Genomic DNA, 56641 nt, shown 5'->3' on the forward strand with positions numbered 1-56641 from the left:
TTGTAGCCTTTTTGCTGTAGCGTATTGAATGTGGTTTCAGAAAAACCATTCGGTTCAAAACGCACTTCGTCTGGTAGCCATTGATGATGGAAACGTGGTGCATTTACCGCCTGCTGCATTCCCATCCCAAATTCAGTAACGTTTAGAATAGTTTGCATGACAGAGGTAATGATCGTAGAGCCTCCCGGCGAACCAAGCACCATATAAAGTTGCCCTTCTTTCTCTACAATTGTTGGTGTCATAGAGCTTAGCATTCGCTTTTCGGGCGCTATTGAATTGGCTTCGGCTCCTACCAGCCCAAACATATTGGGCACTCCCGGTTTAGCACTAAAGTCGTCCATTTCATTGTTCAGGAAGAAGCCCAGTTCTTCTATGTAGAGCTTTGAACCATAAGCACCATTTAAAGTAGTAGTCACTGAAACCGCATTTCCTTCAGCATCAACGATAGAGTAGTGGGTGGTTTCGAGACTTTCGGCAACCGGGATGTTTCCATGGCCAATGGATGAAGAAGGAGTAGCTTTTTGAAAGCTGAAATTATTCATACGCTCCTGGAGGTAATCTTCACTCAGCAGTATTTCCGAAGGAATATCAACGAAATCGGGATCACCAAGATAAAAACCACGATCGGCATAGGCTCTTCTTTCTGCCTCTGTGATCACCTGTATGGCCTCTAACGAGTTATGGCCGTACTCGTGAAGAGGGTAAGGGCGAATCATCTTCATAATTTGTCCCATCACAATGCCGCCACTTGATGGAGGAGACATTGAAATCACCCTAAGATCATCATAGGTGAAAGTTACGGGATCCCGCCATTTCACCTGGTAGGCAGCAAGATCATCCATGTTGATAATTCCGCCTTTTTCCTGAAGAAACTGTACCAGTTCTTGTGCAGTTTCTCCCGAATAAAATTCTTCCCTGCCTTTTGTAACAAGTCTTTGAAGGGTTGTAGCCAGCGCAGGATTTTTCAGGGTGTCTCCTGCTTCATAAACTTGGGCAAAGAGCACGTTCTCATGATTGGCTTTAATGATAGAATTCCGGTAGTGTGCCAGGGCAGCAGCCTGTTTGGCAGTTACCACAAAACCCTGCTGAGCCAGTGCAATTACCGGGGCCAGGATCTTTTCTACAGGCATGCTACCAAATTTTTCATGTACGGCAAAAATTCCGGCTACGGTTCCGGGGACTCCAACGGCCAGTCCGCCAAAACGGCTTTTTTGAGTATCCACATTACCAAGACTGTCCAGATACATATTGCGGTCTGCACCCAAGGGTGCTTTTTCCCGGAAATCGAGCGCACCGGTTTTGCCATTTTTGAGCCTGTACACCATAAAGCCACCCCCGCCCAAATTCCCGGCGTATGGATAAACCACTGCCAAAGCCATTTCTGTAGCTACCATAGCATCAAAGGCATTACCGCCCTGCTTTATAATTTCCATGCCTATTTCTGAAGCTTCTTTACGAGCCGAGACCACCATTGCGTGTTCTGCTGTTAACCCGCGTTCTGCCGGAGTCGAAAAGTCTTGAGGTTCTTTCGGAATTTTGCAGGACTGCTGAAGTATAATCAGTAGGAAAAAGACGAAGTATTTCTTCATGTATTGAGATTTTTCATGACCAGTAGGCTAAACTAAGGCAAAATAATAAATAGCTAAATAAAAACAGTTCAAAACCCTGCCTGAAGTATTCTCCTCATTCTCTGTTCTTTTGCGGTAAATAAGCTAGAGAGAGAAAAGAAACACCGGAAAAAGCGGAATTTCCCTTTGAAAATTAGAAATAAGCTGCTTAATTTGCACTTCCAATTCGGGATGTGGCGCAGTCCGGTAGCGTATACGTCTGGGGGGCGTAGGGTCGCAGGTTCAAATCCTGTCATCCCGACGAACCGTTTTTAAACGGGTATAAAAACACTGTTAATCTGTTGATTTTCAGTGTTTTTTGTTTTTATTGATATTATATGATATCAAACGAATTTATCCATTTTAGTGAATGATTCGGTGAATACTTTCTTCCCTTGAATTCATTATCTTAGAAGAACATAGCGGTTAATTTGACTTTCGTCTTTACAAACCTTTGTATCACTTAAAGACGCCTGAAATGATTGATTTTACTACATTCTCCGTACTTTTCTTTACAAGAAAGCTAAACAAAAATTCAATGGATCTCTCCATTTACGCCAGGATTACCGTAAATGGAAAATGTGCTGAAATGAGCCTCAAAAGAAAAACTTTAGTGAATGAATGGGATAGTTCCAAAGGAAGAATTAAAGGGACCACACCTAAAATTAGAAAACTGAATAGCTATCTTGACCAGGTGTACTCTCAAATATTGGATATTCATAAGAAACTTCTGGATAAAGACAATCTTATTACAGCTGCAAAAATTAAAGCTTCCTATTTGGGACTTGATGAGGATCATAAGACATTGACGGATATTGTTCATTATCATAATAATAAAATGAAGAATGTTCTGAAATGGGGAACACTTAAGAATTACTACACAACCGCCAAATACCTGGAAAAATTTTTACGAAAGGAGAAAAGAACAGATAATATATTTCTTAAACATATCAATTACCAGTTCATCGCAGAATTTGAAATGTTTCTTAGAAGTGGTAAACCAGAAAAAGGACAAAAAGCCTGTGGTAATAATGGTGCTATGAAACATTTAGAACGTTTACAAAAATTACTTAATCTGGCTGTAAAACTAGAGTGGCTTGAAAAGAACCCTTTCAGGAATTATAGCTTAAAGTTTGAGAAAAGTGACAGACAATTTTTGACCGAGAGAGAACTGCATAAGCTGGAAGAAACCTTCTTTATCAACACTTCCCTCGAGCGGGTCAAGGACATGTTCTTATTTTCTTGCTATTCTGGCTTGGCATATATTGAACTCAAAGAGCTGACAATAGATAAACTTGTAAAAGGAATGGATGGCAAAGACTGGATTTATACCAAACGAGAAAAAACGCAGCAGTCTGTAAAAGTTCCGCTGCTGAATCCTGCCAAGGAAATTATCCAAAAATATAGGGAACATCCGGCAAAAGGAGCAAACGAAGTTTTTCCAGTTATATCCAACCAGAAGACCAATAAATATTTGAAAGAAGTTATGGAATCTATCGGGATCCGAAGCAAAATCTATGGCACTACTAACAGGTTTATGTTTTTTTCTTGATTCTAAAGCTTCTCTGTCATAACAAAGACTCCTTCTTTTTGAAGGACTTTCCTTTGAAAAATCACAAAAAACATATTCTTTAGTATCACTATCGAATTCTAGAAGATTTGGCTCACCACCTGTCTTTTCCATTTCATTAAGTGACCATAACTTATTTAAATTTTGTTCAAGTTTTGTTTGAATATCAGACCAGTTCAATTCTTCAAACCTTTCTTTATGGATTTCAAAACGGGATCTTAGAATCTTTAAAATTGATTCAATTTCTGTTTGCTTTAGATATTTATTTGAAGACATTGGAATAAACTCATTTAAAATAGGTTCAAAATATAATTTCCTGTCAAATACTGAAAATAAAGCGTTATACTCAAAAATATTTTTCGTTTTGTATTGACTTATGATTGGATAAGCTCTCTTAGATGAGCCCCTAACAAGTTGGAGGCTTCTTAGGGGCTGGATAAAAAAATGAATTTACTTCTTAGATTCCGCTATAGAAACTTTACGGAACTCTTTTAAAAGTTTTTCTAATTCCAAAGATGATTTTCTTGCTCTGGTTCCAGCACTTTTATTTCCATCGTTTAATTGCGTGTTGGCATCTGTTTGAAAGGATTCAAAAGTACTTTGGATGTTTTCAATTAGGTCTTTCATGATTATAAAATTTAAAATGAGGTGCTAAAATAGCAGATATATGTGATTATGACAGGACTTTTTGAATTTCTGGTGTGCATATCGATTCCAGTCACTTAAAATTAGATGTTTATATTAGAATTAAGTTCTGCAAAAACAAAATCTGCCTTTCAGGATTTTTACCTATAGAATTTTTGTATTTCCAGTGACGGACATGAACCCATGCGAATAAATTTCAATTTTTCAGACAGCAAATTTCAAAGTTGATTATTTCCGTTTCTATGGGTTACAATTCTGGTTTATTTTTTCTCTCCCTGTTCTGTGAAATGTTCTTTGGTTTAAATGAATGTGTGAGATCTATTTACTAAATTTCGCACGATTCCCAAATCGGTATCCATTATGACCAGCCCTACTCCCATTAATCAGCCAGATCTGGAAGCATTTTTTCGTTTATCCCACGATAATCTCTGTATTGCTGGGTATGATGGCTACATTAGAAAGATTAATCCCGCCTTTATAAAGCTTTTGGGTTATAGTGAAGAAGAATTGTTTGCTGTACCCATAAGTTCTTTTGTTCACCCCGAGGATAAAGAAATAACAGCCGAGACCCGTTCCTTGATCATGAAGGACAAACCCCTGCTGAATTTTGAGAACCGCTACATCACGAAAACTGGTGAGATTGTATGGCTTTCCTGGACTTCCATACCAGATCATTCTAAAGAACTTATATATGGCGTCTCTAAAAATATTACCCATAAGAAAAAACTGGAAGAGGATAGACAACTGCTAATAAAGGATCTTACAGCCATAAATACAGGACTTAAACAGCTCACTTATACTATTTCTCATGATCTGCGGTCTCCTGTGAGTAATATGATGTCGATCTTCAGTTTACTTGATCTTTCACAAATACAAGATGAAGACAGCTTGCAATACCTTGACCTACTGGAGAAATCTGTACTCGAGTTAAAGGACACTCTGGATGACCAGATGGAACATTTAAAAGAAACCCTTTTACTCAAATCCACCATGGAATTGATCCCCCTGAAAGAGGTGTTCCAGGCTACCACAGATTCAATTCGCAGTTTAATTGATGGTTCAGAGGCCAAATTTGAGATCGATTTTTCGCAAGTGGAATTTTTGTTAGCGAATAGCTTTTATCTACACAGTATCTTTTTGAATCTTATCACCAACTCCATTAAATATGCAATACCGGGTATTCCTCCCATAATTAGAATTAGTTCTCAAAAAGATAAGGATATCTCCAGGTTGCTTTTTACAGATAACGGAATAGGGTTTGACATGGGGAAAAACGGGAGTAAAATATTTACTCTGAACCAGGTCTTTACCGATCAAAGCAACAGTAATGGTGTTGGTCTTTACCTGGTAAAAAATTACATGAATAGTGTAGGTGGCACTATTAATGTAACCAGTGAAGTAAATGCAGGTTCCACCTTTTGCCTCACCTTTAGGAATCAGAATGTTAATTAAGTACTAAATGGTTGCTGATTTCAAAGATCCCCTTAGAAATCATTTAATTAATAAGTTAACTTTCGTTTCTACCCGAATTTTTCAGGTAAATTCATTTCGTATTCGTCCGCCCAGTAATCTCTATTTTCTCCCGTTTTGGTCTATGTACTCTTTGTGGCTACTGGTTATCACTTTGGGGCTATTGGTATCATAACCTCCCAAAAAGGCTGTTTTCTGCTGTAAATTTGCAGGGAATTCTAACGTTAAAAGCTAAAGAGCGAAAACGTTATATAAGTAACCATTTAAAGCTGTTGTCATGAAAAGATTTTTTATTTCCCTTGTCATTTTAATGTGGGCAGGAATCGTTAATGCACAATTTACTGAACTCGATGAAGCCCGTGTTGGATTTGACCCTTTGTTACCCGAAGTTACCGTTGATGGTGCCAACTACATATTTAAAGTTGAAGAAAAATATGCCGGAGAATTTGAAAAAGACCCGGTTGCCTTTCTCAATGAACATTGCAACATAGAAGCTTTTCTGGATCTGGTGAAAAATGAAAAAAACCGCCACTACCAGTTACAGATAAAAAGTACCAAAGGCAAATTAAAAGCCAAATACTGCCAACAGGGGAACCTGCTCAGAATTTCTTACCAGTTAAAAGATGTACTTCTTCCTTTAGAGCTGCAAAAAGAAGTGTACCGTCAGTATAAAGGCTGGAATATGACCCAAAACGTTCATATTGCCAAAGGTAAAAAAGGAATTGTTAGTGAAGATTATTACAAGATTCGTTTGGAAAAGGGAGATGAGGTACAAAACCTTAAAATATCTGCAAACGAAATAGAACCCATAGAAGTTGCGAGCATGTAAAGTTGATAGTTGAAGCTCGATGAAAGACTGCCAAAGAAGAAATTCATTTTGCACCGGTTAAGGTGCAGGATCTCTGCAATAGCAGGGATGAAGGGGTGATGAATGGCTTTTTTGACAGTCTTATTCTATTTTTATAGATCTATATTTTCTGGTAATAGAACCTAATTTTTATTCCACAAAAAAGGATGGTATTATCATCCTTTTTTGTGCTTCATTGCTTCATTTTTAGGCTTAAAAACTGTAAATTTGAAGAACTAATCAGGTAAAAAGCTTCGCCCTTGAAAGCTTTAATAATAGACGATGAAGCCCTCGCCAGAAAGCGGGTTATTAACCTTCTTAACAAGGTTCCGGAAATTGAAATTTTGGGAGAATGTTCTAGTGGCAAACTTGCCATTGAACAAATCAATTCTTTAAAACCCCAGGTGATCTTTCTCGATTTAGAGATGAAAGATATGGACGGCTTCAGCGTTCTCGAAAAAATAAAAGTCGTTCCCAGGCCAATCGTCGTTCTTCTGGCCGCTCACACTCCCGATGCCTGTAAAGCTTTTGACGTTAATGCCTGTGACCTGCTCTTAAAGCCATTTAAAGAAGAACGTTTCTACAAAACTGTCTCAAAAATAATAAATACCGGCCTGCCCAAAGAGCTCGATATTGACGAAAAGATTCAGAATCTGCTGGGATTTTACACGAACCGCTCAACCGGAACTATATTTAAAATTCCGGTGAAACAGGGCAACACTACGATTCTGCTCGATCCGCGTGATATCTTGTACATCACCTCGTCGGGTTGTTATGCCGAAATCTATACTAACAACCACAAGTATTTGCTTAGGGAATCTCTGTGTGCCCTTGATGAAATACTCGATCCCAACCTGTTTTTCAGGATTCATCGTTCTGCTATCGTGAACCTGGATCATGTGAAGGAACTGGTACATTCTGAATATGGGGAAATAGATGCAAAAATGGCCGATGGCCGACTCCTTCATACCAGCAAGGCACAAAAGAAACCATTCCTGGAAAAGTTGGGGATCTAAGCCAACTAACTTCACTTCTCAAATAAGAATACTTCAGCTTTGCAGGCTGGTTTGTTTAATATGACTCACGTCATAAGTGAGCTGTATTGATTTGGACATATTTGTCCTAATTATTTCCGGTTATTCATTGCTGAAATAAATCAGAATTTTTTTTAAAACCATTTCCGAAGCATTAGGTAATGAAATTCCAGAAAATAGCTACTCCAAGTGAGTTTGCAGCGATAGAGAAAAAGCATCATGCCCTGCCTTTTTCAGACGACGCCTGGCAGGATCATTTTTGGAACCAAAAGAAATAAACTTAGTATGACAGCAAAATCAACTCTTTTAGAACCTTTGTCTATAGAACACCGGCAGGTACTACATCTCTGTGAAAACATCAGGATTGGGCTGCGTAACAATATTCAAAAAGAGCGGATAAGAACCTATACCAACTGGTTTAAATCGGAGTTTCTTGATCCGCATTTTGCGCTGGAAGAGCAGCACATTTTTCCCCTTTTAGGCAACAATGTTCGCGTTAAGAAGGCTTTGGCCAATCACAGGAGAATCAACAAATTGATGACCTGTGATTGTGACGATGAAAAAGTACTTAATCTACTCGAAGAAGAACTGGCAACTTACATCCGGTTTGAAGAACGGGTTTTGTACAAAGAACTTGCCCAAAATCTCAATCCGCAAGATCTTGAGATGCTGGAAAAGCACCACGATAACATTGTTTTTCCTGAAGAAGACTGGAAAGACAAATTCTGGATCTCTTAAGCTTGAGTCTTAAATTTTTCAGATCCTAAGGCTTTGGGAAAGCAGATTTAGAACTTCTGAAATAAGAATACTTCAGCTTTTCTAAGCTTTTCTCTTCGGAAAAAATCCCTTCCAAAAATGCCATTTTTGACATCCAGTATTTCTGAAGTTTAGAGCTTCAGCTGAAATATTCGTGGATTTATTCCGCAGAAATAAAAACTTCCGAAGTTATCTGAGTAATCTACGGGTAATAAAGTTGTTTCGCTGAAAATAGCTACTGTGAGCTGCACCAAGGTTCAATGCTGTGGTGTAAAAACCAGCAAGAACAAACATGGCTGCAAAAGCCGGCGCTGTATAAACCGAACTGAGGAGGTACAAGCAAATTCCAGTTAAAAGAACAGTGAAAAAGAAAGAAACCCATTCGTCATCGTGCATATTGAGCTTTTTAAAAACCAGGCGAAGAAGCGGGTTGTTTTCTTCGTAAGGTCTAGCCGGTCTGTAAGAAGAAATGTAAGAAAGTAGAAATTTACTGGCAATAATTTCTAAAGCAATCAGGGCGGTTATTAGATCCATAGGGGCTAAGTACACTGAGAATGAGGGGCTAAATTAATGCAATATTTTAAATCTACAAGTTTTTTACCTCATTTTAAGATAGTTAACCGATTTAGAATGCTTTTCATCTGAAAATGTGTTGTAGGAGATAAATTATTGAAGGAAAATTCCTTCAGTTAATAGTTTTAGGTTTTTGAATAAGCCCGCAGATAGATGTATTTTTACCTGAGAATTTGTCCTGATGAAAAAGCCTGTAAAGATTAAATTTTATGCTCCCCGTGAGGAATATTTAAACGTATTAAGCCATGGAGCCGGTCTTGGTTTGAGTTTGCTGGGGCTTTTTTTGTTGATCTTTAAAGCCCTGGAACTTAATAATACCAGAATACTCCTCAGTTTTGCCATTTTTGGCGCCTCTCTTATTTTGCTGTATTCAGCTTCTACGCTTTACCATAGTACTAAAAACCTGAGAAAGAGATTTACTTTTAAGGTCTTTGATCACATTGCGATTTTTGTCCTTATCGCCGGCACCTACACTCCTTTTGCTCTTGTAACCCTGCAGGGGCGTACAGGCTGGATCATTCTTGGGGTGGTTTGGACCATTGCCCTTTTAGGCACTTTTTTAAAGCTGTTCTTTACCGGCCGTTTCAAGATCTTTTCTACCTTACTTTATGTGGGTATGGGCTGGGTGATTGTCTTTGCCATAGAACCTCTTATGGAGAACCTTTCCAGCCAGGGCCTTTGGTGGCTTTTGGGTGGCGGACTCGCCTATACCATTGGGGCGATTCTCTACAGCATTAGCAAAATAAAATACAATCATGCAATCTTTCATTTGTGTGTTTTACTGGGAAGTTTCTGTCACTTCATGGCTATTTATCTCCACGTACTCCCTTAAATTAAGTTGAATTTATAATTTATAGAGGGCCGTAATTTTTACCTTTATATATAGAAGTTAAATTCAGCTCTTATTTGTTGCTGCTTTCAGAATAAAAAATCTGGAAAATATAATCTTCCGGTTCACATATTTGTGATCCCAAAGTTTGAAAAAAATGAAACTGTCACGAAAAAATGTCCAAATTAAAGAAGATCTCATCACGCGTGACTGGCTGGCAATAGACCGCACCCGCATGGCCAATGAAAGGACTTTTCTCGCTTATTTGAGGACGTTTATTGTGGTATTAAGTTCGGGAGTGGCGATTATTAGAGTAGAGGTGCTCCAGGAAATGTACGATCTGGGAATTTTTCTCCTGGTGGTTGCACCTGTAATCCTGCTCATAGGGATTGCAAGATTTCTATATGTGAGAAGACATATCCGAAAATATTTTACCGTTAAGTGAGCTTCAGGAGTTATTCCCGGTTTTTAAAAAAGTACGAAAAGGCTTGAACAAAGGGAACTTTATAGCTTAAAAAGCTGCTCTTCTATCTTTTCTTGCTTTTTCCTTTTTTCCCGAATACGCCCATCATTGTAGGAGAAGAAATAAACCACAACACGAATCCGCTTAGCACGGTAATAAGGCCCAGCAGGGAAAAAGCTCTTAAAATTGAGGTGTTAAAATCATCACGCGTATCATAATCCATAGTATGGGTCATCCACAGGAAATCAAACCACCTCCAGTCTCTGTGCCGTACAGATTTAAAAGTTCCGTCAACAGCCGAGATATACGCTTTGGGTTTTTCCTGGCCGGCATAAGAAATAACATAGGCCGGTAAAGGGCCGCCGCGGTATTCATGGTGATCGCCGGTTTCGGTAATCTTTTCAACTCGGGTGACTTTCAAGTTGTCGAGCATGTGTTTTTTTGCAATTTTTACCGCTTCGTCTTCTGAAATTTCCTGCTTTTGTTCACCACTTCGGGCGTGTACCAATTTTTCATTGTTCACCCAGTAGTAAGGTTCTCCTGCTACGTCTTTTAGCTGAAGGGAATTGATCTGCATTTGGGGAGCTACTTCAGAAATACCTGGAAGATTTGAAAAAGTAGTGGGGTGCACATGATTTTTTCTGAAGTGGTCACCGTGAATCTCGTCAATATCGGTCCAGCTGAAGTACATTCCGCTAATAGTCCACATTAAAAATTGAATTCCGAGGAAGATCCCCAGGTAGCGGTGTGCTTTTCTAATGTAGGAAGCAGCTTTTCGTTTTACAAAAGGCATCGAGAGTTGTGAATTTCTACAAGTATACTAAAATATGCTTCAGCTGAAGTTCCTGTCTTAAAAAACTACTTCATTAATCCCCATTTTTGGATGGTAATGATCTATAGCATCTTTCAGAATTAATAAGGCGATCTCAACCATATTTTTTAGTTCGTAGAATGCAACCGAACCACTATTGAACGGCGGATAACTTTCCATTAAGTCGTGCATATTCCACAGCTTTACAAGGGCTTCTGTTTTTGCCATTTTTGGAGCCGAATGTAACAGGTCATAATCCATGATCTCATTGAGACGCTGCCTTAGACTGGCGATGATCTTTTCATCAACATCGGTATTGAAATTATTCAAAACCTCTTGCTGGTTACGGGTGCTGGGGTAGGGAAGATGATCCAACTCCTGCAAAACGGCTTTTGAAGCTTCGTGCGAATAAACTATGGCTTCAAGAAGGGAATTGGATGCCAGGCGATTGGCACCGTGAAGGCCGGTGTGCACGCATTCTCCCGATGCGTACAGCTGCTTCACCGAGGTTCTTGCATGCCGGTCTACATCAATGCCCCCGCACTGGTAATGAGCTGCGGGTACCACAGGAATAAGATCTGTCGCCACATTAATGCCTATTGCACTACAGTAGGCAACAATAGTGGGAAATTTGGCAGTGAATTGTTCAATATCCAGGTGACGGCAATCTAAAAAGGCATGTTTTTCTCCCGAGCTTTTTAGTTCTTTGACAATAGCTTCAGATACGATATCACGGGTTGCCAGCTCCCCCCTGGGATCAGATTTATACAGGAAGCGTTTGCCCTGGTGGTTTACCACATAAGCTCCATAGCCACGAACAGCTTCAGAAATAAGAAAAAGCGGATGTTTTCCCGCTTCATATAACGCTGTGGGGTGAAACTGTATGTAATTCATGTTTTTTACCGCCGCCCCGGCCCTCCAGGCCATGGCCACGCCATCGCCAGTGGCTACCGTAGGGTTGGTGGTGTTGCCAAAGACCATCCCACAACCGCCACTTGCCAAAAATGTGATTTTGGAGGTGATGCTTGTTCTTTGTGAATTGGTCTTGTTAAGAACATGTATCCCAATACACCTGTCTTTTTTGGCGTTGAGTATGAGATCGATTACAAAATAGTGATCGTAAAAATGTATGTTGGGAAGTGACTTTGCATGTAAGATCAGCTTTTGCTGAATTTCAAACCCTGTTAGGTCACGGTGGTGGACAATCCGACGCCGTGAGTGCCCGCCTTCAAGTCCCAATTCGAGGATTCCATTCTTTCCGGAGTCAAAAGAAGTTCCCCAAGCCACTAGCTCTAACAGTCGTTCGGGAGCCTGTGAAACCACCATTTTAACCACTTCAGCATCATTTATTCCACGTCCGGCTTCAATAGTGTCTTTTACGTGCAACTCAAAGCTGTCCTGCACCTTGTCAAGCACCACGGCAATTCCACCCTGAGCCTGGGCGGTGTTTGAAATCTCCATTTTTTCCTTTGTAATGACAGTAACATTTACATCGGGACGGGCTTCGGCAATCTTTATGGCAAAGGTGAGGCCAGCTACGCCAGATCCTATTACCAGTACATCTGTTTTCATTCTAAGAAAGTTGTAACATGCGTTTAATGGGCACCAAGGCCTTTTTCATAAGATCTTCAGAAAGTTTTATTTCGGGGGTTTCTTTTGCGAGGCAGTCATAGAGTTTTTTCAGGGTATTCATTTTCATAAACGCACATTCACTACAGGCACAGGTGTTGTCTTCTTTGGCAGGGGCGGGGATAAGGGTCTTTTGAGGTACATCATTTTGCATTTGATGCAAGATACCGGCCTCGGTCGCAACAATAAAAGTGTCGTGTTCACTACCCTTCACATAATTGAGCATCCCCGAAGTGGAGCCAATATAATTGGCTATTTTTAAAATGTGGGTTTCAGATTCGGGATGCGCTATGATCTTTGCTGAAGGATGCTGCTTATACAACTCCAGCATCTTATCTAGTGAAAAAGCTTCATGAACTATGCATGCACCATCCCACAGCAGCATTTCCCTGCCGGTCTTTTGCATCAGATATTTCCCAAGGTTTTTATCTGGGGCAAATATGATTTGCTTTTCCGGCGGAATGGAATTGATGACCTTTTCGGCATTTGAAGAGGTACAAACAACATCGCTATGGGTTTTTATTTCGGCAGAGCAATTAATGTAGGTGACCACCACATGATCTGGATATTGTTCTTTTAGTTTTCTAAAGGCTTCAGGGGGGCAACTGTCGGCCAGGGAACACCCCGCATTAAGGTCGGGCAAAAATACCCTTTTTGAGGGGTTAAGGATCTTGGCGGTTTCGGCCATAAAATGTACCCCGGCAAATACAATGATCTCTGCCGAAGTTTCAGCGGCCTTTTTCGCAAGTTCGAGCGAGTCGCCAATGAAATCGGCAACTTCCTGTATTTCGGGTTCCTGGTAATAGTGGGCCAGGATCACTGCATTTTTATCCTTTTTTAATTGTGCCAGTTCTTCTTGTAAAGTAGTTGGTTGAGGTGCAGATACTGTCATAAATAATCCTGTAGTGATTCAAATTTTTAAAAATGTGTCTCCCGAAATAAGGCCTGAAGTTAGATCCAGCAAGCTTGTTCTTTCCACAATTTCTTTCAGGCTGTTGCGCACAGGCTTAAAACGGGAATGAAAAGGGCATGGATGATCTTCACTACAGTTATGCAGGCCAAGGCTACACCGGGTATAGACCTTGTCTCCATCAATGGCCAGCACGATTTGGGAAATCTTAATGTCTGAAAGCCTTTCTTTTTCAACCTGAAATCCACCATGAGCTCCTTTTGTAGAAACTATGATGCCGTTTTTTGATAACTTCTGAAGGGTTTTAGCCGTAAATGCTTCGGGAGAGTCAATCTCCCTTGCAATGTCTTTCAGGCTTGACCTTCTCCCTTTTTCAGATTCTGAAGCAATAAAGATCGTGGCTCTTATGGCATACTCGCAGGCTTTTGAAAACATGGTTCGTAATTTCAGTTTGTAAAACAAAAATAAGGACAGTAAAGTCTCTTTTTTATGACCTCTGTCAGGAACCGCCACTTTTCATGCTTTTGAAGTTGTAGTTTTCAAAATAGGAGAAATGCCGTTTTTTCAGATTTCCGAAGCATGAATCAAACAATATTTTTCAGAAATTATATTAGGGGTAATTGCTTAAATATAAATGTTTTATAAAAGGTTGTTTTGCTTTAAATTCTTAAATTTAAAGAGTGATTGCTGGGGAGTTGAGGTTAGTTTTTGATCATTTTATGTGCCCTTTTCTTTCGGGTTGTACTTTTAAAGTTGTGCGAAATGAAGATCTCTCCTAAAAAGATCATGATTTTCTTTGGGCCGATGGTTTATTTTGCCCTGCAGGCAGTAGAACATCCCCAGTCTATGCCAATTTTGGCCTGGGATGTATTGTGTGTTACCATCTGGATGGCTATTTGGTGGGTGAGTGAAGTTGTACCCATTGCTGTCACAGCCCTGCTTCCTATTGTGCTGTTCCCGCTTAGCGGGGCTTTATCTATTGAAGCAACCACCGCAGCCTACGGCGATAAATTCGTCTTTCTTTACCTGGGTGGTTTTCTTTTAGCCATTGCAATTGAAAAATGGGAGCTACACCGGCGAATAGCGCTTAGCATTATAAAGCTTATTGGCAACAATTTAAAGTTGATCATCCTCGGGTTTATGATAGCCACGGCTTTCCTGTCTATGTGGATCTCCAATACAGCAACCTCGGTAATGATGCTGCCAATAGGAGCGGCAATTATTAATCAATTATGGGATGACCCAAAAACAGAGCGGGACGAAAAAGCCATTTTTGGAAAGGCGCTCATGCTGTCTATAGCTTACAGCGCTTCAATAGGAGGGATAGCCACTTTAATTGGAACACCGCCTAACCTTGTGCTGGCAGGAGTGGTGCAAAAATTCTATGGCATTGAAATCACCTTTTACCAATGGCTTAAACTGGGCCTGCCTATCTCTCTGGTTTTGCTGGCAATTAGCTGGAAGTATCTCACCACCTTTGCCTTTGACCTTAAAGGCATGAGACTCCCCGGAGGTAAGGCCGAAATCGCCAGGCTGCTTCACGAACTTGGCGCTATGACTAAACAGGAAAAGATAGTTCTTACCGTATTTATACTTACAGCACTTGGCTGGATCACCCGATCTTTTTTGCTACAGCCTGTGCTTCCTTTCTTAGATGATACAGTAATAGCAATTTTTGCAGGGATTACACTTTTCCTGTTGCCATCGGGGAAGGAACATGGCCGAATTCTTGTTTGGGATGATGCAGTGAAGATTCCGTGGGGGATCATTATACTTTTTGGAGGAGGTATGGCTTTGGCAAAGGCTTTTGAGGAAACCGGCCTTGCTGTTTGGATTGGGCAGCAGCTTAGCAGCCTTGAGAATTTACCTCTTATTCTGCTGGTACTGGTGTTGGTGACTGCGGTTAACTTTCTTACTGAAGTCACCTCCAACCTTGCTACCACAGCAATGTTGTTGCCTATTTTAGCCCCTATGGCACTCGCCATGCATATTCATCCTTACTTCTTGCTGGTGGCGGCCACCCTGGCGGCATCCTGTGCATTTATGTTACCGGTAGCTACACCACCTAATGCCGTGGTATTTGGTGCGGGATACTTGAAAATTAAAGATATGACGAGAGCGGGCATTTGGTTGAATCTCTTGTCTATTCTCATCATCACCGTCGTTATCTACTTTCTTCTACCTGTTATTTGGGGAATAGAAGTGAGCGAAATTCCTGAAGTTTTTCTACCCGGATCGAGTTGACAGGTAAGAATTTTTGTCTTCTTGGGTAATGGTTCTTATAACTTTACAGGGATTACCTGCGGCAAAGACGTTTGGGGGAATATCTCTGGTCACCACGCTTCCTGAACCAATAACAGAATTATCACCTATAGTCACCCGCGGATTGATCACTACTTGTCCGCCAATCCACACATGATTTCCTACTTTCACCGGGTAGGCATGTTCCCATTCCTGTATCCTGTTTTCATAGTGCATAGGATGTCCGGCAGTAAAGATCCCTACATTGGGGCCAATAAGCACATGGTTTCCAATAATTACTTTGGCACAGTCCAGAATTGTGAGGTTATAATTTGAATAAAAATTCTCGCCTATTTCAATATTGTAACCATAATCACAGCGGAAAGGGGGCTCAAAATAATAGCTGTCCCCGGTTTTTCCCAATAGCTGCTGAAGGATCTCCTTCCGTTTGTCTACTTCGGAAGGAGGTAGGTTGTTAAAGCTGAAGATAAGTTCTTTAGCTTTTTGTCTTTCTGCAAGTAATTCAGGAGCATTTGCTTTATAAGGCTCACCTGTCAACATTTTTTCCTTTTCTGTTTTCATGAGCTTTATATGATCTTGTTTATTTTATGCTGAAATTTACTACACCTTTTCGGGCACTCCTGTTTCGTATGGGTTGGATGGATCATTGCTCCATTCAAACCAGCCACCGTCATAAACTGAAACATTTGGCCATCCTAGCAGCCAGGCATTAAACCAGGCTTCACTGCCGCGCCACCCTGTACCGCAGTAGAATGCGAGGTGTTTATTGGGGGTAATTCCATTTTGTTCCCAGTTCTCTATGATCTCGTGAAATTCGCGGGTAGTATGGTCTACATTCCGGTAATTTTCCATGTGGTACGCGTCACTACCACAGTCGGCAAAAATGGCTCCGGGAATACGCCCTTTGGCTTCAATGTAATTGTAGCCACTTACCTCACCAATATATTCGGGATAGCTGCGCACGCAAACCAGCTCGGCATCGGCCGAAGCAATAATGTCTTTGGCTTCGGGTACGTCTACGGCCAATTCGGGGTGAGCCGGAATTTTCACTCCAAAATCTTCTACAGGTTCCTTTTTTACATCTTCTTTACTCACTTCAAAACCGGCGTCTTCCCAGGACTGAAAGCCACCATTGAGTATTCTTACGTCTTTTACACCAGCGTACATCATGATGAAGGCATTTCTTATGGCACCAATATCTCCGGCAGCACTTCCGGGAAACTCATCATCGTTATCGGGGAACATGAATTTCCCGTAGAGAATTACGGTAGTATCGGCTGTGATGCCGTGTTCTTCCAGGGCTTTATTTAGTTCTTCGGGGCTGCGGCGGTTCCAGGTTTCAGGAGATTCCAGGGCGTTGGTGTCCATGTCTATTGCTCCGGGGATGTGGCCGGTTAAATAGGCGTCCCTATTGCGATAATGCGCATGTACCACCACATATTTATCGTTGTCATATTCTGCAGGTTTTTCTCCAGATATAAGTTTATTCACCCATTGTGCCGATACCAGCTGCCTGTATTTTGGTAGATAGCTCATGGGTAAAGTATCGTCGGTAGTCCATTCGTCCAGAAAGTGGTTGAAAAGTGCCATTTTTGAATACCCTGCTTTTTCAAAGCTTTCGGCTACCTTTTGGGCTTCATCGCGATTGTATCCGTAAATGATAATTTCCCGGGAAGGATCAATTTCCTTATGCCGCACAATCTCAATCCAGTCCATGTAGCCTGTCCATTTCGCCGGAAGCGATTTTGCACCTTTTATATGTCCGCCACGAGGTTCATTTTTTAATTTCCAGCCGTTATAGGCGTCAACCGGGCGCACGTCTATAACTAATGCTCCTTTATTTTGTCTGTCAATAAGTTCCTGAGTGGTTACTTCCCTGAAGTTTGTCATATTTCGGATTTTATGTGCAAAAAAAGAACTTCCGAAGAAGCTCTGATTTTTGGTTTTTCCGAAGATAACTAATTTCCCATTTTTTTGAGGCAGGCTGTAGCTTAAGAAATTCCTAAAACTTACTGAAGAAAGGGAATTCTGCTACAGGTCAATCTCTTTTTTATAGGATTGCGTTTTTTCCACGCCATTTTCATTAGTGGTTTTGCGAACCACGATCTCCAGTTTTTGATAATCTTCCATATTGCCAATGCCGCTTTCTACAGCATTCTTGATTTCGCCTGTCATTTTGAAGAAAGAAACAACGTTTCCCGGTAAAGTTTCTGGTTGAATTTCAACTGTAAGAGCATGGTATTCTGCATCTCCTGTCTTTTCGGTTTTTGAGGAACCAATAGAAATATTTTCAGCAGGAATAACTGCCGAAATCCTGCTTTTCAAAGTTTCCTGCGCCACAGTATATTCGGGAGGAATAGTATCCTGGTGGACTACTCTTGTGATTTTTTCTACACAGGAGGTGAATAAGATTAAAACTGTTAGTAAAGGAAGGATTTTGAAGCTTTTCATTTGATCTTTCGGGTTAGGAATGGGTTTAGCTATAGAATTTAGTAGCAGCCTGTAACAGGTTGTTACAAATCTTAGGAGCTAAACCAGGAAAGTTTTTTTGAAAAAATTCAGTTAAAACCCGAATTCATCTATAAAAATTTAATTTTTTGAGCTGCAATTTAGGAAGTGATAAATGTCTTCAACTTTAGCGCTAAATCTTCCGTGTGTGCCTGAAAAAGCTTAGTTTTGGGGAGATTTGAATTAATTTCGGCATGAAGAATAACAGGCATTTTGTAATTGATTTTGACAGTACGTTCACTCAGGTGGAAGCTCTTGATATATTAGGCGAAATTTCGCTGGAGAACCACCAGGAAAAAGAGGAGCGGCTTCAACGGCTTGTAGATCTTACCAACAGCGGGATGGCCGGTGATCTCTCCTTTAGGGAATCCCTGGAACAGCGGCTGGCCCTGCTCAATGCCGAAGAACAACATTTGCCAAAGCTTGTTGACCGCTTAAAAAGCAAGGTTTCTACGAGTTTTATTAGAAACAGGGAGTTCTTTGAAGAAAACCACGAGAATATTTATATCATTTCAAATGGTTTTAAAGAGTTTATTGTGCCTATAGTGAAAGAGTTTGGGGTAAGGGAAGAGAATGTTTTCGCTAATACTTTTCGACCTGATTCTGAAGGAAAACTTACCAATTTTGATACCGATAATGTCCTCTCATCCAATAACGGAAAGGTAGAAATGCTGAAGCGGTTAGACCTGCAGGGCGATGTTTACGTAATTGGTGATGGCTATACAGATTACGAGATCAAAGCCGCCGGTCTTGCCAATAAATTTTATGCTTTTACTGAAAATGTTGAACGCGGCAATGTTTTGGAAAAAGCCGATCATATTACACCAAGTCTTGACGAATTTCTATACCTGCACAAAATGAATAAAGCTATCTCTTATCCTAAAAATCGAATTAAAGTGCTGCTGCTCGAAAATGTACACGAGGACGCTGTAAAGATCATGAAAAATGAGGGCTACAACGTAACTACAATTGCAGGTGCACTAGATGAAGAGGAACTCGCCGAAAAGATCAAAGATGTGTCGGTGTTAGGGATACGATCAAAAACCCATGTGACCGAAAAGGTGCTGAAAAATGCCAACAGGCTTATTTCTGTAGGTGCGTTTTGTATTGGTACCAACCAGATAGATCTTGAAGCCTGCCTCAAAAAAGGGATTGCAGTTTTCAATGCACCATTTAGCAATACGCGCTCTGTAGTTGAGCTTGCCATAGGCGAAATCATATTTTTGATGAGAGGCCTGCCCGACAGGCTGGCGGAGATGCATGCCGGTAACTGGAACAAATCGGCTAACGGGAGCAGGGAAGTCCGCGGAAAAAAGCTGGGGATTGTTGGCTACGGAAACATAGGCGCACAGCTATCGGTAGTTGCCGAAGCTATAGGTTTTGATGTCTATTATTACGATTTAATGGAGAAACTGGCTTTGGGAAATGCTACCAAGTGCAGCAGCCTTGAAGAATTACTTCAAATAGCTGATGTTGTTACCCTGCACGTTGATGGCCGCAAAGAAAACCATAACCTTATTGGAGAAAAAGAACTTGAGCTTATGAAAGAAGGATCAGTGTTTCTCAATCTTAGCAGGGGGCATGTAGTTGATTTGGAAGCTTTGAAAAAACACCTGGAAAGCGGCAAAATAAGTGGCGCTGGAGTAGATGTTTTTCCGAAGGAACCCAAGACCAATGCAGAGCAATTTGAATCGGAATTACGGGGTGTCAAAAATGTCATTTTAACGCCTCATATTGGGGGAAGTACCGAAGAAGCCCAGGTGAATATCGGGAATTTTGTTCCCAATAAGATCATTGAGTACATCAATACTGGAAGTACTACCAACAGCGTTAATTTCCCTAATTTACAGTTGCCTATTCTTGAAAATGCCCATCGTTTAATTCATATTCACCACAACAGGCCTGGCATTATTGCACATATCAACAACGTCTTGTCGCAGCACGACTGTAATATTGTAGGGCAGTACCTTAAAACCAACGAATCTATAGGATACGTGATTACCGATATCAATAAAGCCTACAATGAAGAAGTGGTTGATGAGATGCGGGGAATTGATGGAACCATCAGGTTTAGAGTGCTTTACTAAATATCAATGATCAATAAACTATTGACATTTAACAATGATTCGGATAAAAGAAGAGACGTGTAGGAAAGAGTTTTTTATTGACCGGCTATTGTTACGGAAATAAATATTGGAAAGGAGTTTTCAAAAAAGATATATATCCTACTAAAATTTTGAATTGAGTTCTCTCATCATTTCAATAGTGTCAACAAATCTTACTCCAAAGTGGTTGCATACTTCAGGAATTTTTACTCTTTTCTTAGCTCCCGGAGAACTTTTTTCATATGTTACAATTACCAAGTTCAATTTTATCGCGTACGCTACTAACCAAGGATCAGCTAAATCTGTTTGTAAAAATTCTTCAATAGCACTATCATGATATTGATTTCTCATTGAATTAACCCATTGGACTATTTGGATATATTGAGGAAGAGCTTCATCTGTGGGGTGAAAAAATTGATCTTCTAAATTATCAATACACCATAGTTTCAGTTCATCTTCGTGAGATGATTTGTCATAGATTTCCTTTTTTACTTTATCTATGCTTATTATGTCTCCATTCCTTGCCAACTCTTTTGTTCTAATCCAAAAACTTTCAACTACGTCTAATGGATAGTATGAACGATGAGCTTGAATAAAGAAATTCGTGTCTAATAAATATCTCTCATACTTGATATAGATATTCGTTCACAAATTTATCGTAAGTATTTCCTCTAAGGTTGGTAAGACGATAGGCGTCTCGATACAAAAGATTGTTTTCTTTTACAGCATTATTCACATAGTTAGCAAACCTTAGACTAACTCTTTTTTTAGCAGTCGCATAAAAGTTGCCTCCGGAAGCTTTATTTTCTTTTTTTAACTGGAAACTTATGATGTAAGAATTATAAAATTCAAAGAATTCTGGTTTATTAATTAATTTTAAATCTAGAGCTCTTCGTGCAACTACAATTGGACTCACTTTTAAATTTCTACTCAGTGTCTTGAAATTTGTAGTAATTTTCCATAATTCTCTAAAGTGCATTTCTGGTACTAAAAACTCAGCAGCGACCTTATCACATAATTTTTCAATTGGGTCATCGGCTGGTAACATATCATTATTGTCAAATCCGGCACTTTCTCCCAACCATATATGGGCTATCTCATGAATAAGAGTGAACATTTGAGCCGCTTTGGCATCTGCGGAATTGATAAACAAAAATGGTGCTTTTTTGTTAACTAGAACAAACCCTCTACATTCTTCAACTTCAATTTTTCGTTTTGTATTATTACCAACAACGCCATTAAATGTGACAATTATTCCTATATCTTCAATCTTTCTAGTAAGGTGATCTAAGGTTTCTTCCTAGGTTTTAAATTCCTTTGCCCAATCTTTATTTAATTGTAAGGTTTCTCTTATGGAATTTACGATTTCGAGGTAATTATCATTTTCATTGAAAGATTCTACAAACCTTAAATCCTCATAGCCACTTTCAGTTAGATACTCTGTTAGCCAAGATTGTCTTTCTTGTAGCATTTGAACTGTGTGATACACATTCAAAGAGACTTGATTGGCATCTCCTTTACCTGTTCTAAAAAATGGAATATTTAATTCTTCTTGAGGAGGTTCATTTAAGAATAAATAACCAAATGGTACGTGAACTTTTTGAGTAAAATCTTCGAGCTGTTTAATTGTAGGATATTTATTTCCTTTTATCCATTCTTCAACCTTTGGATTTTAGAAAAAAAATCCTCGAGCTTAAAACCTGCTCTGGTTATAGCCCACTCAATTAAATTGGAATTAATATTTTCTATTCGGTTTAACACGGGTCAAATATAGATATTTTTACATTCTTGCATCCATTGCCTACAATATACAATACCAATACAAAATATTCAATAACAGATATTCACTATTCAATCGTAAATATTCAATACACTATATTCAACTCGTCTGTTGATTAAGGGCTAACAGGTGAAACATGATTACAATCATGTTTTGGCTGTGATGGATTCTGCATCTTTGGGGTTTTGCCTCTAAAACCCTTAATAAATGACATATAATTTAACGCCCCACCGGTTCCATATTCCGGTAATGGGCCTGGCTTTTACCATAGACACGCCTATAAAGGTTGCCCACTATGGTATTACCTCTGCATTGTCTATCATTGAAGACAATCTCATTGAGATGATGAGAAAGCATTATTACCAGGAAAACAATGAGATCTATGTGCCCATTGAAAAGCACGAGGAAAATTACCGCGTGCGACGCATCACCGACTATCTTAACCTGGTCAACCGAAATGTGCAATCTAAATTCGAAAAACTCAAAGCCTCGGCTTTTGAAAAGGGATCAGAAATTGTGAAGTATTTTGAGATGCTGCCCGAAGAAAGTGGCCTCAAAGAAAAATACGAGCAGTTTTTACAATCTCATGGCGAAGCCAAAGCAGAGCTGGAAAGTTTTCTTCGGAAGCATATTAGTCCCGGTGGGATTGAAGTGAACATCATGACCAAAGTAGATAAGAACAACACCGGAAAAAACGGAGAGATCCTTCCCGATGGTTCTGACGCTTTGGGAGCACTAAAAGCTTATGCCGAAAGTGAACTCGAAAATTCAGCCGTGATTTTTTCTGCCGGGATGAATCCGAGATTGTTCAACTACCTCGAAAACTTCAGGGAATTTGATGCTTCGGCATGGGGCAGGTTCAAAAAGAAAGTGATCATCAAGGTGAGCGATTACCGTTCGGCACTTATCCAGGGAAAGTACCTTGCCAAAAAGGGCATTTGGGTGAGCGAATTCAGGATTGAATCGGGATTGAATTGTGGCGGACATGCTTTTGCCACCCAGGGATATTTACTGGGACCAATTCTGGAAGAATTCCGAAGTAAAAAAGAAGAACTGGAACAGGCACTTTTCAGCCTTTACAATCCGGCAATACAGGCCAGGGGAGAAGCAGGTTTTGACAAGCCACACCCTGTTAATATTACGGTACAGGGCGGAATTGGAACTGCAGCCGAGCAACAATTGCTTTACGGATATTACGGGGTTAACGGCACCGGCTGGGGAACACCCTTTTTGCTGTGCCCCGAAGCTACAACTGTAGATGCGAATACCCTTGAACTGCTGCGGAAAAGTAAGGAAAATGATGTGGTACTTAGCAAAGCCTCACCGCTGGGAGTGCGCTTCAATTACCTGAAGAATACCAGTGCCAATGTAGAGAGACAGCAAAGAATTGACCGCAGGAAACCCGGAAGCCCCTGTACCGAAAAGTACCTGGTTTCAAATACCGAATTTACCAAAGAACCTATATGTACGGCTTCGAGAAAATACCAGAAGCTAAAGCTGGAACAGCTGGAAAAAGCAGGTTTGCCTGAAGAAGAATACCAATTGCAGGTAGACGATTTGCTTAGCAAAGAATGTCTTTGCATTGGCCTAAGTAGTTCTGCCGGAATTAATTATAAGGTTCCTATTGTAGAAAAGCTTGATGCCGTGACTATTTGCCCCGGGCCAAACATTGTAAATTACAGTAAACAAGCAAGCTTGCAGGAGATGAGCGATCACATTTATGGTAGGCAGGAGCTGCCTGTAGATCCTCAACGGCCACATATGTTTGTAAAAGAACTTCAGCTTTACGTGGAGTATCTAAAAGAGGAAATCAAGAACACTTTTAATCCTGTGCCCAGAGATATTAAGGGCTGGACGGGCTTCTGTAATAATTTGCTCGAAGGAGTTTCTCATTACAGAAAACTTGCTCAACAGGAGCTTATTAAAAAGAAAGAAGCTTTTGAAAAAGGCCTGGATAGATGGGAAGCAGCAGTGCTCGAAATCAAAGCCGGCCTGGAAAGCAGGTAAGTATATTACCCTCCAAAAATGTCATTTTTGGAGGGTGTTTTTTGTCCCCGGTTCTAATCACAAACAATTAGCCCTTATCCTTTATTCATAGATTTTAGGGCTGCGATCATTTCGGGAGCAGTGTTCACCACTTTTTTAATCTTTCCTGAAGGCTCAACAATAATGTGGGTAGGATAAATTGAAAACCCCAAAGTATCTTCAATAAATGCCTTTTGTTGAGGTACAACAGCGTATTTGAATTCCCTTTCAGCAAGGAATTTTTGCAATTCGGCTTTGGTATCTAAGGAAAGACTTAGAAAAACCACATCTTCATTTTCTCGGTATTCTTCGACCAGTTGGTTGAGCTGCGGCATTTCTTCTATACAGGGTTTGCAGTTAAGAAACCAGGTCTTTACCGCCAGGGTTTTGCCTAAAAGTGCCTCTTTTGAATACGTTTTCCCATCGAGAGCAGTGAGTTTAAAATCGGGAAATTGCTGGCCTTCCATCATAAAATGTTTGTACTCGCGGTAACTGTCGGCCGAGATGGTGTAGCTTATATCCCCATCAGATTCTTTTGTGAGCTTAAACAGCTGATATTGATCTCGCGCTGCATTTGATTTCTTTTCTATGGCGATAAATTCCCCTGTCAAAAGGGCTTCAAAAAATGCCTTTTTTGAGATGCTGTCACCATCTTCCCCCAGCGGAAGAAAATCTGAAGACAAATCTATATTGGTTTTGTGATATCGCCACCATTTAGCCTGATCGGCATGCAGGGAAGAGAACAGAAGATCCATTTCGGTGACTTTTTCCTTTTCCTGGCAGGAGAGCAGCAGGAAGGAGATCATGATAAACAGAAGTCGGGATACAGAAGAAAAACCTTTCAAAATTTACCTTTTTAGTTCGGCTTAAAGATAAGGAATCTTCAAACAGGGTAAAGAACTGATGTTTGCAGTTTTTCGGGGATCTTAACTTCGGAAAAAGCCGAAAAACAGGAGAGCTACGGTTCAGAAATAACGATCAGTTGCCGTGCAATTAGGTGGTTTGTACCTCCCAAAAATCTGAAATATTTATTTTACTTATTTCAGAATTCCTTCCGAAGTAATAGGGGCGATACTTAGATAGAATTTTGTAAACAAAACATCCTCCGGAAACTAAGGGATTTGTAGGGCAAAAATGTGTGAAATACCCTAAATTTACCAAAGCAAACGCACAGCTATGCTCGAAGAAGAACTTAGAGACGCCTACCATTTTATATTTGAGGAAGAACTGCTGCAGGAAATGCTGAAGTTTGGGAGCCTTAAAGAAGTAAAATCGGGCGGGATCATTATTGATATTGGAGATTACGTAAAGCAGATGCCGTTATTGCTTGAAGGCGCAATTAAGATTTTGCGGGAAGACAAAGATGGCGATGAACTTTTACTGTACTTTTTGGAACGTGGCGATACCTGTGCCATGACCCTTTCGTGTTGCCTGGGGCAGACAAAAAGTGAAATACGGGCCGTTGCCGAAAAGGACACGAGCCTGGTGATGATTCCCATAGAAAAAATGGAAGAATGGACCTCCCGGTTTAAGAGCTGGCGGAATTTTGTCTTTGAAAGTTACCACAGCCGGTTGACCGAGATGCTCGATACCATTGATACCATTGCGTTTCTTCATATGGATGAGCGCCTTATGAAATACCTGCAGGACAAGGCCAAGATCAATAAAACCGAACAGATACAGGTGACGCACCAGGAGATTGCTTATGACCTTCACACCTCGAGGGTGGTAGTTTCACGCCTTCTTAAAAAACTTGAACTGGATGGGAAAATTGGGCTGCAACGCAACAGTATTATGGTTCATGATCTTTAAGTGTGACCTTTGTTACAGACTCTGCAGCTATGAAAAGCTAATTTTGGGCTGAAAATTTTCATAATGGGTATAACAGAAATTCTCGGGTATTTTGGAGCTTTAATAATTGGAGTGGTGCTGGGCCTTATTGGCGGTGGTGGTTCAATTTTAACTGTACCTGTGTTGGTATACCTGCTTTCTATAAATCCTGTGACGGCAACGGCATACTCGCTGTTTGTGGTGGGCGCAACTTCTTTGTTTGGATCTATCAGGAACTTTCAAAAGAAAAGAGTAGATCTTAAAACTGCTGTAGTTTTTTCCATTCCCGCTTTTATAGCTGTTTACCTTACAAGAAAATTTCTCATACCTGCCATACCCCAAACGATCATTACGATTGGAGACCTCACTGTCACCAAGAATATTGGGATCATGTTGTTCTTTGCGCTTATTATGATGATAGCTTCGGTTTCTATGATTTTGGAGCCTTCAGAAAAAGATGCCAAACCAAAACAGGTGAAGTATAACTATTTGTTCATCACCCTGGAAGGAGCGATTGTGGGAGTGCTTACAGGAATTGTGGGTGCCGGTGGCGGATTTTTGATCATTCCTGCATTGGTGCTTATGGCCAAACTGCCTATGAAGAGGGCTGTTGCCACGTCGCTGGTGATCATTGCCGTAAAATCTTTGATAGGGTTTATTGGAGATATTCAAAATCTCGAAATCAACTGGGGCTTTCTTCTTGTTTTTACTGTGATTTCTATTGCAGGGATCTATGTAGGGATTTGGCTCAATAAGTTTATTGATGGAAAAAAGCTGAAGAAAGGATTTGGCTGGTTTGTGCTGGTGATGGGGCTGTATATTTTTTGGAAAGAAATTTTTTAAAGGATCCCCGAAAATGACATTTTCCGGGAACTTTTGTTTAATATAAATTCACGGTTAATGGAAAATCTTGATTTTGCACGTTTGCAGATGGCCTTCACCCTCGGGTTTCATATCATCTTTGCCTGTATAGGGATGGTAATGCCTTTTTTTATGGTCGTCTCCCATAAGAAATGGCTCAACACCCGGAATCCGTTATATTTAGAACTGACCAAAGCCTGGCAGAAAGGCGTGGCTATTTTCTTTGTTACAGGAGCAGTTTCAGGAACGGCGCTTTCTTTTGAACTTGGAATGCTGTGGCCGGAATTTATGAAACATGCCGGGCCTATTATAGGAATGCCTTTCTCGCTTGAAGGGGCAGCTTTTTTTGTAGAAGCCATTGCCCTGGGTTTCTATCTCTATGGGTGGAACAAACTACCTGAGAAATTCCATTGGTTTACGGGCATCATTATCGGGATATCGGGGGTTGCATCAGGAATTTTGGTGGTATCGGCCAATGGCTGGATGAATGCGCCCACAGGATTTGATTATGTGAATGGTGAATATATCAATATAGATCCGGTGCAGGCGTTACTGAATCCGGCGTGGTTCACCCAGGCCCTGCATATGACCTTAGCGGCTTTTGTAGCAACCAGTTTTGCCGTGGCAGGAGTACATGCTTTTCAGGTCTACCGCAATAAAAGGCCAGAACTTCACAAAAAAGCTTTTAAGATTGCTGTGGTGTTTGGTGCTGTAGCTGCTTTTCTACAGCCTTTGAGCGGAGATCTTTCAGCAAAAGATATAGCAGAACGGCAGCCGGTGAAATTAGCTGCCATGGAAGCTCATTACGAAACTGATACCAATGTGCCGCTTTATATTGGAGGAATTGTAGATGAAGAACAGCAAACAGTCTCTCATAAAATAGAAATTCCGGGGGCGCTTTCGTTTTTGGCTTTTGGCGATTTTGATGCCGAGGTGGTGGGGCTAAAGGATTTTCCGGAAGACGAGCTCCCGCCGGTGGCCGTGGTGCATTACGCTTTCCAGGTCATGGTGGGAATTGGAACCCTGCTTATGATAGCCGGATTGCTCTATTTTATTAGCCTGAAGTACAAATCGCTTTTAAAGCGGAAATGGTACTGGCTGCTTTTTGTTTTCCTGGCACCTTTAGGTTTTATAGCGGTAGAAGCAGGCTGGGTGGTGACCGAAGTGGGCCGGCAACCCTGGGTCATCTATGGCTTTATGAAAACCAGTGAAGCTGTGACCCCAATGCCAGGAATGGAATTCAGTTTTTACATGTATGTGGTAGTATACCTTGTTCTTGCCCTCACCGTTACCTGGTTAATGAGAAGACAAATCAAAGTTCTTAATGCTGTAAAAGATTAATTATGCTGTATGTTGTCCTTTTCTTCCTGTTGTTTTCCCTGTTGCTTTACGTGTTGCTTGGGGGTGCAGATTTTGGCGCAGGGATAGTAGAATTATTTTCTTCCCCACGAAATAAAAGAACCACCCGTGATACCATTTACAGGGTCATGGGGCCCGTTTGGGAAGCCAATCACATCTGGCTCATTATCCTGTTAGTGATCTTATGGGTTGCATTTCCTGCTTACTTTAATGTGATCGTGATCTATTTGCACGTGCCTTTTGTGCTGGTGCTGCTGGGTATTACCATGAGAGGGGTGGCGTTTATATTCCGTCATTACGATGCCATTGTAGACGAATCTCAGGTGTGGTACAACTGGATGTTTAGAATTTCCAGCCTTATTACACCGGTTTTTCTGGGAATGTCTTTTGGAGCTTTAATAGGCGGAAAGATCATTCTTGCTGAAGATTTCTCCAGTTACAGCTTTTATGATCTTTACATGCTACCCTGGTTCAATGTATTCACCTTGCTTGTTGGGCTCTTTTATGCTGCCCTCTGTGCTTTTCTTGCCTCCACATTGTTGATTGGAGAAACTGAGGGAGAGGTGAGAAAAATCTTCAGCCGCAAATCGGCTTATTTTACTATTGCCCTGGTTTTACTGGGCTTTATTTTGATCATTTACGGCTATGTGCAGGAGGTGCTGTTTATTCAGGATTTCATTCATAATCCTGTTTCTTTGGGTGCCGTTGGTATGTCGGCCCTCTTATTGATACCGCTATGGAGAGCCATCAAAAGGCAGAACAGGATCGCCAGCAGGTATCTTGCAGGCTTACAGGTGGTTTTCGTGTTATTCGCTGCCCTTTATGCCCATTTTCCCTATATCATTATTACTGCGGGGAAGGAATTAAGTTTACTGGAGGGGCTGCCTCCTCACAGCGTGATCCAAAATCTCGGTGTGATGTTGTTGATTGGAGGAGGGGTAATTCTCCCCGGACTTTTCCATTTAATGAAATCTTTCGGGATGATCAAGATTTTTAGAACAGGAGAAGATGAAGTTGGACAATAGATACTGGAATTTAATTTTTCTCTTGTTACCTTCCGGAAGATGAGCAAACCGAATTAAAATATTATTCAGAAGTATGGCTGTCCCACAAAAAGATAAAATTCTTGTCGCACTTCAAATTTTGCTGTTGCTCGTATGGATCATACCTGTAGAAGCATGGAATTTTGAATTGTCAGAAAACCTTCAAGGCCTGGGCTTAGCTGGTGCTGTGGTGGGTTTTGTACTGGTGTTGGTTGCTTTTTTTCAGATGAAAACCAGTCTATCTCCTTTTCCCAGCCCCCGTAAATCTGCAAAACTCGTTACAGGTAGCGCCTTTGCCTTTGCGCGACATCCCATTTATTCAGGTGTGATTTTTATGGCTTTAGGGCTTTCGGTGTGGTTTGGCTCGGGTTATAAGTTGGTAATCAGTTTACTGTTGTATATTTTCTTCTATTTAAAAAGCAGGTATGAAGAAAAGCTGCTTTTAAAGGTCTTTCCTGAATATGCCATGTACAGGAGGAATACCGGGAGATTTTTTCCTAAATTTAAAGGAAGAATTTGATTAGCTATGATGAAGAGATTTGGAAAAACTCCGACGGGGCATCGCCTGCAGCGGATAAAAAACTCCCGGCACTACCGGGAAGGCAGTTTTAAGAATGTTGAGGTAACTTCGGTAAATCCGGATGATGCTTCAATGTTCACCATCCTCAAAAAGATGATTTTGCGACCTTCTTCTGTAAAACCTGCAGGAGAGTTGCCACATTTAAAAACCGACCTTAAAAATCTCGATCCCGAAAAGCCACAGCTCGTGTGGTTTGGGCATTCTTCTTACTTGCTTCAAATTAATGGCTATACTGTGCTGGTAGATCCGGTTTTTAGCGGCAATGCTTCCCCTTTTCGCTTCTTCGGAAAAGCTTTTGAGGGCGCAGATGCTTTTAATGCTGAAGATATGCCGAAAATAGACCTGCTTATTATTACTCATGATCATTACGATCATTTAGATTACCCTAGTATAAAAAAATTGGAGCCAAAGATCGGGAGGATTGTAACCTCTTTGGGCGTAGGAGAACACCTGGAAAACTGGGGTGTCAAAAATGGCAAAATTGATGAGCTTGATTGGTGGGAGTCAAAGGAGATACAGACTGATGTTCGGGTTAGTGCCACCCCATCCAGGCATTTTTCAGGCCGCGGTATTAAGCGGGCCCAAACCTTGTGGTCTTCTTTTGTGCTTGAGATCTTCGGTTTAAAAATTTTTATTGGCGGAGATTCGGGATATGACAGGAGTTTTAAGAAAATAGGAGAAAAACATGGCCCCTTTGATCTTGCGTTGCTGGAATGTGGACAGTACGGCGAATACTGGCCCCAAATACATATGTTCCCGGAGCAAACCGTACAGGCAGCACTAGACCTGCAGGCAAAAACAGTGGTTCCCGTGCATTGGGGAAAATTTGTGCTTTCTTACCATCCATGGAATGAGCCGATACAAAGGTTTGTAACAGCGGCAAAAAAGGCAAACCTCAACTTCATTTCTCCACGAAATGGAGAACCTGTAGATTTTACTTCAGTTTACCAACAGGAAGCCTGGTGGCTATTTGATAATAAAGATGAAAAATATGAACGAGAGTCAGCAACATTGGGATAAGGTATATTCAGAAAAAGCACCAACCGAGGTGAGTTGGTATGAGCCTATGCCACAAATATCCCTTGAGCTTATAAGAAGCTGCGGAATTTCTAAAGACGCAGCAATAATAGATATTGGGGGAGGAGATAGCTTCCTTGCCGAATTTCTGGTTTCTTTAGGATATACAGATGTGACAGTAGTAGATATCTCTTCAAAAGCTATAGAGCGGGCAAAAGAGCGGATGTGCGAAAAAGCCGATGAAGTAAAATGGATCATTGTCGATGCTTCCAAGTTTGAACCGGAAAGGAATTACGACCTGTGGCACGATAGGGCTGCGTTTCATTTTCTTACCGGTGATGATCAAAAAAAGGATTATTTGGAAAGGGTACAAAAGGCAGTAAAACCCGGTGGTTATGTTATTATGGGAACTTTTTCGGATAAAGGACCCGAAAAGTGCAGCGGACTTGCAGTACAGAGATATTCTGTGAATGACATATGCCAATTCTTTGAGAAGGAATTCAGCATGTTGAACGGAAAGAATGTAGATCATCAAACACCTTCAGGCGGAACACAAAATTTTACTTTTTGCAGTTTTCAGAAGAAAAAATAAATTAGAAAAGAGATGAAAGAATTTTGGAACGATAGGTACAATAGTGAAGAATACATATATGGAGAGGTGCCTAATGAATATTTTCACTCGCGGTTTACTCAGTTCGATCCCGGGGAAATATTATTTGCTGCTGAAGGAGAAGGCAGAAATGCCGTTTTCGCAGCTAAATGTGACTGGAAAGTAACTGCTTTTGATATAAGTGCAGAAGCCAAAAAGAAAGCTGAAAAACTTGCTAAGAAACATGAGGTCGGGTTGGATTACCGGGTGGGGGAACTGCCAGACCTGGGGTTTGAAAAAGGGGATTTTGATGCCGTAAGTTTGGTTTATGCTCATTTTCCTGTAGAAGTTAGAAAAAATTATCACGAGTTATTGATCTCTTATTTGCGAAGGGACGGGTTGATATTCTTTGAAGGCTTCAGCAAAAAGCATAAGATCTATCAGGAGAAAAATCCGGCAGTTGGAGGTCCAAAAGATGAAGCTTTATTATTTTCTATGGAGGAGATAAAACAGGATTTTGGAAGTCTCAAATTCCTGGAATTGTATGAAACCGAAGTAGATTTAAAAGAAGGGAATGGGCATGACGGCCTGGGAGCAGTGATACGCTTTGTAGCCCAGAAGAAGTAATTATAACCCGCAGTAAAATCGACTCAACTGCGGGTATTTAATTTTTAAAAAGTGATCTTAATTTCCTGCCTGCCCTAAAAATGGAGGTTCCGAATTGTCTAAGCTTTCTTCATATTTGGCTTTTCCGGCATCCAGAAACTCTACGAATTCCTGTACGTCAAGATCATATGCTCTTGGAGGAGAAAGTAACTCTTCATTGTCTCCAACCAGGGTGTAGTAAGGCTGCGCGTTGGCATTAAGCTTCTGGATCATGAAATCCATGTTCTGTTTGCCAATGGTCTTTTTTATTTTATTATCGTAAACAGAAGTGTACCATTCTTCCCTGGGGAGTTCTGTTTTTTCATCCACATACATGGCGACCACTATGTAATCTTCTTTTAACCTTTTCAAGACTGCAGGATCACTCCATACAGCGGCTTCCATTTCCCGACAATTCACACAGCCGTGGCCGGTAAAGTCTATAAAAATGGGTTTATTTTGCTTTTTTGAGCAGGCAAGCGCCTGTTCGTAATCAAAATATCCTTTGATGCCATGGGGCAGTTCGAGGAAATCGTCGTACTTCGGCTGTTCACATTCTGCGGCAAGTGCGTCCTGTTCCGAAGATACATCTGTATTCAGGAGTTGAAAATCATGGGTACTCATTGGCGGTAGGTAACCTGCGAGTGCTTTTAAAGGTGCACCAAAGAGTCCGGGGATAAGATAGACCACAAAACTAAACACCAAGATTGCGCTGAGCAATCGTGATATAGAAGTGCTTTCAGATTTCTGTTCATGTGGAAAAATGATCTTTCCTAAAAGATAAAATCCGAGCAGAGTGAAAATTACGATCCACAGGGCCAAATAAATTTCCCGGTCAAGGAGGTTCCAGTGATAAACCTGGTCTACCATACTAAGAAATTTAAGCGCGAGCGCGAGTTCCAGAAACCCTAGAACAACCTTTACAGTATTGAGCCAGCCGCCACTTTTAGGCAGGGAACTAAGCCATCCCGGGAAGATCGCAAAGAGCGTGAATGGAATTGCAAAGGCAGTAGAAAAACCTAACATTCCTATTAAAGGTTTAATTGCCTGTCCACTGGCGGCTTCCAGTAAAATAGTTCCTGCGATGGGACCTGTACAGCTAAAGCCAACAAGTACAAGTGTAAAAGCCATAAAAAATATACCTGATAAACCACCTTTATTGGCCTGCGTGTCAATATTATTCACCAGTTTATTCGGCAATCTTATTTCAAACAATCCAAAGAAGGAGAGAGCGAATAATACAAAAATCGCAAAGAACAAAAGATTGGGAAGCCAGTGTGTGCTTAAAAAATTAGCAAAACCAGCTCCAAATATTAAAGCGAAAACCGTTCCTACGAGGGTATATATAGCTATGATTGAAACACCATAGATAACCGCATTCAAAATTCCCCTTGAGCGGCTACCGCTGGATTTTGTAAAGAATGTAACGGTCATGGGGATCATGGGAAAAACACAGGGAGTAAGCAAGGCTGCCAGTCCTGCACCAAATGAGATGAGGAAGAAGGTCATTAATCCCATCCATCCTTTTTCTTCTTCCACAGGCTCGAAGGTGTTGGTAAACGGCTCCAATTCTGTAAGAGGTGGTTGACTTGAAGTGTTAGAAGGATTTACAGTATTTGCTGCTGCACCTGCTTTTTCCCCTGAAAGGTCAATAGAGAACTCCGATTCGTAGGGAATACATTGTCCGGTCACATCTGAACAGATCTGGTAGGTAACACTTCCCGAGATCACCGGTTTTTCCCCAATGAGTTTGATCTTATGCTCAAAAATCGCTTTTTCGATAAAGTAGGTAACATCTCCTTCCCAGATTTCTTCATATTTTTCTTTGGGCTCTACCGGTATGATCTCTCCCAAAAGTTCAAATTTTTCGGAAGGATCAAAATTGAATTCTGTAAGCATTGGCCCCAGGTTGGGATCAAAATCACTAGAGTACATGTACCAGTCCTGAGGTATATCGGCAGTAAATGTTATGATAACCTCATCTCCCGGTACAGCATCATTATTATCTGCCTTTACCTGCCATTCCGGTGCTTCCTGCACCTGTGCTACGTGAGGAAGAAATGAGAATAATGCCAGCAGGAGGCTCAAAAATTTTGTTTTCATGAATTCTTTTTGATTAAAGGAAAGGCTACCGGGTTAGGGTAGCCATTTCTCTATTGAAGCTCGGTTAGAAACTGTTTGAAATCTTTTGTGTCAAAATCCCCCATTCCAAGATGGGTAAGTGCAAGATTACCATCGGCATCTATCACATAGGTAGTGGGAATACTGCGGGTAGAATACATTTGGGGTATTGGTCCTGCAGCTTTATAGATCTCAAAACCGTAACCTTTTCTATCCTTAAACTTTTTAGCTTTCTCAAAGTTTTGATCTACAGAGAGCATTATAAATTCGACATTGTCGTCTTTCACATCCTGGTAAAGCTTATTAATTCCTGGCATCTCAGCGATACAGGGAGGACACCAGGTGGCCCAGAAGTTTAGAAAAATAACTTTTCCGCGAAACTGCTCCATATTAACTTTTTCACCTTTGGAATTGACCAGGTTAAGGTCCAGGACTGCACCTTTGGCCGGAGTTACCGCAGCTATATCAGCTTTTTCTTCAATTTTTGGGTCCATAATTCCGGTGGCTAAAATTCCACGTTGCAGAAATCCAAACACCTCTGTGTGCAGGCCGGTGACAAAAAGGCCAATCAGGACTGCTCCTATAATTCCGTATTCTATTAAATTCTTTTTCAGTTTCTTATTCATGATAAATTCGTTTTTTGTTGATATTATAATTCAATACTTAAATAACCCTTCTTTTGTAATTCAAAGTTGTAGAGAATACCGTTTTCTACCACATTTAAGCTCTGGTGCAGTTTTTCGCGATCCACTCCAAACTTTTTCAGGGAGAAACCACATGCATTTATGGTAACATTTGCCTGCCCGGCCTGCGAGATGAAATCCTTCATCATTTCTTCATTGGTGAGGTTTTGAACAGCCTTACCACAAACTACTACCTGGAAATCTCCAAAATGATGTCCGTCTTGTTTAGCAAGTTCCTGTGCCGCCAAAAGAATAGGTTTTAACTGGGGGACTTTTCTGGTAAGAACTACGTAATTCGTGTTTTCTGAAGGCTGTGTTTGCGCCTGAGTATTAACTGTAAATAATGCGAACATGATTAATATGCTGCTATAAAATATCTTTTTCATGATTTGTATTTTGAGGTTTATCGAAATCGTTTAATATGAAGAAAACAAGCCCGCCCATAATAGCGATGTTTTTAAATAAAGGGCCAAGGGTCGTGATCTGTCCTACCTGAATGGTCAGAGTAATCGGAATAAGAACGGCAAGTAAAACTACTGCTGCCCATCGGGTCCTGAACCCAATTAATAAACTTATTCCTGCCAGGAGCATCACAATTCCGGAGGCGATCACCATTACACGCGGTTCTCCAAAAAAATAGGCTATACCTTTAAAACTGGCCTGCTCTATTCGTTGCAGCGTTTTTTCCACTTTGAATAAATGGCTTGAACTCGCTACAAGAAATATCCCGCTTAACATCATTCGGAAAATTTGTACCGAACGACGGCTCACTAAGGTTGTAGTGGTCATTGTAGTAATTAATAAAATGAATGTATAATGGCTGTGATAATCTGCAGAGAGCCAGATTTTCAGCCGGAATAATTTTCAGGAATTGAAATTAAACCCTGGGGGGCGGATAGAATTTGTTCCGGGAAATAGAAAAAATCCCCGGCGCCCGGTAACTGTGTTTTTTGAAGTTGTCGTGGGTAACAATATTGACCTCCTCGTCCGGCTTAAAGTCAAAAGCCACCTGGCATAGGTAGTCAAATTCAAAATGAGATTCTAAATCTGCCTGTGCAAATTCATCTGGAGAATCCTTGTCCAGTTGCTGTTTAGGACACATTTTATTTACCAGGGTAACTTCAGAAGCATTTAAAATGATCCCTAAGAGTTTTGCATCTATTGAGACCATCTTTCCAAAGAAAAGAAGGACCAAAAATGCCGCTATGTAGTTTTTAAAACCCATGAGGAGCAAAAGTAATAATTGATCTGAAAAATATGTGTCACATTTGTTACATAAGTTTCATAGGGTTTTGGGAAGAACAGCATTTTAGGTAAATTAGAGGTTCGAAACAACCGTAAACTAAATTAAAACTTATGAAAACCAAATTTGTCAATTCTCTGTTATTTTCTGCAATTTTCTTGTTTTTTGCCTGTGGTGAAAGCACAGATGTAGTGGAATCGGGAACTTACCAGGGAACAATTCAGGAAGTAGAACCCTCAAAGACAGAGATCTATGTTGAAACTGATGAGAACCAAATCCTCGAACTCTATTTTAGCGATAGTACAAGCCTTACCCGTGATGGGAACAGCGTTGAATTCTCTACTTTGAAAGAGGGCATGAAAGTGGAAGTTGAGGTAGAAAAAGAAGGGAAAAGACTTAATCCATTGGCGGTTAGGGTCCTCGAATAAATATGGAAGAAATACCCGATTTTTGGCGGACAGAGGTTTTTCATCCTCTGTCTGTCCATTTCCCCATCGCCTTGCTGGTGGTGGCTTTCTTGTTTAAGGTAATAGCGTTAAGATACTCCCGCGACCTATGGGAGCGGGGAGGAACTGTTTTACTTATTGCCGGGGTTATTACAGTGTGGATCGCTATTTTTACCGGAGACCTTGCAGATGGTATAGTTTCAAGAAAAATTTGTGATCCTACTGTTTTAAAAGATCATGAAAATATGGCCTGGACTACTGCCTGGCTTTTTACTGCTGGCCTGGGAGTAGATCTTTTAAGGCAGCTTAAATATCCTATTTTTAATAATATATTATTCAGAATAATCCTGATCCTCTTGCTGGCTACCGGCACCGGTACCCTTACTTATACCGGACACCTTGGTGCTACTTTGGTTTATCAACAGGCTGCAGGGGTTTATGTTCCCTCAGGCAACTGTGCTGAATTTGAATAGAATAACAGCTGTAAATTTCGAAAAATATCTTCTGTAACCCTTGTTACGTATCATCCTGCCAAAAAAGGGTATTTTTGTCCTGGCTTTTTATGGGGTATACCCGTAGCTGAAGAATTTAAAATATACATCATGAAAATCAAACAATTTAAAGATAGTCCCCTTGCACACTACTCCTATGCCATAGTAAGTGATGGGAAGATGGCGTTGGTTGATCCCAGTAGAAATCCTTTACAGTATTATCGATATGCTGAAGAGGAAAATGCACAAATTGTGGCAGTTTTTGAAACCCACCCCCATGCCGATTTTGTTAGTAGTCATTGCCAGATCCACGAACAAACAGGTGCTACTATTTATGTAAGTAAACTTCTTGGTGCCGATTATGAACATAAAGCTTTTGATGAAGGAGAGTCGCTTCAAATGGGGCAGGTAACTTTTAAAGCAATAAATACCCCGGGACATTCCCCCGATAGTATCACTATTGTTGCTGAAGCTAATGAGAAAACTGCTTTATTTACTGGTGATACCTTGTTTATAGGTGATGTTGGCAGGCCCGATCTTAGGGAAAAAGTGGGAAACATGACTGCGAAAAGGGTAGAGCTTGCAAAGGCCATGTACCACACTATTCAAAACAAATACAATGATCTGCCGGGCGAGGCATTGGTTTATCCCGCTCATGGCGCAGGATCGCTCTGCGGAAAGAATATGAGCACAGATTCCAGCAGTACCCTTGAAAACGAACGTAAGTACAACTGGGCATTTCAGGAGCAAACAGAAGAAAAGTTCGTGGAAACCATTTTGCAGGATCAGCCATTTATTCCGCATTACTTCGGATTTAATGTAGATGTAAACAAAACCGGAGCCGAAAATGTACAGCAGACAAAGGCCGCTGTTAAGCTTCAGCTTTTGGTAGATAAAGTGGAAGAAGGGATCACTGTTGTTGATGTACGCGATGCCGACACCTTTAAAAAAGGGCATTTACCGAACAGCATTAATATTATGGCCCGTAGTGAAAATGACAAGTTTGAAACCTGGCTGGGGGCTATCGTTAAACCGGAAGAACCTTTTTACCTTGTGGTAGACAGCGTTGAACAGGTAGGCGAAATCCTGGAGCGAACTGCTAAAATAGGCTATGAAAAGCAGGTGAGAGGCGTGGTAAGCCTTTCACGTAATTTATTGGAAAGTTCAGATAGTTTCGATTTGGAAGATTTCAAAAATAATCAGGAAAAATACAACATTGTAGATATCCGGAATGATAGTGAGGTAGCCCAGGGAAAGATCTTTAAAAGTGCTATTAGCATTCCTCTTAATGAACTAAGGGAGCGTTCTAATGAAATTCCTGCAGATAAGCCTATAGTAGTGCACTGTGCCGGTGGGTATAGATCTTCGGCAGGGAGCAGTATTATTGAGAACCATTTTCCGAAGACCAGGGTTTTTGACCTAAGTGAAGACATTAAGAAATTCAGTTAATCTTCAAAGATGAAGTTTTATACTAAAATTCCGAAGCGGATTAAATATTTCTACCTGCGCGAACTTGTTCAGTATAAACAGGCTTTGCGGCAGGGGGATTTTATCCATGCATGGCACCATCTTGAGCGGGCGCATATCATTGGGCAGGCTTATCCCTGGGAACATTCTTATGCACATTGGCTTATGCTAAAGTTTGGTATAGGTATAAAAGATGCTAAAGAAGTACTGGGACAATTGCCCCGGCTGCTTATTGGAGGTGTAAAATCTTTTGTGGGTAAAATTCCTTTGGGAAATACGGGAGGAGCTAATGTCCCCCCTTTACAGCCCATGCCAGTGCCACAGGATATTCAGGAACTTTTCAGGTAATGAGGCTTGAAATATTGAGTGGAAAAAGTCACCTTTGTGTGGCTTTTTTTTTTGCCTATAATTCAAAATTTCCTAAAATTCCCGGATTATTATTTTTTATATTTACCAAAAAGCGCATAAAAAACGCATAAATGGAAGAAAAATATAAAGTAAAGGTAAACGGGAGCATGGAATTCGAGTTTACCCGGGAACAAATAGAAGCTCTTGATCTACAGGAGAATAATGACGGGCCTGGCCACGTGCTCCACAACCATCGATCATTCACAACCGGTCTTCAAAAATCCGATTTTTTAGATCGTTCTTACACTGTCAAAGTCAATTCTTCACCCTACGAGGTGAAAATTTTCAATGAACTCGATCTGCTCATTGAAGATATGGGATTGAGCCTGGCCGCCGCACAGGTAATCAATGATATTAAAGCACCTATGCCCGGAATGATCCTGGATGTACAGGTAAAGGCAGGGGATGAGGTAAAGGAAGGAGATTACCTTTTAGTTCTTGAAGCTATGAAAATGGAAAATACCCTGACTGCGCCACGCGACGGAGTGGTAAAAACAGTTACGGTCGAAAAAGGGCAAACGGTAGATAAAAACCAGTTGCTTATTGAAATGGAGTAAAACATAAGTTCCGGTTTTCAAGCACCAATTTCCAAATTAAAAAATCAGAATGAAAAAGATACTTATAGCCAATAGGGGCGAAATTGCCCTTAGAATTATGAAGACGGCCCGAAAAATGGGAATAAAAACTGTCGCAGTATTCTCTACGGTTGACCGTAACGCACCTCACGTAAAATTTGCAGATGAGGCAGTATGTATAGGGGAAGCTTCTTCAAATGAATCTTACCTGCGTGGGGATAAAATTATTGAAGTCGCAAAAGATCTTGGGGTTGACGGGATCCATCCCGGCTACGGCTTTTTAAGTGAGAATGCCGGTTTTGCCGAAAAAGTGGAGCAAAATGACCTTACATGGATTGGCCCGGGTTCTAAAGCAATCAGGGTTATGGGCAGCAAACTGGCTGCAAAAGATGCCGTAAAAGATTACGGTATTCCCATGGTTCCGGGTATCGATAAAGCCATCACAGACCCCGAAAAAGCCAAAAAAATTGCCGCTGAAATTGGATTTCCAATCTTGATCAAAGCTTCGGCCGGAGGTGGCGGAAAAGGTATGCGCGTGGTGGAGGAAGAGAAAGATCTTGAAGACCAGATGAAGCGGGCAATAAGTGAGGCAGAATCGGCTTTTGGAGATGGTTCTGTTTTTATTGAGAAATATGTGGGTAGTCCGCGGCACATCGAGATACAGATCCTCTCCGATACTCATGGAAATTTTCTGCACCTGTTTGAACGCGAATGCAGTATTCAAAGACGCCATCAAAAAGTGGTAGAGGAAGCTCCTTCAGTTATCCTTGATGAAGATTTGCGTCAAAAAATGGGAGAAGCTGCAGTCAAAGTGGCTAAAGCCTGTGATTATGTAGGTGCGGGGACAGTAGAATTCCTCATGGATGAGAACAGAAATTTTTATTTCCTGGAAATGAATACCCGCCTGCAGGTAGAACATCCTGTAACCGAATTGATCACCGGGATAGATCTGGTTGAGCAGCAAATTAAGATTGCCCGGGGAGAAGCTTTGGCTTTTTCCCAACAGGATCTAAAAATTTCGGGTCATGCTTTAGAGCTGCGGGTCTATGCTGAAGATCCGCTCGAAGATTTCATGCCCAGTGTGGGGGTGCTCGAGAAATACAAGACCCCGTCTGGAGAGGGAGTGAGGCTTGATGATGGTTTTGAAGAAGGTATGGAAGTGCCTATTTATTACGATCCTATGCTGGCAAAACTTATTACCTACGGAAAGACCCGTGAGGAAGCTATTGAGCGAATGCTTCAGGCGATAAACAACTATGAAGTAAGAGGAGTGAGTACTACGCTTCCCTTCGGAAAATTTGTGTTTGAGCACGAAGCCTTCCGAAGTGGAAATTTTGATACTCATTTTGTAAAGAAATATTATTCCGCAGAAAAGCTGGAATCCCAGACCCGTAACGAAGCCGAATTGGCTGCATTAGTTGCATTAAAACAGTATTTACAGGACAGGGAGAAATTGAGATTACCCAACAAGTAAAACCAGAAGCAGAATTTTATGAGCGACAATACAAAAAAGCTGGAAGAGAAAATGGCCGAAGCTCTTAAGGGCGGTGGCGAGAAAAGAATAGCAAAACAACATGAACAAAAGAAACTTACAGCCCGTGAGCGTGTAGATTATTTACTTGATGAAGGTTCCTTTGAAGAAATTGGTATCCTGGTAACACATCGTACTACCGATTTTGGGATGGAGGAGCAGCAGTATTACGGCGACGGGGTGGTGACCGGTTACGGAACTATAAACGGCAGGCTTGTCTATGTTTTTGCACAGGATTTTACCGTGTTTGGAGGGTCCCTGTCTGAAACCCACGCCGAAAAGATCTGTAAAGTTATGGACCACGCGATGAAAGTGGGGGCTCCTGTTATTGGCCTTAACGATTCCGGTGGGGCGAGGATTCAGGAAGGTGTGAAATCTTTGGGAGGTTATGCAGATATCTTTTACAGAAACGTACAGGCTTCAGGAGTTATTCCGCAAATTTCGGCAATTATGGGTCCCTGTGCTGGCGGTGCAGTTTATTCCCCTGCCATGACCGATTTTACGCTGATGGTTCAGGATACCAGTTATATGTTCGTTACCGGGCCCAATGTGGTGAAGACGGTAACCAATGAAGAAGTGACTTCCGAAGAATTGGGAGGCGCGAGTACGCATTCTACTAAAAGCGGGGTGACACACCGTACTGCGGCAAATGATATTAGCTGTTTGGAAGACATAAAAAAGCTGCTGAGTTATATGCCTCAAAATAATAAGGATTGCCCTGAAAAACTGCCTTATGAATTTGGTGATGAGGTGCGTGAAGAGCTCGAATCTATAGTGCCCGATAGCTCGAATAAGCCTTATGATATGCATGAGGTGATTCAGGGAATAATAGATGAAAATACCTTTTTTGAGATCCATAAAGATTATGCCGACAATATCATTGTGGGCTTTGCAAGACTGGGAGGCAGGAGCATTGGGATTGTTGCCAATCAGCCAATGAGCCTTGCTGGTGTCCTGGATGTGGAGTCTTCCAGGAAAGCGGCGAGGTTTACACGTTTCTGCGACTGCTTTAATATTCCTTTACTCGTTCTTGTTGATGTGCCGGGCTTCCTGCCGGGAACAGACCAGGAGTGGAACGGGATCATTCTTCACGGCGCAAAACTGCTTTACGCTTTAAGTGAGGCTACTGTTCCAAGAGTAACTGTAATTACCCGAAAAGCCTACGGTGGCGCTTATGATGTGATGAACTCCAAGCATATTGGGGCCGATCTTAATTTTGCCTGGCCTACCGCCGAAATTGCCGTGATGGGCGCAAAAGGTGCCAGTGAGATCATCTTTAGAAAAGAGATTAAAGCTGCGGAAGACCCCGAACTAAAACTTTCAGAAAAAGAAAAGGAATATGCAGAGAAATTTGCAAATCCTTTTAAAGCGGCTCAACGCGGATTTATTGATGAAGTTATCAAGCCAAAAGACACGCGTAGAAAATTACTGAAGGCTTTTAGTATGCTCGAAAATAAGGAAGTGCTGCGCATAGACCGTAAACATGGCAATATCCCGCTCTAGTTTTTCAATATACAATAGTCAATATTCAATATGAAATTTGAAAAGATCGTTTGTGTCGATTATACTAAACTTGAACCCTGGGCCATGGAAGAGCTTCAGGAATTGAGTGAAGAGAAGATTGAAGTACACAATAATGTTCCCGATTCTAATGAAGAACTTCTGCAGCGGATTGGAGATGCTGATGCTGTTCTTGTTTCCTGGAAAACTAAAATTCCGGAGGTAGTGATCAGGCAATCTCCAAACCTTAAATATATCGGCATGGCCTGTAGTTTATACGATGACGAATCGGCTAATGTCGCAGTGAACTTTGCCCGCAGTAAAGGGGTAAGAGTTACCGGGATAAAGGATTACGGAGATCCCGGCGTGGCCGAATTCATAGTGTCGGAACTGATAAGGTTATTTCACGGCCTTGGTAAACAACAATGGCAGGAAATGCCTGTGGAATTGACCGGTAAAAAAATTGGAATTATTGGATTTGGCGTGACAGGGCAACTGCTGGCCAAATGTCTCAAACCCTTTGGGCCAAAACTTTTTTATTACAGCCGTACCCGCAAAAAAGATCTTGAAAATGGGATAAGTTACCTGCCTTTGCAGGATTTGTTACAGACGGTAGATGTCATTTCCTTTCACCTTCCGCGAAATACGCTACTTCTAAGCAGTGCCGAATTTGACATTTTTGGCACCGGAAAGATCCTCATCAATACTTCTCTTGGTCTCCCTTTTGAAGAATCAGCATTTCAGGACTGGATAAAAAAGGAAGGGAATTTTGCCATTTTTGACGGGGATGGGAAGAAGGAACTTTCAGCAGAAACTGAAAATCTGCCGCGGGTAATAACGGCAGATAAAAGTGCGGGCTGGGCTGCCGAAACCCAGAAAAGACTTTCGGAAAAAGTACTGCAAAATGTAAAAGATTTCCTGAAGTAATCCCGGTATCAGGTTTTCTAATGATTTGCTAGGGGTGAGTATGGGAAGCCTTATCTTTGCCTAAAATTTTTTATATGGAAATGATCCTTGAACCCTGGCCGTGGTATGTAGCGGGGCCTTTAATAGCGTTAGTAATGTTCCTGCTTATTTTTATGGGTAAGAAATTTGGAATGTCTTCCAATCTTGAAACCATGTGTACCATTTGCGGGGCAGGTAAGAAGTCAGATTATTTCAATGTAGACTGGAAAGCCAGCCGCTGGAACCTGCTGGTAATCGTGGGAGCAGCAATTGGAGGGTTTATAGGGGCGCATTTGCTGTCAAACGGCAATGCGGTGAATATTTCTGAAGAAACCGTATTAAATCTGCAAGAACTAGGTTTTATGAGTTCCGGGGAAGCTTATCTCCCGGAGAGGCTTTTTAGCCTTGAAGCTCTGGGTAATTTTCAGTCAATTATGATCCTGTTAGTGGGTGGAGTATTGATAGGTTTTGGAGCCCGTTATGCCGCCGGTTGCACTTCGGGTCATGCTATTTCTGGTTTAAGCAACCTGCAGCTGCCTTCATTGATTGCCGTAATTGGTTTTTTTATTGGTGGCCTTGTAATGGTTCATTTATTATTCCCAATAATTTTCTAAGATGAGAAGAACAGTAGGATATATATTGATAGGGATCTTTTTTGGGATTGTGATGTACAAATCTGAAGCTGCTTCCTGGTTTCGTATCTATGAAATGTTCAGGTTTGATTCATTTCACATGTACGGCATCATTGGTTCGGCATTAATTTTAGGAATTATTGGAGTACAAATTATCAAAAGGAAGAACCTAAGATCCTTTTTTGGAGATCCCATAAAAATAGCCTCTAAAGAAAGAGGCTTCAAAAAGTACTTTTTTGGAGGTATTATTTTTGGACTTGGCTGGGCTTTGGCCGGTGCCTGTCCCGGGCCCATCTACACGCTTATAGGTGCAGGTTATGTCTCAGTCATAGTGGTGCTTCTTGGCGCCGTGGGGGGTGCTTTTCTTTACGGATTACTTCGGAAGAAGCTGCCGCATTAATAGTTGAGGCAGGCAACAGGTGATCTTCCGGAAATAGAAAGCTCGTAGATCATGCCTTCGCGCCATTTTATACCGTCAAGCTTCTTAAATTGCAGTTTTTTCCGAAGTAAATTGCAGATTTCAGGCTTTTCGACTGCAACACTAACATATTGAATGCTTTTGTCTTCAGAAACAGAAAAGAAGACAGTGATAGAATGTCCTTCTTCAAGATTTTGATTGGCATCCCGAAGTATATGCTCAATTTCGGCAGAAAGGCTGTTGAGGTCGTAGATCTTTTTAGATCCTTCAGCATAAATAACAGTGCTTACACTAATTATTAAAGTCAGCAGTAATAATTTAAAACGTTTCATAGCACATATCTTTAAAGTTAGTAATCAAATTTCTTCGGGGGATTTTGATGTTTACCTTAAAGACTTTCTGAAAATGAAATCGTTACATAAAATACAGGTAATTCCTGTAAATCTTTTCCTGTTAAAAATGAGGTGTCAAAAATGCTATTTTTGAAGGGTATTTTCCTGGGACAGGTAAAACGAAGGAAGGGAGATATGAAACTTTACCGCCAGCAGCCTTATTACTATCACGGTGACCGAAGTAATGATGTAAATCACATCTTGCGCCATTCCCAATTCATAGAAAAAGATAAAAGCGAGGCCTCCTACAATACAGGCGGTAGCGTAGATCTCTTTTCTAAAGATCACCGGGATCTCGTTACATAAAATGTCTCTTACAACGCCACCAAAAGTTCCTGTCATTGTTCCCAGGGTAATGGAGATAATTGGGTTGAGGTTGTTTTGTATACCCAATTCAACTCCTGTTATTGTAAAGATTCCCAAGCCTATAGAATCAAAGAGGAAAAGAGATTTTTTGAGGTGGTCCAGTTTTTTTCTGAAGATTATAGCCAGTATGGTTACTAAACCTATAAGGTAGATGTAGATCGTATTTTCCATCCAGGTAACCGGGGTGCTGCCTATAAGGATGTCTCTTATGGTACCTCCACCAATAGCCGTTACAAATGCGATGATAAAAATTCCGAAGAGATCAAGCCGGCGGTTCATTGCCGAAAGTGCACCCGAGATTGCGAAGGCAACAGTTCCTAAAAGGTCCAGGATATTAAAGAAGGACAGTTCGATCATACCACAAAGGTATGGTAATAGCGGGAGCTTCTAAAACGGCTTATCAATGGCATAAGTTATTGCTGTATAACAAATCTGTATGTTTAAAATTCCAGGTTTCTTTTAAAGTTACTACTTTTACATCAAGAAATTTTTATATCATGAATGAAACCAGAGAGAGAATCAAATGTCTTATAATAGGTTCGGGTCCTGCGGGTTATACCGCGGCCATATATGCTGCGAGGGCAGATCTTCACCCCGTAATGTACACAGGGATGGAACCCGGCGGGCAGTTAACTACCACTACCGAAGTTGATAATTTTCCTGGCTACCCCGAGGGGATTGACGGTCCTGCGATGATGATAGACCTCCAGAAACAAGCCGAAAGGTTTGGTACCCAGGTGCGTATAGGGATGGTGACCGAAGTGCAGTTTAGCAAAGAAAAAGGTGGAGTGCACCAGGTGTGTGTTGACAATTCAACCTGGGTTGAAGCAGAGACTGTGATTATTTCAACAGGGGCTACGGCAAAGTACTTAGGGCTTCCAAGTGAGCAGCGTTTAAGAGGCGGCGGTGTATCGGCTTGTGCTGTTTGTGACGGATTCTTTTACAAAAACCAGGAAGTTGCAATTGTTGGAGGAGGAGATACTGCAGCCGAAGAAGCTACTTATCTTGCCAATATTTGCACCAAAGTGACTATGCTGGTAAGAAAGGACGAACTTCGTGCTTCAAAAGCTATGCAGCACAGGGTTTTCAATACCAAAAACCTGGAGGTAAAATTCAATTCTGAAGTTGATGAGGTACTGGGAGAGCAGGTGGTTGAAGGCCTTCGAATAGTAAATAATAAAACAGGTGAAAAAGAGGAGATCAAGATCACCGGACTTTTTATCGCTATTGGGCACAAACCAAACACCGAAATATTTAAGGGACAACTGGATATGGACAGTACCGGGTACCTGATTACCAGCGGGAAAAGTACTAAAACAAATATACCGGGTGTATTCGCATCGGGCGACGTGCAGGATAAAGAATACCGCCAGGCAATTACTGCTGCAGGTACAGGATGTATGGCTGCACTTGATGCCGAAAGATATCTTGCTACAGTAGAGAGTAATGAAGAAGTAAGTACAAAATAACTTTTGGAATTACTTTAAAAAGTAAGGAAATCGTCTCATTTACCAGAATGAGACGGTTTTTGTTTTGCAATAGTTTTAAGTCAGGTTTTGGAATTTTTCTTTGTAAAAAAAAAAGGAGAGTGATCTTTAAGCACCCTTCTTTCTAATATTTTGTACCAGGGCATGTAATCTAAACTCTAATTCTACTTTTTCCGGTATCAGCAGTAAGTTGTAGACTTTAAATTCAAAGCTCATTTAACTGATAATCAGTATTTAAATTCGATAAAACACTTCTGAATTAAAAGGACTGAGAAGCCTAAAACGACAAAAAAATTGACTGCCTCAAATGAATGAAACAGCTTCTTGTTTTTGCAAATCATTGTAGAAGATCATTGCCTGGTTGAGCAAAGTCATAACCTTCTGGTTTTCTTTAATCCTGCCCTATCGCTACTTCTCGAATCCGCCCGAGGTGAAATAGCCCTCTTCATAATTACGTCAGGTTGTCGTGAAGCATCGGGAGTTTCAGCTTTTTTCTGGATCCTGAAATGAATTCAGGATAACGGCTATTTTCAAAAGTCTTGGCTCTAGCCTCTAGCAGCGCAGCGGTCTTGTCTCTCTAAAACTTATTCCCCTGCAAGTTTAATTATCACCTGCTGGTTCACTTCATGTCCGCCGTTAAAAGGAACGAACTTTAAATTTTTCGGGAATAATTCTTTTATCCGCATTTCTTCCGAAGCTAAAAAGTCTTTGTCTATAAAAGGATCTTCAGTTCCATAAACAAATTTCACCTGCCCCTCAAAAAAGGCAAAATCGGAGGGCTTTAATTCCGAAGGGATCCTGCCGGAATTCAGAATAAGCATAGAGGGCTTTATTTGTCTTTGGGCCATCCAGCGGGTTACGACAGAGACACCTTGTGAGTAGCCGAAGAACACGAGATTTTTGGCATTTTTGAGACCTTCATTTTCATAAACTTCATCCAGGTATGCGAGCGCATTTTGAATCTCCTGCTGCGTGTTTTCCCGCGTGGCCCAGGAGGCGCCAACGTGTTCGTATTTGCCGTTGAGGTAATATTTTGACGGTGCCTGTGGAGCAATGATGTAGTTCTTTTCCTGGTTGAGATGCCTAAAATACTTCAGGAAATATTTACTTAGGTACCCAATGCCGTGGAAGACCACCCAAACATTTTCTGTTTTTTCGGTTTGTTCATTCAGGGTGCTGTAGGTATTGACCGTTTGGTAAGAAACTTGCTTTTCGTTCATCATTTTCCGGTGGTTTTGTACTTTTACAAAGAAACCAATCTATTTGTTATGACCAATGAGGAAATTCTGGAGCTATCGAAAAAAGTTTCGAAAAATACGCTCATGGAAACCCTTGATATAGAATTCACTGAAGTAGGAGAAGACTACCTCATTGCGCGAATGCCCGTCACTTCAAAGGTTCACCAGCCCGACGGGGTGCTGCACGGTGGTGCCTCTGTTGCCCTGGCCGAAAGCGTGGGCAGCCTTGCCAGTTATGTTTTTTTAGATACTAACGATTTTATTGTTCGCGGTATAGAGATCTCTGCCAATCACCTAAAAAGTGTTTCTGAAGGTTACGTTTTTGCCAAAGCGACTTACCTGCACAAAGGCCGCACCACGCAACTTTGGAATATCAGGATCACAGATGAAGCTGAAAATCTCATTTCTGTAGTGAAACTGACCACCATCACCCTCCCGAAAAAGAAAAGTAATGCCTGAAGCTGAATTTTTTCAAAAGCTGGAGGAGCAATTCGAGAGCGCATTGCCATTTGTAGCTTATCGAAAGCCGATACTAACTGGTGACCGGGCAACTGTCACTGCTTTTTTGCAGCAGGATGACGAGTTGAATTACACCGAAAATTTCACCGAAAGCGGCTTTGTTTTTGCCCCTTTTGACACTTCAGAAAAAGCAATTCTTTTTGCTGAAAATACTTCGGAAAAACTCCATTTTGAGCAGGTGGTTTCTGAAGAAGGTACAGCTGTACTAACCTCTCAAAAAGGGCAAATTTCAGAAGAAAAAAAGTTAGGTCATATTGAGCTGGTGAGGAAAGCAGTTTCTGTATTGAGGGCAGGAGAAATGGATAAAGTTGTGCTTTCACGAAGGGAAGAAGTAGAGCTGAAGGAGCAAAACAGGCTGCAGCTATTTAAGGAACTGCTGAAAACCTATGCAACAGCCTTTGTATACTGCTGGTATCATCCAAAAATAGGCTGCTGGCTTGGTGCAACGCCCGAAACACTGTTAAAAGTTGAAGGTCGCCGGTTTAAAACCATGGCCCTCGCAGGAACTCAGAAATATCATGGAACAACAGATGTGGAATGGGGCGAAAAGGAAAAGCAGGAGCAGCAATTTGTTACCGATTCTATTGTGGAAAACCTGAAGGCTTCGGGTGTAGAAGATCTGGAAAGATCTGAACTTTACACATCAAAGGCGGGTAATTTGCTGCATTTGCAAACCGATATTAATGGAACACTTGTCAGTACAGACGTTCCGCGGAACGTCTCTACCGGATATGGGAATATTATCTCTGCCCTGCATCCAACCCCGGCGGTATGTGGTCTTCCAAAGGAAAAGGCTAAATCTTTTATTCTTTCAGAAGAAAATTACGATCGGGAATTCTATACCGGATTCCTTGGAGAGCTGAATTTGCAGAAAAATGTGCAGCGAAGTAGAACCAGAAGGAATGTAGAGAACCTGGCCTATCGTGCAGTGAAGAAAGAAACTAATCTCTTTGTGAATTTGCGTTGCATGAAAATAGAAGATAATAAAGCTGTACTTTTTATTGGTGGTGGCATAACCAAAGACTCTGTGCCCGAAGATGAATGGCAGGAAACGGTGAATAAGGCAGAGACCATGAAGAAAGTGTTGTTGAAATAAAAGGAACCTATCTCCTCACCAGACCTCACAGGTTTTAAAAACCTGTGAGGTCTAAATTGGGTCGTGGAGGAAAACAAGATAAATGAAATACCCCAAAATACCTGTTGCAAGATCAATTGTTGCGCTTTGCGAAGCCAAAGGAATCCATCATGTGGTGATCTCTCCCGGCTCTAGAAATGCGCCGCTTACCACGGGCTTTGCCCATCACCCAAACATAAAGACTTATAGCGTGGTAGATGAGCGCTGTGCTGCTTTTGTAGCTGTTGGCATGGCCCAGCAGCTGCAAAAACCTGTTGCTGTGGTTTGCACCTCGGGTTCGGCTTTGCTCAATTATTATCCGGCGGTGGCAGAGGCTTTTTACAGCGACATTCCATTGGTGGTGATCTCTGCCGACAGGCCTGTAGAGCGCATTGACATTGGCGACGGACAAACAATTCGCCAAAAGAACGTTTTCGAGAACCATATTTTATATTCGGCTAATTTATATTCAGAATTAGTGCTGGAAAATGAGGCGAAAGACAAGAAACTTCAGCAGAAGCAGTTTGAGAGTCGGAAGCACAACGAGCGGGAGATCAACCTGGCACTGAATAAAGCCATAGAAGAAAAAGGTCCGGTGCATATCAACGTTCCATTTTATGAGCCGCTTTATGAGACGGTAGAAGACGTAGAGGTGGATCCCATCCAAATTCTACCGGAGATCATTGAAAGAACATACTCTCAAAATCAACTGCAGGCTTATGCCGATCTTTGGAACAAGGCAGCGAGAAAAATGGTGATTGTAGGCGTGTCTTCCCCAAATTTAGTAGAGCAGCAATTTCTCGATAGGCTGGCAAATGATCCTTCAGTAATTGTATTTACTGAAACCACTTCAAATGTGCAGCAGGAGAAATTCTTTACTCGCATTGATACCATTATTGGCCCCATTGAAAAGGATGAAGACAGGGAAAAGCTTTTTGATAACCTGCAGCCTGAAATCCTGCTCACTTTCGGCGGAATGATCGTCTCAAAAAAGATCAAGGCTTTCCTGCGGAACTATCAGCCGAAACATCACTGGCATGTAGATCCAAAAAAGGCATATAACACCTTCTTTTGCCTGAACAAGCATTTCGAGACTTCAGTAAATTCATTTTTTAACCAGTTTTTTCCGCTCACAGAAATTTCTGAAAGCAATTATGCCGAATACTGGCAGGAGGTGCGAAGCAGAAGAAAGGTAAAACATGAAGATTATATGGGCAGGATCCCATATTCTGATCTTAAGGCCATGCAGCTTATTTGCCCTGCCGTGCCCGAAAATAGCATTGTACAGCTGGCAAACAGCTCTACAATCAGGTATGCACAGCTCTTCAGGTGGAAAGAGAGCCTAAAAATATACTGTAACCGCGGGACCAGCGGGATTGACGGCAGTACTTCAACTGCGGTGGGAGCTGCAATAGTTTCAGAAGCACCGGTTTTGATGATCACAGGAGACCTCAGCTTTTTTTATGACAGCAATGCGCTGTGGAACAATTATATTCCGAAGAACTTTAGGATAATCATCTTAAATAACGGTGGGGGCGGGATCTTCAGGATACTTCCGGGAGATAAGAATACTGAGACCTTCGAAAAATATTTTGAAACCGTTCATCAACTCAATGCGAAACCTATTTGTGACCTCTACGGATTTGAATATTCACAAGCCCAAACTTCCGAAGAAATAAAGGAGCGCTTAAATGCCTTTTTTGACACCTCAGACCAGCCGAAGGTCCTGGAAATTTTCACGCCTCGAAAGGTTAATGACGAAGTGTTGCTGGAATATTTTAGCTTCGTGAAATAGCCGTTTATTATAAGTAACTTTGCCAAAAATTATTTTATGCTTGCCATTGGAGAATACCACACCCTTAAGATAGATCGCGATACGGAACCTGGCCTTTTTTTAAAGGATGATGAAGGGAACGAGGTACTGTTGCCTAACAAATACAAACCAGAAACTTTTGAAATAGGAGATGAAATCACCGTTTTTGTCTATCTGGATCATGAAGAAAGACCGGTGGCAACTACGCTTAAACCTTTTGTGAAGCTTGATGAATTCGGGTTGTTAAAATGTGTGGAGGTGAGCGAGATTGGAGCTTTTATGGATTGGGGCCTCGAAAAACACCTTTTTGTGCCTTTTAAAGAGCAGGCAGTTAAAATGCGGCAGGGTGAGCGCTATCTCATTTTCTGCTATCTTGATGAGCTTACCGAAAGATTGGCTGGGTCGAGTAAACTGGATGCCTTTCTTGATAATTCTGAACTCACAATTAAACCTTTTGAAGAGGTAGAGCTCATTATCGCTAATCCTACTGAATTGGGATGGAATGTGATTGTGAACGAGATACACAAGGGCTTGCTGTACAAGGATGAAGTTTTTCAAAAATTGCACGTTGGCGACAGGCTTAATGGATATGTGAAAAAAACCCGGCCCGACGGAAAGATAGATATTACTTTGCAGCGTCCCGGCTACCGCAGTATTGAACCTAATGCGCAGGAACTGCTAAACCTTATTGAAATAAAAGGTGGTTTTTTAGCATTGACCGACAAATCTTCGCCCACAGAGATTGAAAAAGAGGTGCAAATGAGCAAAAAAAGCTTTAAACGTGCCCTTGGTAATCTTTACAAGCAAAGGAAGGTTGATATTAAAGACAACGGGATCTACCTTAAAAAAGGAGAGTAATAAGGAGAGACATAAGCTCTTACGCCTGAACGGGAGCGGTAAGGGCTTTGTAATATTGGTGACCGCATTTCTTCATAAGCCGGTATTTTCTTTTGTCCGCTAAAAATGTCATAATTAGAACTTCGGTCGTGTACCCTGATGTCATTGGTAACCTCTATAAGGGCCTTTTCACCCTGGCTTATGGTAGGTGCCGGAGATTCCATTTCAACTAAAGCCGCTTCTTTTGCATAGCGTTCTTTTTCCATCATGGAGATAAGATTCACCTGCCTCTTCTGTACTTTTTTATTAAAACTGATTTCTTTTAATGAAAATCGATTTTCGGGGAAATGGTTTACAGGAACAGAAAGCCCTGGCTGTATTCTGGTGTAGTTGATAAATACTTCTTCAGGCGCAGGGAAATTAGCCTGATCAAATTGGGGAAAAGGATTTGTACCTGAAGAATTCAATTCCTGGGAATAGCCACTTACACCAAAAATGATCAAAGTAAGAAGGGTTAGGATTTTATTCATGTTACCTATTTGATACTAACTAAGCAAAAATCGTACAAATTTTTCATTGTTCCGAAAGATAAAGCTTTTCTTGCGGCAGGTTTTATTCCCCAAGGAAAATATAAAAGCCTTATTTTTGAGTAAAATTAGATCACTATGACCAAACCAGATTATAAAACAGCAAAGGAATACGAAGATATCACCTACCAAAAGTGCAACGGCGTGGCACGTATTGCGTTTAACCGTCCCGAGGTTCGCAATGCCTTTCGTCCTAAAACTACCAGTGAGCTCTATGATGCTTTTTATGATGCCCAGGAAGATACTTCAATAGGAGTGGTGCTGCTTTCTGCGGAAGGGCCTTCCCCAAAAGATGGCGTTTACAGCTTTTGCAGCGGGGGAGATCAAAAAGCCCGTGGACATCAGGGATATGTGGGAGAAGATGGAATGCACCGTCTGAATATTCTTGAAGTACAAAGGTTAATTCGGTTTATGCCAAAAGCTGTGATTGCGGTTGTGCCGGGTTGGGCCGTGGGAGGAGGGCACAGCCTGCACGTAGTTTGTGACCTTACCCTTGCAAGTAAGGAGCACGCGATCTTTAAGCAAACCGATGCCGATGTTACCAGTTTTGATGGCGGATATGGATCGGCTTACCTTGCCAAAATGGTTGGACAAAAGAAGGCACGCGAAATCTTCTTTTTAGGAAGGAATTATTCGGCACAGGAGGCTTATGAAATGGGAATGGTGAATGCAGTTATTCCGCATGAAGAACTGGAAGATACGGCTTATGAATGGGCACAGGAGATCCTGGCTAAATCTCCTACCTCAATAAAGATGCTGAAGTTTGCCATGAACCTTACCGACGATGGCATGGTAGGGCAACAGGTGTTTGCCGGAGAAGCTACCCGTCTTGCTTATATGACCGATGAGGCCAAAGAAGGTAGAAACGCTTTTCTGGAAAAAAGAAAACCTAATTTTGATAAAAAATGGATCCCGTAGCCTCTTCAGAATTTTCAAATTTTGAGTTGGAAGTAGCTTCCCTTCCCAGAGTTGAGGAGGTGAAGCTGCATCCCATTTCAAAAAAATATCTTGTGAAGTTGCAGGTGGGTACCAGCATCTCCTTTATGTTCTTTGCTGTGGGATTGTTCCTGGGGTATACTTTTTTATCTGCTCAATTTCATACTTATCTTTTCTGGGCCGCAATCCTGCTGGTCCTCCTTTTTGGATGGTCTATTTTTAACAACGTGATGTATGTTAAGAAGAGCGGTTATGCCTTGCGGGAACAGGATATAATTTTTAAACGCGGCTTTTTGTTTGAAAAAACCACAGTAGTTCCTTTTAATAGAATTCAGCATGTGACTGTAGAGCGGTCTTTTCTTGATAAGATTCTGAATATTTCTTCTTTAAAAGTATTCACCGCTGGAGGATCGGGTAGCGATGTGAGTGTTCCCGGAATAAAACCTGAAACAGCTACCTCTCTAAAAGAGGAAATTTCAGGAAGAATTTATAACCATGCCTGATTATTATTTTTCGGAGCCACAACGGCAATCTGGCGTGGGGCTGGTATTGATCTTTGCGACCTCTCTTTACCATATAGGGAGAAACTTGTGGGTGCTGGTTTTTTATTTTGCCTTTAAAGAAGTAGATCAGCGAATGCTGTTTTTTGGCGGTGCGGCACTTATGCTGGTGCTGTTGCTAAGTCTTGGCTACAGTATCCTTTATTTCCTGAATTTTAAGTTTCATCTTGACGAGAAGAATCAGGAGTTTGTGCTTCAAAAAGGGGTTTTTTCATCTGACGTTATTAATATTCCCTTTGAGAAGATTCAGCAGGTAAATTTCCGAAGGAATATTCTGCAACGCATCATTGGCGTGTACAGTGTGGTTGTAGAAACAGCAGGAAGCCAGGACAAGGAGGTCGAGATTAAAGCACTATCTGAAGAGAAAGCTAATCTCCTGGCCGAAAAACTCATGGCACGTGCCGAAGAGGAACGTGCTGAAACTTCCGTAGAAGTTGAAGAAGACCCTGAAAAAATACCTGCAACTACAGCAAAGGCTGTACCTCAATGGGAGCATAAAGTTCAATTATGGACGCTTGTAAAATTAGGGCTTACCTCCAACTATCTTCGTGGGGTTGGTATCATAGTGGCTTTTTATTTTACTCTAAGGGAGCAATTCATGTTTAACGATGAACTTGCGGCGCAGCTTCAGGAACCGCAGGTGTATTTTTCTCAGGGTAAATACCTCTTCATTATTTTTCTATTGCTGGTGGGGATGCTGTTAACGGTTGGGGAGACAGTTGTAAAATATTTTGGACTTCATTTGCAGAAGTATAAGGACACCCTACAGGTTGAAATGGGGCTGCGTAACAATACAAAGGTTAATTTAAAGGCCAGCAGAATTCAATTGCTGCAAGTGCTCACAAATCCTATTCAGAAGAAAATGGATCTGTTTCAGGTAAAGATCTCTCTTGCCAGTAGTGAGAATGATCTTGAAAAGAATCAGGTGAAAATCGCCGGTTTGCCGCCTAAAGTGGTGCAGCAGGTCAAAAATTATTTTTACCAGACTGAAATACGGGAGAATTTTAGAGTTAAACCGAGTAAATATTTATTGATTAGAAGGATCTCCCGTGGATTAATTCCTTTGGTCATTCTATCGGGATTTTTATTTTTTTATGCCCAACTTGTTATGCTTAGCTGGGTTGTGGGTATAGCTTCAGCATATGTTGTGCTCCTTTGTATTTATAACTTCTACTACTTTAGAAGGCTACAGCTGGGAATTTCAGAAGAGTTTTTAATAAGATATTCGGGAGTTTGGGTGCAGAAGGAAGAATACCTTGAAGTTTTTAGGTTACAGGCAGTTTCAGTTTCACAACCTTTATGGTACAAAAAGAGAGGTTTGGTAAACCTTACTTTCCATTCTGCAGGTGGAGATGTTGATTTTCCCATGGTGAAAAAGGAGGAGGTGCAGCCTATTCTTAACTATTTGATTTACAAGATCGAGGTGACCGAAAAAGCCTGGATGTAAAATTTTCTGAATTTCTTTTTGAAGTATTCAATTTCCAAAGTTCTGGATATCAAAAAATTATCATTTTCTCAGTTATTTGTCGGTGTAATGAGTTGAAAATTAATTGTTTAATTATTTGTGTTTTCTGGTTGGTATGATTTAACTTTCAGGTAAAACTTTTGCCTATGAAAAAGCTATACTTGATTTTTGTACTATCGGTCACCTTTGTGTTGAATTCCTGCAGCTTAGATACTATGCAGAGTAAACTTGATGTAGAGGGCGAACATGGATATGACTTCCGGGAAAGTAGAGCAGCCTGGAAAGATTTAAAACGGGAGCAGGGAAATTCCTATACTTATACTATCCTCGTACAATCCTGGACAGGGTATGGGAGTGAAACTACCATTGAAGTAGAGGAAGGAAAGGTTAAAAAGCGGTATTATGTGGCTTTTATAATTTCAGAAGAAGATGGTTCGAGAACTGTTACCGAAACTTATGAGGAAAACACCAAAAAAGAACTTGGAAGCCACGCTTCAGGGGCGCCGCCATATACTATTGATCATCTTTACACAACCTGTCTTTCAAAATATCTAACTGTTGATCACGAGACCAATAAAATCTTTTTTGACACCAATGATGACGGGGTCATGATGCTTTGCGGATATATGCCTGTAGGTTGCCAGGATGATTGTTTCAGAGGAATAAAAATTTCAGAATTTAACTGGAAGTAATCAATGTAAAAAGCCACGAGTGCATTGCAGTCGTGGCTTCTTATTTAAGTATGATTATATTTTACTTTAACTGTGGAAACTGTGCAGGATCTACTTCATTCATGATCTCATATACCTTCTCAAAAATGTCTTCTACAGAAGGCTTTGAAAAATAATCACCGTCAGTTCCATATGCAGGGCGATGATCTTTTGCAGTGAGCGTTTGCGGCTTGCTGTCGAGATGTCTCCAAGCGTTTTGTTCTTCCATAACTTTTTGAACGATAAACGCTGAAGCTCCTCCTGGCACGTCTTCGTCTATAACCAGTAACCGGTTTGTTTTGGCCACACTTTTCACTATATCTTGATTGAGGTCAAAAGGGAGCAAAGACTGCACATCAATAACTTCAGCATCAATACCCACTTCCTGTAGTTCTTTTGCTGCCTGTTC

60 protein-coding genes, 1 tRNA gene and 1 pseudogene (1 of these 62 cut by a window edge) are annotated in these 56641 nt (G+C 41.2%); 38 read left to right on the forward strand and 24 right to left on the reverse strand.

From position 1 onward, the window contains the following. The coding region (gene ggt, locus OQ279_RS13590; RefSeq protein WP_266070514.1) for a gamma-glutamyltransferase at positions 1 to 1589 on the reverse strand (1589 nt) is incomplete at its 3' end. Between the two features lie 206 nt (positions 1590 to 1795). On the opposite strand from ggt, the gene OQ279_RS13595 reads away from it, so the two are divergent. Next, positions 1796 to 1869 (forward strand) — tRNA-Pro (locus tag OQ279_RS13595). Positions 1870 to 2085: 216 nt separating this feature from the next. Beyond that, complete coding sequence (locus OQ279_RS13600; RefSeq protein ID WP_266070515.1) at positions 2086 to 3159, forward strand: site-specific integrase; 1074 nt, start codon at positions 2086 to 2088, stop codon at positions 3157 to 3159. 12 nt (positions 3160 to 3171) lie between these two features. Here the strand turns inward: OQ279_RS13600 and OQ279_RS13605 are convergent. After that, positions 3172 to 3453, reverse strand: a pseudogene (locus tag OQ279_RS13605) (DUF4256 domain-containing protein); the annotation flags it as partial. Positions 3454 to 3627: 174 nt separating this feature from the next. Further along, positions 3628 to 3804: a BF3379 family histone-like protein gene (locus tag OQ279_RS13610; RefSeq protein WP_266070516.1), complete on the reverse strand. Its 177-nt coding sequence runs from the start codon at positions 3802 to 3804 to the stop codon at positions 3628 to 3630. Between the two features lie 378 nt (positions 3805 to 4182). Between OQ279_RS13610 and OQ279_RS13615 the strand changes: the two genes are divergently transcribed. The 4 genes from OQ279_RS13615 to OQ279_RS13630 all read left to right on the forward strand — a co-directional run bounded on the left by OQ279_RS13615 (position 4183) and on the right by OQ279_RS13630 (position 7911). Continuing rightward, positions 4183 to 5274 (forward strand): sensor histidine kinase, encoded by a 1092-nt coding sequence (locus tag OQ279_RS13615; RefSeq protein WP_266070517.1) that lies wholly within the window; start codon positions 4183 to 4185, stop codon positions 5272 to 5274. A 295-nt stretch (positions 5275 to 5569) separates the two neighbouring features. Beyond that, positions 5570 to 6121 (forward strand): hypothetical protein, encoded by a 552-nt coding sequence (locus tag OQ279_RS13620; protein ID WP_266070518.1) that lies wholly within the window; start codon positions 5570 to 5572, stop codon positions 6119 to 6121. Between the two features lie 278 nt (positions 6122 to 6399). Next, positions 6400 to 7155, forward strand: coding sequence for a LytR/AlgR family response regulator transcription factor (locus tag OQ279_RS13625; protein ID WP_266070519.1), 756 nt, complete (start codon positions 6400 to 6402; stop codon positions 7153 to 7155). A gap of 303 nt (positions 7156 to 7458) precedes the next feature. Continuing rightward, on the forward strand, positions 7459 to 7911 hold the full coding sequence (locus OQ279_RS13630; protein WP_266070520.1) for a hemerythrin domain-containing protein: 453 nt from the start codon (positions 7459 to 7461) through the stop codon (positions 7909 to 7911). Between the two features lie 207 nt (positions 7912 to 8118). Here the strand turns inward: OQ279_RS13630 and OQ279_RS13635 are convergent, their stop codons facing one another. Next, positions 8119 to 8463, reverse strand: a complete 345-nt coding sequence (locus tag OQ279_RS13635; RefSeq protein ID WP_266070522.1) for a hypothetical protein — start codon at positions 8461 to 8463, stop codon at positions 8119 to 8121. A 220-nt stretch (positions 8464 to 8683) separates the two neighbouring features. Between OQ279_RS13635 and trhA the strand changes: the two genes are divergently transcribed. Both trhA and OQ279_RS13645 read left to right on the forward strand, forming a co-directional pair. Then, positions 8684 to 9334 (forward strand): PAQR family membrane homeostasis protein TrhA, encoded by a 651-nt coding sequence (trhA, locus tag OQ279_RS13640; RefSeq protein ID WP_266070523.1) that lies wholly within the window; start codon positions 8684 to 8686, stop codon positions 9332 to 9334. 154 nt (positions 9335 to 9488) lie between these two features. Further along, positions 9489 to 9776, forward strand: a complete 288-nt coding sequence (locus OQ279_RS13645; protein ID WP_266070524.1) for a DUF202 domain-containing protein — start codon at positions 9489 to 9491, stop codon at positions 9774 to 9776. An 82-nt stretch (positions 9777 to 9858) separates the two neighbouring features. Here OQ279_RS13645 and OQ279_RS13650 read toward each other — a convergent pair whose 3' ends face one another. Genes OQ279_RS13650 through OQ279_RS13665 form a run of 4 tightly spaced genes read right to left on the reverse strand, consistent with a single transcriptional unit; the run spans position 9859 to position 13579 of the window. Continuing rightward, the gene (locus tag OQ279_RS13650) at positions 9859 to 10587 is read right to left on the reverse strand and encodes a PepSY domain-containing protein (protein WP_266070525.1); all 729 of its coding nucleotides are present in this window, start codon (positions 10585 to 10587) and stop codon (positions 9859 to 9861) included. Positions 10588 to 10644: 57 nt separating this feature from the next. After that, positions 10645 to 12177, reverse strand: a complete 1533-nt coding sequence (nadB, locus tag OQ279_RS13655) for an L-aspartate oxidase (protein ID WP_266070526.1) — start codon at positions 12175 to 12177, stop codon at positions 10645 to 10647. Position 12178: 1 nt separating this feature from the next. Then, positions 12179 to 13126 (reverse strand): quinolinate synthase NadA, encoded by a 948-nt coding sequence (gene nadA, locus OQ279_RS13660; RefSeq protein ID WP_266070527.1) that lies wholly within the window; start codon positions 13124 to 13126, stop codon positions 12179 to 12181. A gap of 18 nt (positions 13127 to 13144) precedes the next feature. Then, positions 13145 to 13579: an RrF2 family transcriptional regulator gene (locus OQ279_RS13665; RefSeq protein ID WP_266070528.1), complete on the reverse strand. Its 435-nt coding sequence runs from the start codon at positions 13577 to 13579 to the stop codon at positions 13145 to 13147. Positions 13580 to 13906: 327 nt separating this feature from the next. Between OQ279_RS13665 and OQ279_RS13670 the strand changes: the two genes are divergently transcribed. Then, positions 13907 to 15388 (forward strand): SLC13 family permease, encoded by a 1482-nt coding sequence (locus OQ279_RS13670; protein WP_266070530.1) that lies wholly within the window; start codon positions 13907 to 13909, stop codon positions 15386 to 15388. Here OQ279_RS13670 and OQ279_RS13675 read toward each other — a convergent pair. From OQ279_RS13675 to OQ279_RS13685, 3 genes are all read right to left on the reverse strand, one after another. Further along, positions 15371 to 15967, reverse strand: a complete 597-nt coding sequence (locus OQ279_RS13675; protein WP_266070531.1) for a sugar O-acetyltransferase — start codon at positions 15965 to 15967, stop codon at positions 15371 to 15373. The two genes, OQ279_RS13670 and OQ279_RS13675, sit on opposite strands and share 18 nt — an antisense overlap. A gap of 39 nt (positions 15968 to 16006) precedes the next feature. Next, a complete protein-coding gene (locus OQ279_RS13680) occupies positions 16007 to 17296 on the reverse strand; it encodes a rhodanese-like domain-containing protein (protein WP_266070532.1) in 1290 nt (429 codons plus the stop codon). Between the two features lie 141 nt (positions 17297 to 17437). Then, entirely contained in the window at positions 17438 to 17857 is a 420-nt protein-coding gene (locus tag OQ279_RS13685; RefSeq protein WP_266070533.1) for a hypothetical protein, read from the reverse strand. A 251-nt stretch (positions 17858 to 18108) separates the two neighbouring features. Here OQ279_RS13685 and serA point away from each other — a divergent pair, with 251 nt between their 5' ends. Further along, entirely contained in the window at positions 18109 to 20001 is a 1893-nt protein-coding gene (gene serA / locus OQ279_RS13690; protein ID WP_266070534.1) for a phosphoglycerate dehydrogenase, read from the forward strand. A gap of 141 nt (positions 20002 to 20142) precedes the next feature. On the opposite strand, the gene OQ279_RS13695 is transcribed toward serA, so the two are convergent. Further along, positions 20143 to 20658 (reverse strand): DUF4411 family protein, encoded by a 516-nt coding sequence (locus tag OQ279_RS13695; RefSeq protein ID WP_370866532.1) that lies wholly within the window; start codon positions 20656 to 20658, stop codon positions 20143 to 20145. Then, positions 20642 to 21289, reverse strand: coding sequence for an ImmA/IrrE family metallo-endopeptidase (locus OQ279_RS13700; protein ID WP_503167760.1), 648 nt, complete (start codon positions 21287 to 21289; stop codon positions 20642 to 20644). The genes OQ279_RS13695 and OQ279_RS13700 overlap by 17 nt, the downstream gene beginning before the upstream one ends. A gap of 717 nt (positions 21290 to 22006) precedes the next feature. Between OQ279_RS13700 and OQ279_RS13705 the strand changes: the two genes are divergently transcribed. Continuing rightward, positions 22007 to 23806 carry a hypothetical protein gene (locus OQ279_RS13705; RefSeq protein WP_266070536.1) on the forward strand — a complete coding sequence of 600 codons (1800 nt, stop codon included), beginning with the start codon at positions 22007 to 22009 and terminating at the stop codon, positions 23804 to 23806. A 74-nt stretch (positions 23807 to 23880) separates the two neighbouring features. On the opposite strand, the gene OQ279_RS13710 is transcribed toward OQ279_RS13705, so the two are convergent. Next, positions 23881 to 24669 carry a TlpA family protein disulfide reductase gene (locus OQ279_RS13710; protein WP_266070537.1) on the reverse strand — a complete coding sequence of 263 codons (789 nt, stop codon included), beginning with the start codon at positions 24667 to 24669 and terminating at the stop codon, positions 23881 to 23883. Between the two features lie 331 nt (positions 24670 to 25000). Here OQ279_RS13710 and OQ279_RS13715 point away from each other — a divergent pair, with 331 nt between their 5' ends. The 8 genes from OQ279_RS13715 to OQ279_RS13750 all read left to right on the forward strand — a co-directional run bounded on the left by OQ279_RS13715 (position 25001) and on the right by OQ279_RS13750 (position 31730). Next, complete coding sequence (locus OQ279_RS13715; protein ID WP_266070538.1) at positions 25001 to 25636, forward strand: Crp/Fnr family transcriptional regulator; 636 nt, start codon at positions 25001 to 25003, stop codon at positions 25634 to 25636. A gap of 63 nt (positions 25637 to 25699) precedes the next feature. Next, on the forward strand, positions 25700 to 26497 hold the full coding sequence (locus OQ279_RS13720; protein WP_266070541.1) for a sulfite exporter TauE/SafE family protein: 798 nt from the start codon (positions 25700 to 25702) through the stop codon (positions 26495 to 26497). 57 nt (positions 26498 to 26554) lie between these two features. After that, positions 26555 to 27856: a cytochrome ubiquinol oxidase subunit I gene (locus tag OQ279_RS13725; protein ID WP_266070543.1), complete on the forward strand. Its 1302-nt coding sequence runs from the start codon at positions 26555 to 26557 to the stop codon at positions 27854 to 27856. A 2-nt stretch (positions 27857 to 27858) separates the two neighbouring features. Next, entirely contained in the window at positions 27859 to 28899 is a 1041-nt protein-coding gene (locus tag OQ279_RS13730; protein ID WP_266070545.1) for a cytochrome d ubiquinol oxidase subunit II, read from the forward strand. A gap of 73 nt (positions 28900 to 28972) precedes the next feature. After that, positions 28973 to 29437: a methyltransferase family protein gene (locus OQ279_RS13735; protein ID WP_266070547.1), complete on the forward strand. Its 465-nt coding sequence runs from the start codon at positions 28973 to 28975 to the stop codon at positions 29435 to 29437. Between the two features lie 6 nt (positions 29438 to 29443). Further along, on the forward strand, positions 29444 to 30517 hold the full coding sequence (locus OQ279_RS13740; RefSeq protein ID WP_266070549.1) for an MBL fold metallo-hydrolase: 1074 nt from the start codon (positions 29444 to 29446) through the stop codon (positions 30515 to 30517). After that, on the forward strand, positions 30489 to 31106 hold the full coding sequence (locus tag OQ279_RS13745; protein ID WP_266070551.1) for a class I SAM-dependent methyltransferase: 618 nt from the start codon (positions 30489 to 30491) through the stop codon (positions 31104 to 31106). Before OQ279_RS13740 ends, OQ279_RS13745 begins: the two co-directional genes overlap by 29 nt. 12 nt (positions 31107 to 31118) lie before the next feature. Beyond that, positions 31119 to 31730, forward strand: coding sequence for a class I SAM-dependent methyltransferase (locus tag OQ279_RS13750; RefSeq protein ID WP_266070553.1), 612 nt, complete (start codon positions 31119 to 31121; stop codon positions 31728 to 31730). Between the two features lie 57 nt (positions 31731 to 31787). On the opposite strand, the gene OQ279_RS13755 is transcribed toward OQ279_RS13750, so the two are convergent. From OQ279_RS13755 to OQ279_RS13775, 5 genes are all read right to left on the reverse strand, one after another. Continuing rightward, on the reverse strand, positions 31788 to 33851 hold the full coding sequence (locus OQ279_RS13755) for a protein-disulfide reductase DsbD family protein (protein ID WP_266070555.1): 2064 nt from the start codon (positions 33849 to 33851) through the stop codon (positions 31788 to 31790). A gap of 50 nt (positions 33852 to 33901) precedes the next feature. After that, the gene (locus OQ279_RS13760) at positions 33902 to 34495 is read right to left on the reverse strand and encodes a TlpA family protein disulfide reductase (RefSeq protein WP_266070556.1); all 594 of its coding nucleotides are present in this window, start codon (positions 34493 to 34495) and stop codon (positions 33902 to 33904) included. A 23-nt stretch (positions 34496 to 34518) separates the two neighbouring features. Further along, a complete protein-coding gene (locus OQ279_RS13765; RefSeq protein WP_266070558.1) occupies positions 34519 to 34938 on the reverse strand; it encodes a sulfur reduction protein DsrE in 420 nt (139 codons plus the stop codon). Then, entirely contained in the window at positions 34919 to 35341 is a 423-nt protein-coding gene (locus OQ279_RS13770; RefSeq protein WP_266070560.1) for a DoxX family protein, read from the reverse strand. The genes OQ279_RS13765 and OQ279_RS13770 overlap by 20 nt, the downstream gene beginning before the upstream one ends. A gap of 88 nt (positions 35342 to 35429) precedes the next feature. Continuing rightward, positions 35430 to 35777, reverse strand: coding sequence for a hypothetical protein (locus tag OQ279_RS13775; RefSeq protein WP_266070562.1), 348 nt, complete (start codon positions 35775 to 35777; stop codon positions 35430 to 35432). Positions 35778 to 35908: 131 nt separating this feature from the next. Between OQ279_RS13775 and OQ279_RS13780 the strand changes: the two genes are divergently transcribed. From OQ279_RS13780 to OQ279_RS13825, 10 genes are all read left to right on the forward strand, one after another. After that, positions 35909 to 36223, forward strand: coding sequence for a hypothetical protein (locus OQ279_RS13780; protein ID WP_266070564.1), 315 nt, complete (start codon positions 35909 to 35911; stop codon positions 36221 to 36223). A gap of 2 nt (positions 36224 to 36225) precedes the next feature. Then, the gene (locus tag OQ279_RS13785; protein ID WP_266070567.1) at positions 36226 to 36714 is read left to right on the forward strand and encodes a DUF2231 domain-containing protein; all 489 of its coding nucleotides are present in this window, start codon (positions 36226 to 36228) and stop codon (positions 36712 to 36714) included. A 129-nt stretch (positions 36715 to 36843) separates the two neighbouring features. Continuing rightward, entirely contained in the window at positions 36844 to 38181 is a 1338-nt protein-coding gene (locus OQ279_RS13790; protein WP_266070569.1) for an MBL fold metallo-hydrolase, read from the forward strand. 9 nt (positions 38182 to 38190) lie between these two features. Next, positions 38191 to 38547: a DUF3703 domain-containing protein gene (locus tag OQ279_RS13795; protein ID WP_266070571.1), complete on the forward strand. Its 357-nt coding sequence runs from the start codon at positions 38191 to 38193 to the stop codon at positions 38545 to 38547. Between the two features lie 131 nt (positions 38548 to 38678). Next, positions 38679 to 39164 (forward strand): acyl-CoA carboxylase biotin carboxyl carrier protein subunit, encoded by a 486-nt coding sequence (locus OQ279_RS13800; protein WP_266070572.1) that lies wholly within the window; start codon positions 38679 to 38681, stop codon positions 39162 to 39164. Positions 39165 to 39213: 49 nt separating this feature from the next. Next, positions 39214 to 40656 (forward strand): acetyl-CoA carboxylase biotin carboxylase subunit, encoded by a 1443-nt coding sequence (gene accC, locus OQ279_RS13805; protein WP_266070573.1) that lies wholly within the window; start codon positions 39214 to 39216, stop codon positions 40654 to 40656. Positions 40657 to 40674: 18 nt separating this feature from the next. Next, positions 40675 to 42216, forward strand: a complete 1542-nt coding sequence (locus tag OQ279_RS13810; RefSeq protein WP_266070574.1) for an acyl-CoA carboxylase subunit beta — start codon at positions 40675 to 40677, stop codon at positions 42214 to 42216. A gap of 30 nt (positions 42217 to 42246) precedes the next feature. After that, positions 42247 to 43140 (forward strand): NAD(P)-dependent oxidoreductase, encoded by an 894-nt coding sequence (locus OQ279_RS13815; RefSeq protein WP_266070575.1) that lies wholly within the window; start codon positions 42247 to 42249, stop codon positions 43138 to 43140. A gap of 74 nt (positions 43141 to 43214) precedes the next feature. After that, positions 43215 to 43772 (forward strand): YeeE/YedE family protein, encoded by a 558-nt coding sequence (locus tag OQ279_RS13820; RefSeq protein WP_266070576.1) that lies wholly within the window; start codon positions 43215 to 43217, stop codon positions 43770 to 43772. A gap of 1 nt (position 43773) precedes the next feature. Next, positions 43774 to 44190, forward strand: a complete 417-nt coding sequence (locus tag OQ279_RS13825; RefSeq protein WP_266070578.1) for a DUF6691 family protein — start codon at positions 43774 to 43776, stop codon at positions 44188 to 44190. Here the strand turns inward: OQ279_RS13825 and OQ279_RS13830 are convergent. Together OQ279_RS13830 and OQ279_RS13835 are read right to left on the reverse strand one after the other, a co-directional pair. After that, a complete protein-coding gene (locus OQ279_RS13830; RefSeq protein WP_266070579.1) occupies positions 44187 to 44540 on the reverse strand; it encodes a hypothetical protein in 354 nt (117 codons plus the stop codon). The two genes, OQ279_RS13825 and OQ279_RS13830, sit on opposite strands and share 4 nt — an antisense overlap. Before the next feature lie 144 nt (positions 44541 to 44684). Then, the gene (locus tag OQ279_RS13835; protein ID WP_266070580.1) at positions 44685 to 45323 is read right to left on the reverse strand and encodes a trimeric intracellular cation channel family protein; all 639 of its coding nucleotides are present in this window, start codon (positions 45321 to 45323) and stop codon (positions 44685 to 44687) included. A gap of 140 nt (positions 45324 to 45463) precedes the next feature. On the opposite strand from OQ279_RS13835, the gene trxB reads away from it, so the two are divergent. After that, positions 45464 to 46435 (forward strand): thioredoxin-disulfide reductase, encoded by a 972-nt coding sequence (gene trxB, locus OQ279_RS13840; protein ID WP_266070581.1) that lies wholly within the window; start codon positions 45464 to 45466, stop codon positions 46433 to 46435. A gap of 602 nt (positions 46436 to 47037) precedes the next feature. Here the strand turns inward: trxB and OQ279_RS13845 are convergent. Continuing rightward, positions 47038 to 47676, reverse strand: a complete 639-nt coding sequence (locus tag OQ279_RS13845; RefSeq protein ID WP_266070582.1) for an alpha/beta hydrolase — start codon at positions 47674 to 47676, stop codon at positions 47038 to 47040. Positions 47677 to 47721: 45 nt separating this feature from the next. Between OQ279_RS13845 and OQ279_RS13850 the strand changes: the two genes are divergently transcribed. From OQ279_RS13850 to OQ279_RS13865, 4 genes are all read left to right on the forward strand, one after another. Beyond that, the gene (locus tag OQ279_RS13850) at positions 47722 to 48150 is read left to right on the forward strand and encodes a PaaI family thioesterase (protein ID WP_266070583.1); all 429 of its coding nucleotides are present in this window, start codon (positions 47722 to 47724) and stop codon (positions 48148 to 48150) included. After that, entirely contained in the window at positions 48143 to 49306 is a 1164-nt protein-coding gene (locus OQ279_RS13855) for a chorismate-binding protein (protein WP_266070584.1), read from the forward strand. Before OQ279_RS13850 ends, OQ279_RS13855 begins: the two co-directional genes overlap by 8 nt. Positions 49307 to 49388: 82 nt before the next feature. Further along, the gene (gene menD / locus OQ279_RS13860) at positions 49389 to 51119 is read left to right on the forward strand and encodes a 2-succinyl-5-enolpyruvyl-6-hydroxy-3-cyclohexene-1-carboxylic-acid synthase (protein WP_266070585.1); all 1731 of its coding nucleotides are present in this window, start codon (positions 49389 to 49391) and stop codon (positions 51117 to 51119) included. A 36-nt stretch (positions 51120 to 51155) separates the two neighbouring features. Further along, positions 51156 to 51995 (forward strand): CvfB family protein, encoded by an 840-nt coding sequence (locus OQ279_RS13865; RefSeq protein WP_266070586.1) that lies wholly within the window; start codon positions 51156 to 51158, stop codon positions 51993 to 51995. Here the strand turns inward: OQ279_RS13865 and OQ279_RS13870 are convergent. Continuing rightward, a complete protein-coding gene (locus OQ279_RS13870) occupies positions 51974 to 52504 on the reverse strand; it encodes a hypothetical protein (protein WP_266070587.1) in 531 nt (176 codons plus the stop codon). The genes OQ279_RS13865 and OQ279_RS13870 overlap by 22 nt on opposite strands. A 135-nt stretch (positions 52505 to 52639) precedes the next feature. Here OQ279_RS13870 and OQ279_RS13875 point away from each other — a divergent pair, with 135 nt between their 5' ends. From OQ279_RS13875 to OQ279_RS13890, 4 genes are all read left to right on the forward strand, one after another. Beyond that, entirely contained in the window at positions 52640 to 53479 is an 840-nt protein-coding gene (locus OQ279_RS13875) for a 1,4-dihydroxy-2-naphthoyl-CoA synthase (RefSeq protein ID WP_266070588.1), read from the forward strand. Further along, entirely contained in the window at positions 53467 to 54000 is a 534-nt protein-coding gene (locus OQ279_RS13880) for a PH domain-containing protein (RefSeq protein ID WP_266070589.1), read from the forward strand. The genes OQ279_RS13875 and OQ279_RS13880 overlap by 13 nt, the downstream gene beginning before the upstream one ends. Further along, the gene (locus OQ279_RS13885; RefSeq protein WP_266070590.1) at positions 53993 to 55504 is read left to right on the forward strand and encodes a PH domain-containing protein; all 1512 of its coding nucleotides are present in this window, start codon (positions 53993 to 53995) and stop codon (positions 55502 to 55504) included. The genes OQ279_RS13880 and OQ279_RS13885 overlap by 8 nt, the downstream gene beginning before the upstream one ends. A 164-nt stretch (positions 55505 to 55668) precedes the next feature. Then, complete coding sequence (locus OQ279_RS13890; RefSeq protein ID WP_266070592.1) at positions 55669 to 56214, forward strand: hypothetical protein; 546 nt, start codon at positions 55669 to 55671, stop codon at positions 56212 to 56214. 61 nt (positions 56215 to 56275) lie between these two features. On the opposite strand, the gene OQ279_RS13895 is transcribed toward OQ279_RS13890, so the two are convergent. Continuing rightward, positions 56276 to 56641, reverse strand: partial view of an alpha-ketoacid dehydrogenase subunit alpha/beta gene (locus tag OQ279_RS13895; RefSeq protein WP_266070593.1) — the 3' portion only. It continues 2049 nt past the right edge of the window; the window shows 366 of its 2415 coding nt (coding positions 2050-2415); the start codon falls outside the window, past its right edge — the gene reads right to left on this strand; the stop codon is at positions 56276 to 56278.

It is taken from the genome of Salinimicrobium profundisediminis (assembly GCF_026241755.1).
Lineage (GTDB): Bacteria > Bacteroidota > Bacteroidia > Flavobacteriales > Flavobacteriaceae > Salinimicrobium > Salinimicrobium profundisediminis.

Coding starts and splice junctions, on each gene's coding strand:
- serA (WP_266070534.1), top strand. CDS start 18,109: ATGAAGAATAACAGGCATTTTGTAATTGATTTTGACAGTACGTTCACT.
- OQ279_RS13610 (WP_266070516.1), bottom strand. CDS start 3,804: ATGAAAGACCTAATTGAAAACATCCAAAGTACTTTTGAATCCTTTCAA.
- OQ279_RS13890 (WP_266070592.1), top strand. CDS start 55,669: ATGAAAAAGCTATACTTGATTTTTGTACTATCGGTCACCTTTGTGTTG.
- OQ279_RS13800 (WP_266070572.1), top strand. CDS start 38,679: ATGGAAGAAAAATATAAAGTAAAGGTAAACGGGAGCATGGAATTCGAG.
- OQ279_RS13815 (WP_266070575.1), top strand. CDS start 42,247: ATGAAATTTGAAAAGATCGTTTGTGTCGATTATACTAAACTTGAACCC.
- OQ279_RS13770 (WP_266070560.1), bottom strand. CDS start 35,341: ATGACCACTACAACCTTAGTGAGCCGTCGTTCGGTACAAATTTTCCGA.
- OQ279_RS13650 (WP_266070525.1), bottom strand. CDS start 10,587: ATGCCTTTTGTAAAACGAAAAGCTGCTTCCTACATTAGAAAAGCACAC.
- OQ279_RS13715 (WP_266070538.1), top strand. CDS start 25,001: ATGCTCGAAGAAGAACTTAGAGACGCCTACCATTTTATATTTGAGGAA.
- OQ279_RS13780 (WP_266070564.1), top strand. CDS start 35,909: ATGAAAACCAAATTTGTCAATTCTCTGTTATTTTCTGCAATTTTCTTG.
- OQ279_RS13750 (WP_266070553.1), top strand. CDS start 31,119: ATGAAAGAATTTTGGAACGATAGGTACAATAGTGAAGAATACATATAT.
- OQ279_RS13885 (WP_266070590.1), top strand. CDS start 53,993: ATGCCTGATTATTATTTTTCGGAGCCACAACGGCAATCTGGCGTGGGG.
- accC (WP_266070573.1), top strand. CDS start 39,214: ATGAAAAAGATACTTATAGCCAATAGGGGCGAAATTGCCCTTAGAATT.
- OQ279_RS13755 (WP_266070555.1), bottom strand. CDS start 33,851: ATGAAAACAAAATTTTTGAGCCTCCTGCTGGCATTATTCTCATTTCTT.
- nadA (WP_266070527.1), bottom strand. CDS start 13,126: ATGACAGTATCTGCACCTCAACCAACTACTTTACAAGAAGAACTGGCA.
- OQ279_RS13600 (WP_266070515.1), top strand. CDS start 2,086: ATGATTGATTTTACTACATTCTCCGTACTTTTCTTTACAAGAAAGCTA.
- OQ279_RS13765 (WP_266070558.1), bottom strand. CDS start 34,938: ATGAAAAAGATATTTTATAGCAGCATATTAATCATGTTCGCATTATTT.
- menD (WP_266070585.1), top strand. CDS start 49,389: ATGAAATACCCCAAAATACCTGTTGCAAGATCAATTGTTGCGCTTTGC.
- trhA (WP_266070523.1), top strand. CDS start 8,684: ATGAAAAAGCCTGTAAAGATTAAATTTTATGCTCCCCGTGAGGAATAT.
- OQ279_RS13785 (WP_266070567.1), top strand. CDS start 36,226: ATGGAAGAAATACCCGATTTTTGGCGGACAGAGGTTTTTCATCCTCTG.
- OQ279_RS13735 (WP_266070547.1), top strand. CDS start 28,973: ATGGCTGTCCCACAAAAAGATAAAATTCTTGTCGCACTTCAAATTTTG.
- OQ279_RS13645 (WP_266070524.1), top strand. CDS start 9,489: ATGAAACTGTCACGAAAAAATGTCCAAATTAAAGAAGATCTCATCACG.
- OQ279_RS13810 (WP_266070574.1), top strand. CDS start 40,675: ATGAGCGACAATACAAAAAAGCTGGAAGAGAAAATGGCCGAAGCTCTT.
- OQ279_RS13795 (WP_266070571.1), top strand. CDS start 38,191: ATGAAGTTTTATACTAAAATTCCGAAGCGGATTAAATATTTCTACCTG.
- OQ279_RS13615 (WP_266070517.1), top strand. CDS start 4,183: ATGACCAGCCCTACTCCCATTAATCAGCCAGATCTGGAAGCATTTTTT.
- OQ279_RS13855 (WP_266070584.1), top strand. CDS start 48,143: ATGCCTGAAGCTGAATTTTTTCAAAAGCTGGAGGAGCAATTCGAGAGC.
- OQ279_RS13875 (WP_266070588.1), top strand. CDS start 52,640: ATGACCAAACCAGATTATAAAACAGCAAAGGAATACGAAGATATCACC.
- OQ279_RS13865 (WP_266070586.1), top strand. CDS start 51,156: ATGCTTGCCATTGGAGAATACCACACCCTTAAGATAGATCGCGATACG.
- OQ279_RS13835 (WP_266070580.1), bottom strand. CDS start 45,323: ATGATCGAACTGTCCTTCTTTAATATCCTGGACCTTTTAGGAACTGTT.
- OQ279_RS13675 (WP_266070531.1), bottom strand. CDS start 15,967: ATGAAAACAGAAAAGGAAAAAATGTTGACAGGTGAGCCTTATAAAGCA.
- nadB (WP_266070526.1), bottom strand. CDS start 12,177: ATGAAAACAGATGTACTGGTAATAGGATCTGGCGTAGCTGGCCTCACC.
- OQ279_RS13665 (WP_266070528.1), bottom strand. CDS start 13,579: ATGTTTTCAAAAGCCTGCGAGTATGCCATAAGAGCCACGATCTTTATT.
- OQ279_RS13630 (WP_266070520.1), top strand. CDS start 7,459: ATGACAGCAAAATCAACTCTTTTAGAACCTTTGTCTATAGAACACCGG.
- OQ279_RS13635 (WP_266070522.1), bottom strand. CDS start 8,463: ATGGATCTAATAACCGCCCTGATTGCTTTAGAAATTATTGCCAGTAAA.
- trxB (WP_266070581.1), top strand. CDS start 45,464: ATGAATGAAACCAGAGAGAGAATCAAATGTCTTATAATAGGTTCGGGT.
- OQ279_RS13790 (WP_266070569.1), top strand. CDS start 36,844: ATGAAAATCAAACAATTTAAAGATAGTCCCCTTGCACACTACTCCTAT.
- OQ279_RS13745 (WP_266070551.1), top strand. CDS start 30,489: ATGAACGAGAGTCAGCAACATTGGGATAAGGTATATTCAGAAAAAGCA.
- OQ279_RS13850 (WP_266070583.1), top strand. CDS start 47,722: ATGACCAATGAGGAAATTCTGGAGCTATCGAAAAAAGTTTCGAAAAAT.
- OQ279_RS13620 (WP_266070518.1), top strand. CDS start 5,570: ATGAAAAGATTTTTTATTTCCCTTGTCATTTTAATGTGGGCAGGAATC.
- OQ279_RS13830 (WP_266070579.1), bottom strand. CDS start 44,540: ATGAAACGTTTTAAATTATTACTGCTGACTTTAATAATTAGTGTAAGC.
- OQ279_RS13705 (WP_266070536.1), top strand. CDS start 22,007: ATGACATATAATTTAACGCCCCACCGGTTCCATATTCCGGTAATGGGC.
- OQ279_RS13825 (WP_266070578.1), top strand. CDS start 43,774: ATGAGAAGAACAGTAGGATATATATTGATAGGGATCTTTTTTGGGATT.
- OQ279_RS13880 (WP_266070589.1), top strand. CDS start 53,467: ATGGATCCCGTAGCCTCTTCAGAATTTTCAAATTTTGAGTTGGAAGTA.
- OQ279_RS13670 (WP_266070530.1), top strand. CDS start 13,907: ATGAAGATCTCTCCTAAAAAGATCATGATTTTCTTTGGGCCGATGGTT.
- OQ279_RS13870 (WP_266070587.1), bottom strand. CDS start 52,504: ATGAATAAAATCCTAACCCTTCTTACTTTGATCATTTTTGGTGTAAGT.
- OQ279_RS13720 (WP_266070541.1), top strand. CDS start 25,700: ATGGGTATAACAGAAATTCTCGGGTATTTTGGAGCTTTAATAATTGGA.
- OQ279_RS13820 (WP_266070576.1), top strand. CDS start 43,215: ATGGAAATGATCCTTGAACCCTGGCCGTGGTATGTAGCGGGGCCTTTA.
- OQ279_RS13680 (WP_266070532.1), bottom strand. CDS start 17,296: ATGACAAACTTCAGGGAAGTAACCACTCAGGAACTTATTGACAGACAA.
- OQ279_RS13775 (WP_266070562.1), bottom strand. CDS start 35,777: ATGGGTTTTAAAAACTACATAGCGGCATTTTTGGTCCTTCTTTTCTTT.
- OQ279_RS13845 (WP_266070582.1), bottom strand. CDS start 47,676: ATGATGAACGAAAAGCAAGTTTCTTACCAAACGGTCAATACCTACAGC.
- OQ279_RS13685 (WP_266070533.1), bottom strand. CDS start 17,857: ATGAAAAGCTTCAAAATCCTTCCTTTACTAACAGTTTTAATCTTATTC.
- OQ279_RS13725 (WP_266070543.1), top strand. CDS start 26,555: ATGGAAAATCTTGATTTTGCACGTTTGCAGATGGCCTTCACCCTCGGG.
- OQ279_RS13740 (WP_266070549.1), top strand. CDS start 29,444: ATGATGAAGAGATTTGGAAAAACTCCGACGGGGCATCGCCTGCAGCGG.
- OQ279_RS13760 (WP_266070556.1), bottom strand. CDS start 34,495: ATGAATAAGAAACTGAAAAAGAATTTAATAGAATACGGAATTATAGGA.
- OQ279_RS13730 (WP_266070545.1), top strand. CDS start 27,859: ATGCTGTATGTTGTCCTTTTCTTCCTGTTGTTTTCCCTGTTGCTTTAC.